48 protein-coding genes and 1 riboswitch are annotated in these 52,637 nt (G+C 34.7%); of the genes, 10 read left to right on the forward strand and 38 right to left on the reverse strand.

Annotated elements, in window-relative coordinates:
• Positions 1-26: 26 nt before the first annotated feature.
• From sodA to HMPREF9171_RS106740, 3 genes are all read right to left on the reverse strand, one after another.
• Positions 27-635, reverse strand: a complete 609-nt coding sequence (sodA, locus tag HMPREF9171_RS106750; RefSeq protein WP_000974715.1) for a superoxide dismutase SodA — start codon at positions 633-635, stop codon at positions 27-29.
• A gap of 79 nt (positions 636-714) precedes the next feature.
• Complete coding sequence (gene holA / locus HMPREF9171_RS106745) at positions 715-1,752, reverse strand: DNA polymerase III subunit delta (RefSeq protein WP_000560292.1); 1,038 nt, start codon at positions 1,750-1,752, stop codon at positions 715-717.
• A 53-nt stretch (positions 1,753-1,805) separates the two neighbouring features.
• Positions 1,806-2,534, reverse strand: a complete 729-nt coding sequence (locus HMPREF9171_RS106740; RefSeq protein WP_000468971.1) for a methyltransferase domain-containing protein — start codon at positions 2,532-2,534, stop codon at positions 1,806-1,808.
• A 175-nt stretch (positions 2,535-2,709) separates the two neighbouring features.
• Here HMPREF9171_RS106740 and HMPREF9171_RS106735 point away from each other — a divergent pair, with 175 nt between their 5' ends.
• On the forward strand, positions 2,710-3,699 hold the full coding sequence (locus tag HMPREF9171_RS106735) for an alpha/beta hydrolase fold domain-containing protein (RefSeq protein WP_000800987.1): 990 nt from the start codon (positions 2,710-2,712) through the stop codon (positions 3,697-3,699).
• A gap of 58 nt (positions 3,700-3,757) precedes the next feature.
• On the opposite strand, the gene HMPREF9171_RS106730 is transcribed toward HMPREF9171_RS106735, so the two are convergent.
• The 5 genes from HMPREF9171_RS106730 to HMPREF9171_RS106710 form a co-directional block, all read right to left on the reverse strand.
• On the reverse strand, positions 3,758-4,702 hold the full coding sequence (locus HMPREF9171_RS106730) for a LacI family DNA-binding transcriptional regulator (RefSeq protein ID WP_000200832.1): 945 nt from the start codon (positions 4,700-4,702) through the stop codon (positions 3,758-3,760).
• Positions 4,703-4,712: 10 nt separating this feature from the next.
• The gene (locus tag HMPREF9171_RS106725; protein WP_000153219.1) at positions 4,713-5,522 is read right to left on the reverse strand and encodes a Cof-type HAD-IIB family hydrolase; all 810 of its coding nucleotides are present in this window, start codon (positions 5,520-5,522) and stop codon (positions 4,713-4,715) included.
• A gap of 125 nt (positions 5,523-5,647) precedes the next feature.
• Positions 5,648-7,885, reverse strand: a complete 2,238-nt coding sequence (locus tag HMPREF9171_RS106720) for a DNA internalization-related competence protein ComEC/Rec2 (RefSeq protein WP_000939913.1) — start codon at positions 7,883-7,885, stop codon at positions 5,648-5,650.
• Entirely contained in the window at positions 7,869-8,522 is a 654-nt protein-coding gene (locus HMPREF9171_RS106715; protein WP_000461746.1) for a helix-hairpin-helix domain-containing protein, read from the reverse strand. Before HMPREF9171_RS106715 ends, HMPREF9171_RS106720 begins: the two co-directional genes overlap by 17 nt.
• A gap of 97 nt (positions 8,523-8,619) precedes the next feature.
• Positions 8,620-9,360 carry a lysophospholipid acyltransferase family protein gene (locus HMPREF9171_RS106710; RefSeq protein WP_000500220.1) on the reverse strand — a complete coding sequence of 247 codons (741 nt, stop codon included), beginning with the start codon at positions 9,358-9,360 and terminating at the stop codon, positions 8,620-8,622.
• A 134-nt stretch (positions 9,361-9,494) separates the two neighbouring features.
• Here HMPREF9171_RS106710 and HMPREF9171_RS106705 point away from each other — a divergent pair, with 134 nt between their 5' ends.
• The gene (locus HMPREF9171_RS106705) at positions 9,495-10,259 is read left to right on the forward strand and encodes a tRNA1(Val) (adenine(37)-N6)-methyltransferase (RefSeq protein WP_000611116.1); all 765 of its coding nucleotides are present in this window, start codon (positions 9,495-9,497) and stop codon (positions 10,257-10,259) included.
• Positions 10,252-10,518: a GIY-YIG nuclease family protein gene (locus HMPREF9171_RS106700; protein WP_000598734.1), complete on the forward strand. Its 267-nt coding sequence runs from the start codon at positions 10,252-10,254 to the stop codon at positions 10,516-10,518. Before HMPREF9171_RS106705 ends, HMPREF9171_RS106700 begins: the two co-directional genes overlap by 8 nt.
• Positions 10,519-10,699: 181 nt before the next feature.
• Here HMPREF9171_RS106700 and cshA read toward each other — a convergent pair whose 3' ends face one another.
• The 18 genes from cshA to ppc all read right to left on the reverse strand — a co-directional run bounded on the left by cshA (position 10,700) and on the right by ppc (position 34,103).
• Positions 10,700-12,286 carry a degradosome RNA helicase CshA gene (gene cshA, locus HMPREF9171_RS106695; protein ID WP_000673086.1) on the reverse strand — a complete coding sequence of 529 codons (1,587 nt, stop codon included), beginning with the start codon at positions 12,284-12,286 and terminating at the stop codon, positions 10,700-10,702.
• A gap of 233 nt (positions 12,287-12,519) precedes the next feature.
• Positions 12,520-13,350: a MetQ/NlpA family ABC transporter substrate-binding protein gene (locus tag HMPREF9171_RS106690; RefSeq protein WP_000735511.1), complete on the reverse strand. Its 831-nt coding sequence runs from the start codon at positions 13,348-13,350 to the stop codon at positions 12,520-12,522.
• A gap of 15 nt (positions 13,351-13,365) precedes the next feature.
• The gene (locus tag HMPREF9171_RS106685; RefSeq protein ID WP_000565395.1) at positions 13,366-14,028 is read right to left on the reverse strand and encodes a methionine ABC transporter permease; all 663 of its coding nucleotides are present in this window, start codon (positions 14,026-14,028) and stop codon (positions 13,366-13,368) included.
• The gene (locus tag HMPREF9171_RS106680) at positions 14,021-14,755 is read right to left on the reverse strand and encodes an ATP-binding cassette domain-containing protein (RefSeq protein ID WP_000582851.1); all 735 of its coding nucleotides are present in this window, start codon (positions 14,753-14,755) and stop codon (positions 14,021-14,023) included. The genes HMPREF9171_RS106685 and HMPREF9171_RS106680 overlap by 8 nt, the downstream gene beginning before the upstream one ends.
• Before the next feature lie 208 nt (positions 14,756-14,963).
• The gene (locus HMPREF9171_RS106675) at positions 14,964-15,344 is read right to left on the reverse strand and encodes a PH domain-containing protein (protein WP_000510899.1); all 381 of its coding nucleotides are present in this window, start codon (positions 15,342-15,344) and stop codon (positions 14,964-14,966) included.
• 85 nt (positions 15,345-15,429) lie between these two features.
• On the reverse strand, positions 15,430-16,974 hold the full coding sequence (locus HMPREF9171_RS106670) for a peptide chain release factor 3 (RefSeq protein WP_000174824.1): 1,545 nt from the start codon (positions 16,972-16,974) through the stop codon (positions 15,430-15,432).
• Positions 16,975-17,150: 176 nt separating this feature from the next.
• Positions 17,151-18,689: an LPXTG cell wall anchor domain-containing protein gene (locus tag HMPREF9171_RS106665; protein ID WP_001043081.1), complete on the reverse strand. Its 1,539-nt coding sequence runs from the start codon at positions 18,687-18,689 to the stop codon at positions 17,151-17,153.
• Positions 18,690-18,867: 178 nt separating this feature from the next.
• Positions 18,868-19,554: a YwaF family protein gene (locus HMPREF9171_RS106660; protein WP_000569013.1), complete on the reverse strand. Its 687-nt coding sequence runs from the start codon at positions 19,552-19,554 to the stop codon at positions 18,868-18,870.
• Between the two features lie 128 nt (positions 19,555-19,682).
• Entirely contained in the window at positions 19,683-20,903 is a 1,221-nt protein-coding gene (locus HMPREF9171_RS106655; protein WP_000793490.1) for an L-lactate MFS transporter, read from the reverse strand.
• Between the two features lie 186 nt (positions 20,904-21,089).
• On the reverse strand, positions 21,090-22,457 hold the full coding sequence (locus HMPREF9171_RS106650; protein ID WP_000777522.1) for a UDP-N-acetylmuramoyl-tripeptide--D-alanyl-D-alanine ligase: 1,368 nt from the start codon (positions 22,455-22,457) through the stop codon (positions 21,090-21,092).
• A gap of 147 nt (positions 22,458-22,604) precedes the next feature.
• Entirely contained in the window at positions 22,605-23,651 is a 1,047-nt protein-coding gene (locus HMPREF9171_RS106645) for a D-alanine--D-alanine ligase (protein ID WP_000032507.1), read from the reverse strand.
• 140 nt (positions 23,652-23,791) lie between these two features.
• Complete coding sequence (recR, locus tag HMPREF9171_RS106640; RefSeq protein ID WP_000966735.1) at positions 23,792-24,388, reverse strand: recombination mediator RecR; 597 nt, start codon at positions 24,386-24,388, stop codon at positions 23,792-23,794.
• A gap of 14 nt (positions 24,389-24,402) precedes the next feature.
• Positions 24,403-26,448 carry a penicillin-binding protein PBP2B gene (gene pbp2b / locus HMPREF9171_RS106635; RefSeq protein WP_000934659.1) on the reverse strand — a complete coding sequence of 682 codons (2,046 nt, stop codon included), beginning with the start codon at positions 26,446-26,448 and terminating at the stop codon, positions 24,403-24,405.
• A gap of 128 nt (positions 26,449-26,576) precedes the next feature.
• Entirely contained in the window at positions 26,577-27,269 is a 693-nt protein-coding gene (locus tag HMPREF9171_RS106630) for a phosphoglycerate mutase (protein ID WP_000240134.1), read from the reverse strand.
• A gap of 176 nt (positions 27,270-27,445) precedes the next feature.
• Positions 27,446-28,204, reverse strand: a complete 759-nt coding sequence (gene tpiA, locus HMPREF9171_RS106625; RefSeq protein ID WP_000087883.1) for a triose-phosphate isomerase — start codon at positions 28,202-28,204, stop codon at positions 27,446-27,448.
• Positions 28,205-28,385: 181 nt separating this feature from the next.
• Positions 28,386-29,582, reverse strand: a complete 1,197-nt coding sequence (tuf, locus tag HMPREF9171_RS106620) for an elongation factor Tu (RefSeq protein WP_001040730.1) — start codon at positions 29,580-29,582, stop codon at positions 28,386-28,388.
• A gap of 351 nt (positions 29,583-29,933) precedes the next feature.
• Positions 29,934-31,202, reverse strand: a complete 1,269-nt coding sequence (gene ftsW, locus HMPREF9171_RS106615; RefSeq protein ID WP_000687014.1) for a cell division peptidoglycan polymerase FtsW — start codon at positions 31,200-31,202, stop codon at positions 29,934-29,936.
• Positions 31,203-31,307: 105 nt separating this feature from the next.
• Complete coding sequence (ppc, locus tag HMPREF9171_RS106610) at positions 31,308-34,103, reverse strand: phosphoenolpyruvate carboxylase (protein WP_000019268.1); 2,796 nt, start codon at positions 34,101-34,103, stop codon at positions 31,308-31,310.
• Between the two features lie 208 nt (positions 34,104-34,311).
• On the opposite strand from ppc, the gene pepF reads away from it, so the two are divergent.
• Complete coding sequence (pepF, locus tag HMPREF9171_RS106605) at positions 34,312-36,111, forward strand: oligoendopeptidase F (protein WP_000421050.1); 1,800 nt, start codon at positions 34,312-34,314, stop codon at positions 36,109-36,111.
• Between the two features lie 59 nt (positions 36,112-36,170).
• On the opposite strand, the gene HMPREF9171_RS106600 is transcribed toward pepF, so the two are convergent.
• On the reverse strand, positions 36,171-36,560 hold the full coding sequence (locus tag HMPREF9171_RS106600) for a DUF4430 domain-containing protein (RefSeq protein ID WP_000759941.1): 390 nt from the start codon (positions 36,558-36,560) through the stop codon (positions 36,171-36,173).
• Entirely contained in the window at positions 36,544-37,068 is a 525-nt protein-coding gene (locus HMPREF9171_RS106595; protein ID WP_000594806.1) for an ECF transporter S component, read from the reverse strand. The genes HMPREF9171_RS106600 and HMPREF9171_RS106595 overlap by 17 nt, the downstream gene beginning before the upstream one ends.
• A gap of 156 nt (positions 37,069-37,224) precedes the next feature.
• On the opposite strand from HMPREF9171_RS106595, the gene HMPREF9171_RS106590 reads away from it, so the two are divergent.
• Positions 37,225-38,073 carry a glycoside hydrolase family 25 protein gene (locus HMPREF9171_RS106590; protein ID WP_001254338.1) on the forward strand — a complete coding sequence of 283 codons (849 nt, stop codon included), beginning with the start codon at positions 37,225-37,227 and terminating at the stop codon, positions 38,071-38,073.
• Positions 38,074-38,105: 32 nt separating this feature from the next.
• Here HMPREF9171_RS106590 and HMPREF9171_RS106585 read toward each other — a convergent pair whose 3' ends face one another.
• Positions 38,106-38,723, reverse strand: coding sequence for an SDR family oxidoreductase (locus HMPREF9171_RS106585; protein ID WP_000404300.1), 618 nt, complete (start codon positions 38,721-38,723; stop codon positions 38,106-38,108).
• Positions 38,724-39,017: 294 nt separating this feature from the next.
• On the opposite strand from HMPREF9171_RS106585, the gene HMPREF9171_RS106580 reads away from it, so the two are divergent.
• Both HMPREF9171_RS106580 and HMPREF9171_RS106575 read left to right on the forward strand, forming a co-directional pair.
• A complete protein-coding gene (locus HMPREF9171_RS106580; RefSeq protein WP_000038842.1) occupies positions 39,018-39,491 on the forward strand; it encodes an aminoacyl-tRNA deacylase in 474 nt (157 codons plus the stop codon).
• Positions 39,492-39,512: 21 nt separating this feature from the next.
• On the forward strand, positions 39,513-40,154 hold the full coding sequence (locus HMPREF9171_RS106575; protein ID WP_000675284.1) for a histidine phosphatase family protein: 642 nt from the start codon (positions 39,513-39,515) through the stop codon (positions 40,152-40,154).
• 35 nt (positions 40,155-40,189) lie between these two features.
• Here HMPREF9171_RS106575 and HMPREF9171_RS106570 read toward each other — a convergent pair whose 3' ends face one another.
• A complete protein-coding gene (locus tag HMPREF9171_RS106570) occupies positions 40,190-41,092 on the reverse strand; it encodes an HAD family hydrolase (protein WP_000633102.1) in 903 nt (300 codons plus the stop codon).
• A 174-nt stretch (positions 41,093-41,266) separates the two neighbouring features.
• Between HMPREF9171_RS106570 and lysS the strand changes: the two genes are divergently transcribed.
• Complete coding sequence (gene lysS, locus HMPREF9171_RS106565) at positions 41,267-42,757, forward strand: lysine--tRNA ligase (protein ID WP_000070710.1); 1,491 nt, start codon at positions 41,267-41,269, stop codon at positions 42,755-42,757.
• 74 nt (positions 42,758-42,831) lie between these two features.
• Here lysS and ribH read toward each other — a convergent pair whose 3' ends face one another.
• Genes ribH through ribD form a run of 4 tightly spaced genes read right to left on the reverse strand, consistent with a single transcriptional unit; the run spans position 42,832 to position 46,268 of the window.
• Positions 42,832-43,302 carry a 6,7-dimethyl-8-ribityllumazine synthase gene (ribH, locus tag HMPREF9171_RS106560; RefSeq protein ID WP_000152411.1) on the reverse strand — a complete coding sequence of 157 codons (471 nt, stop codon included), beginning with the start codon at positions 43,300-43,302 and terminating at the stop codon, positions 42,832-42,834.
• 14 nt (positions 43,303-43,316) lie between these two features.
• Positions 43,317-44,510 (reverse strand): bifunctional 3,4-dihydroxy-2-butanone-4-phosphate synthase/GTP cyclohydrolase II, encoded by a 1,194-nt coding sequence (locus HMPREF9171_RS106555; RefSeq protein ID WP_000885812.1) that lies wholly within the window; start codon positions 44,508-44,510, stop codon positions 43,317-43,319.
• A gap of 17 nt (positions 44,511-44,527) precedes the next feature.
• Positions 44,528-45,178, reverse strand: a complete 651-nt coding sequence (locus tag HMPREF9171_RS106550; protein ID WP_000493859.1) for a riboflavin synthase — start codon at positions 45,176-45,178, stop codon at positions 44,528-44,530.
• Entirely contained in the window at positions 45,159-46,268 is a 1,110-nt protein-coding gene (gene ribD, locus HMPREF9171_RS106545; RefSeq protein WP_000975995.1) for a bifunctional diaminohydroxyphosphoribosylaminopyrimidine deaminase/5-amino-6-(5-phosphoribosylamino)uracil reductase RibD, read from the reverse strand. The genes HMPREF9171_RS106550 and ribD overlap by 20 nt, the downstream gene beginning before the upstream one ends.
• A gap of 136 nt (positions 46,269-46,404) precedes the next feature.
• Positions 46,405-46,519: riboswitch (FMN riboswitch) on the reverse strand.
• A 419-nt stretch (positions 46,520-46,938) separates the two neighbouring features.
• Here ribD and HMPREF9171_RS106540 point away from each other — a divergent pair.
• Positions 46,939-48,279: an Nramp family divalent metal transporter gene (locus HMPREF9171_RS106540; RefSeq protein ID WP_001073014.1), complete on the forward strand. Its 1,341-nt coding sequence runs from the start codon at positions 46,939-46,941 to the stop codon at positions 48,277-48,279.
• 100 nt (positions 48,280-48,379) lie between these two features.
• On the opposite strand, the gene HMPREF9171_RS106535 is transcribed toward HMPREF9171_RS106540, so the two are convergent.
• From HMPREF9171_RS106535 to HMPREF9171_RS106520, 4 genes are all read right to left on the reverse strand, one after another.
• On the reverse strand, positions 48,380-49,177 hold the full coding sequence (locus tag HMPREF9171_RS106535; protein ID WP_000618017.1) for a TspO-related membrane protein: 798 nt from the start codon (positions 49,175-49,177) through the stop codon (positions 48,380-48,382).
• A 123-nt stretch (positions 49,178-49,300) separates the two neighbouring features.
• On the reverse strand, positions 49,301-49,513 hold the full coding sequence (locus tag HMPREF9171_RS106530; protein ID WP_001288869.1) for a YdbC family protein: 213 nt from the start codon (positions 49,511-49,513) through the stop codon (positions 49,301-49,303).
• Positions 49,514-49,639: 126 nt separating this feature from the next.
• Positions 49,640-50,926 (reverse strand): peptidase U32 family protein, encoded by a 1,287-nt coding sequence (locus tag HMPREF9171_RS106525; protein ID WP_000073158.1) that lies wholly within the window; start codon positions 50,924-50,926, stop codon positions 49,640-49,642.
• Between the two features lie 129 nt (positions 50,927-51,055).
• Entirely contained in the window at positions 51,056-51,982 is a 927-nt protein-coding gene (locus tag HMPREF9171_RS106520) for a peptidase U32 family protein (RefSeq protein ID WP_000411251.1), read from the reverse strand.
• A gap of 341 nt (positions 51,983-52,323) precedes the next feature.
• On the opposite strand from HMPREF9171_RS106520, the gene HMPREF9171_RS106515 reads away from it, so the two are divergent.
• Complete coding sequence (locus HMPREF9171_RS106515) at positions 52,324-52,599, forward strand: DUF3270 domain-containing protein (protein WP_000097985.1); 276 nt, start codon at positions 52,324-52,326, stop codon at positions 52,597-52,599.
• Positions 52,600-52,637 lie beyond the last annotated feature (38 nt).

Here is a 52,637-nt window from a genome sequence, read left to right on the forward strand (position 1 = left end):
AACGAGCCTATCGACTCGTTTTTTTATTAAGCTTTAGCAGCTTGGTAAAGTTCATTTACTTTATTCCAGTTAATAATTTCAAAGAAAGCTTTGATGTAGTTAGGACGAACATTACGATAGTTTAAGTAATAAGCATGCTCCCATACATCAAGCCCTAAAATAGGCTTCTTACCTTCCATAATTGGAGTATCTTGATTGGCAGTTGAAAGCACTTCAAGTTTGCCTTCAGCATTAACAACAAGCCAAGCCCAACCTGAACCAAAACGTCCTGTTGCTGCTGCTGTGAAAGCAGCTTTAAAGTCTTCAAATGAACCAAAAGTTGCATCAATGTCTTCAGATAAGTCTTGTGAAATTTGAGTTTCTTCTGGTGACATCAATTCCCAGAAAAGAGCGTGGTTAAGATGTCCACCACCGTTATTGATGACTGCCTGACGAATATCTTCTGGAATTTGAGAAATATCAGCTAAGAGTGCTTCTAAGTCTTCTCCAATTTCAGGATGTTTCTCAAGAGCAGCATTTGCATTAGCAACATAAGTTGCATGGTGCTTATCATGATGTAGTGTCATTGTCTCAGCATCAATATGTGGCTCAAGCGCATCATATGCATAGGGTAAATCTGGTAAAATAATTGCCATGTCGAAATCCTCTTTTCATCTATTGTTACCCTTATTCTATAGGAATTTGGAACAGCTTTCAACTCTTTTGTTTCTTTAATTAGGGCTTTTTATGAGCAATTTTTAATAAGGCTAAATCAAAGAGATAATCCTTATCATAAGTCCCTCTTTTAATAGCATAGTCAGTCTCGATTAAAATCCTAATCGCTTCTTTTAAAAAAGCGAGGGGAAGGTTTCTAGAATCTCTGACAGCAAATTTTACTTGATAAGGGTTGATTTTACGTCCTATGTAATGGGATAGTTCAGAAACAATTTGACTCTCTGACTTTCCTTTACTAGCCAATATTTTAACTTGCAAAAACATCCGAAACTGTCCTAACATGATTGCAATCAATTTGATTTCGTCTTCGCCTTGTAGACGTAAATCTCTTACTAAATCACGCGCTAAATCTATCCTGCCAAGTAAGACATCTTGAGTCAAATCAAATATATTATCTTGCAGGCTTTTAGGGATAGCCTCTCTAACATCATTGGACGAAATATGACCGTCTGTTTTATATGACTTTAAGAAAGCGATATTCGTTAAAGTATCACTAAAATCATAGTTAGACTTAATCAATAACTCATCAAAAACACCTGCTTCAAAAACTAATCCTTCTTGGTGAGCATATTTTTGAAAATACGTCTTTAAATCTGATTCTTTTAAAGTATTAGCCTCTAAAACACGAGCATCACGTTTCAATAACTTTACAAGTCGACGTTTTCCATCAAGTTTTCCTGGAGCACAAATAACAAGTCTCGTAGTATCTACAGGATTCTGCAAGTAGGCTTCAAAGCGCTTCATTGCTTGTTCATCTAAATAAGTTTTTTTATCAGTCGTAATATCTTGAAACTGATCAAAAATAACAACCTTGTAGTCTGATAAAAAAGGTAAACTTTCTAAGTCTAATTCCGCATTTTGATAGTCTTCTTCACTTAAATCAAAATAAGAATAGGCTAAATCGTCTTTATTGAATCCAATTACCTGAAATAGCTTCTCTTTCATCTGAGCATATTGCCCTAAATCTTCTCCTGCTAAAACAGTTACTAACCCTAAATTATCTGGGGTAATTCTCCCAATTTCTTCAATCGCAATCATATTCCTTATTATACCATAAGGAAACTTTTCAAGGTGTCAAATAATACTTAAAATCATTCATCAACTCTATGAGAAATAATTCCAAATTGACAATCTCGTATAAAATGGTCATTATTCTCTTCTAATTCTTTTTGTAAATTGACATCTTCTAACCCCTGAAGGTCGCTATATCTTTGTATTCTTTCTTTCATGATATTTAGTAGCCAAGATAGATCTGTACCAGTTTGTGACGTTTGAATGACATTTTCTGATACAAAATGGTCAACGATTAAGCCTGCTTCTAACATTAATTGCTCAAGTTGACTTCCAATATGAATGTGTCCTCCTTCCTTCTCAACAGTTTGCCAGATTAGTGATTGTATTTTATTCATATTTACAAAGCTAGGCTTAGCTAGTTCTAAACACATTGCATCACTTTCTTGAAAAACATAAAAACCTTTTTGCTTTAACAAAGGTGTTAAACTTTCTATTACTTTCTTTGGATTTTTTTGATACATTAATACACGACGTCCAATAATAGCATCAAAACTTTTTGTTTCAAAGGAGGAAAGTGCTGCTAAATCTGCATTTTGATAACTAACATTAGCATAGCCATTATCATGTCTAGCTTGCCATAAAAGTTGCTCATTAATATCAATTCCTACAACATCACCTTCTTTACCAACGATATCAGCAGCCAAACGCGTTAATTCCCCACTACCACAACCAATATCCATAACTCTCATACCGGGCTGCAAAGCTTTTTTTAATAATGTTTTTGAAAAATCTTCTCTGTGAAACATAATAACACTCTCCTCTCTTCTATTTTAGCAAATTAAAGGTTCATACGTACTATCAGCAAAAAATTATAATAGGTTGAAATTTTATAGCATTATTTTCTTGTTTTCGTATCTACTTTATTATAGAATAACAACTAATCATTTTTAGCATGACGAGCTCAATTACAAAAGGATAATCATGAAAAACTATCGAAAACTTATTGTACTACTTCTAATCTTTTTTGCCATTTTTATGGGAGCATATGCTTACACGCATATTGTTGAAAAAAGATCCCTAACTAGCAATACTATTGAAAAAACTCTACCTGTGGTAAATCAGATTAAGCCTCAAACCATTAAAGAATACCAAAATTACTTAACTAAGGTAGCTAAACGTAATGTTCTTCCTGTAGACATTCCTCAGGCATTAAATAATGAAAAGGTAGAAATTACCGCTACTGATGGCATGCAAACATTCACTTGGAATGATAAAAATAATCCTAAGCAAAAGGTTATCTTCTATGTTCATGGAGGATCATATATCCATCAAGCTTCTGAATTACAATATATTTTTGTCAATAAACTAGCTAAAAAATTAGATGCAAAAGTTGTCTTTCCTATTTACCCTAAAGCTCCTACATATAACTATAGTGATGCTATCCCCAAAATTAAAAAATTATACCAAAATACATTGGCTAGCGTCACATCTCCCAAACAGATTATCTTAGTAGGTGAAAGTGCAGGCGGAGGCCTTGCTTTAGGTCTTGCTGATAACCTTGTCACGGAGCATATCAAACAACCAAAAGAAATTATTTTAATATCACCATGGTTAGATATTGCTACTAATAATCCAAAGATTGAAAAAGTTCAAAAAAAAGATCCCCTTCTTAAAGCTTGGCAATTACAACAAGTAGCTCCTTACTGGGCAAATGGAAAAAAGAATTTTAAAAATCCTCAAGTTAGTCCTCTTTACAGTAGCCAATTTAACAAGATGGCTCCAATATCATTTTTTATAGGAACGCACGATATTTTCTACCCCGATAATCAATTATTACATCAAAAATTAGCAAAAGAAAACATTAAACACCACTATATCGTTGGTCAAAAAATGAACCACGTTTATCCAGTCTTACCGATTGCTGAAGCAGAGACTGCTTTCAAACAAATGCTTAAAATTATCAATCATTAAATAAAAAGGTTTCCAATCAAGTTTAGTTGGAAACCTTTTTTCTATTACTTTTGAATGACTAATTGTCTTGAGATAAAAACTCTGAGAATAAAACTTCTTGACTAATATTTTCAGCTAAAGCCTGTTTAAAAGCTAATTTCCCTAAATAATAGGATTTGTGGTCAATTGTTGGGAGTTTCAAAAGTTGCCCAACTAATAAACATTCCTGACCAATAATATAGGGACGTTTTTTCCTACTTTCTTCATAACCTTTTATTAGCCCTGCCGCAACTTCATCACTTGTAGCTAATATACCATCTATACTAACTTCTTTTACCAATTGATAAGATAAATTTAGTCCATCATTAAAGTCATGAACATTCCCAACTACCATATATGGAGATGATAGTTGCCCATAGACCTCTTGATAAGCTAATAATGCGGATTGATAGGTAGCAGAGGATTCATTATTCCTTGAAAATAATAAAACTAAGTGCTCCAAACCTCGTAACTTCATATCAGAAAATGCCTCTAGAAATGAAGAATAGCGATCAAGGTAAGCAGAGGATAGATGATTATATTCCTGCAATTTTTCACAAACTACTATTCGTCCATATTTTGCATAAGTTTCAATAATATCGAGGCTAATTGCTCTTGAAGTGAATATTAAAGCATCAATAGCTTCCATCTTGAGCTGTTTCAAGTAGGAAAGTTCTAATTCTTGGTTGTAATCCGAAGGCATCATAACAAGTTGATAGTCGGTAGTTTTAGCAGCATCTAATAGGCCATTTATTAATTGTGTAAAATAAGGATGGCGCGTGTGGGGAATGACGACACCTATTTTTTGTGTTTTGCCTCGACTTAAATCCCGCGCTAGTTGATTTGGTATATAATCCAATTCGGTGATAAGAGCCATTACTTTTTGTCGCGTCTCATCAGAAACATGTGGGTGATGATTGATAACACGGGAAACTGTTGATTTAGCAACACCTGCCTTTTTAGCTATATCACTAATACTTGTCATTATAAGGCTCCTACTTTAAAAATTTTTGAATCCCATATCCCACTCCGTCTTCATCATTAGACTTAGTTAGTTGATATGCTATCGCTTTGATATCATCAAAAGCATTATCCATAACAATAGGGTAACCTACCATTTCAAGCATAGGCAAATCATTATGTCCATCTCCAAATGCAGCCGTTTCTTCTCTAGCTAACTGCTCTTTTTGAAGGATGTAAGCAATTCCTTTAGATTTTTTGGCTAAGAGATGTGTAATTTCAAGATACGCTTTACCTGAACGTTGAATAGTGATTTCTGGTAACTCCAAACTTTGAAGATATTTTTCTAATTCTAGCATATTTGCTTCATCGAAAGTAATCATCATAATTTTAAAAGTATTTGTGTGACCTTCTAAAAACTGATCCTCATTATGAATAAACGTTGGGCATTGTTGAGTTAAACTATGTTCGTATCGGATTCCTTCATCTATTTTATCACAATACCAGTTATTAAGATCGTAATAAGATAAACTAACTTGAGGAAAATGAAACCGTATTCCTCTTAGCAATTGTTTTACTGTGCTTTTTTTAATGATTTGTGTATGAATAGGTAGAACTTGATTATTATCTCCTATTCTATAAATCAATCCTCCATTAAAAGCAACTTGGACTCCTCCTAATTGAAGTGCATCTACGGCATCCTTCATTTCCATAGGTGCCCTAGCAGACACTAAAGTTACTGGAATCGCTGCCTCACGTATTAAGGTAGCGTTACTTTTACTCACTTGTCCTTCACTATTTAATAGTGTACCATCCATGTCACAAAAAATACGTTTGATAGTCATAAAAAATACCTCTCTTCTTCTGAAATCAGTATAAATGCTGGAACCCGTTCCATGTCAAGCTTAAAATTACTGAATTCTTGCGAAAAATAGATTGTATTTAACAGATACGCAATCATTTTAATAAATCAACGAACTGTCTGAATATGCCACTTCCACCATCCTGTTAGCCTAATTGTACCTGATTGATCCGTTCGGAAAATCTTGCTTTTAATCTTTTGGAACCTTTGTAAAGTCTCTTGATGAGGATGCTGGTAACGATTATTTTTACCAGCTGACACTAGCACCACACTAGGAGACAACTTTTTCAGAAAGGATAGACTTGATGATCCCTTAGAACCATGATGTCCTGCTTTAAGGATATCTACTGATAAATTAGGATAAGCTTCTAATAACTGCTTTTCTCCCTCTTCCTCCAAATCACCGGTAAATAAGAAACCTTTTCCTAATAAATGTCCATATAAAACAATTGAATCATTATTTTTTCCATCACCCTTGTGCCATGGGTAAAGTACTTGTAAATAACTTCCCATGACAGAAAGTTTATCACCAGCTTCTATAGATTTTACAGCTACTCCTATCTTTGATAAACGCTTAACGTACTGCGAATTCGTTAAAGAACCTGAACTTGTAATCAAACGTGCAACTTTAAAATGCTTTGAGATAACTTCCATATCCCCCATATGATCTGTATCGGTATGAGTTATCACTAAATCATCTATCTTGCTAATACCTCTGCTTTTCAAGTAAGGAATGAGCGTTCTCTCAGCATTAGACTGATTTACTTTTTGTTTCCATTCTTCAGGCTGTTCAAATCTCACCCTTCCCCCAGTATCAATTAAAATTGTTTTTCCTAACCAATCCCTCACTAAAATACTATCTCCCTGTCCAACATCTAAAATCGCAACCTCGTTAGTAATTGGATTCTTAGTGATAAAAAACAAGGTAAAGATAATAAGAAGGGAGCAATAACGAAAACATTTAGAATGATAATAATCATAAAGTAATCCCAAAATTATAATCATGACTATTAAAAGAAAAAGGCTGGGCTTTCCAAAAATAAGTGGCCTTGGAAACAGTTGCCCAGTCCATTTTAATAACACTTCTAGGATTTCAAACAAACTATTAATACAACTTAATTTAACGATAGGCGATAAGACAAATATAACAGTTAATAAAGGCAAAAATATAATATCAAATGCAAAAGATAAAAGTGCTGTTAATATAATTGATATTGGTTGAAAACCTGAAAAATAGTAGGTTAGTATGGGAAGAATTCCTACAGAGACTGTCAAAGATTCGATAGCTAGTTTTTTTATACTCGAAAAATGATCAAAGGAGGTCATCGTAAGTATAAAAGCATAAGCAAAGCTAAGAACTCCTCCCGTAGTCAAAAGTGAGTGGGGGAGAGAGATAAGACAAATTAACAAGCAGAGAGCAAAGTTCTCATCTTTCTTGACACCGCTATGTGATAATAAAGATTGAATAAGTGCCCTAACAACTGAGATACTAAAGCCTGTTAAACCAGCATAAATTAGCGAGAATGGTATTTGAAGTAACCAAACATGGTCTAGGCGTAAGCCAATACGTAGACAGATATAACGAAAAATACCGAGAAAAAAACCTACTTGCATACCTGACAAAGCAAATAAATGTATAATACCTAGACTACTATATAAATCGGACATGTCATCAAAGGTCTTATCTAGATATCCAAACAAAAGCCCTGACATATAGTGACGCATAGGATTTGGAAAAGTTTGACTAATAACAATTGCACTTCTACGCCACTTAGACATAAGAGCAAAGAAAGACCTATGTTGAGATAAGCGTATCTGTTTTATCTTTGTCACTTTGGCGATACGATAAATTCCATGTCTTTTTAAATACTGACGATAATCAAAGCCATTAAAATGCCTTCTCTCCTCTGCTTCTTCGAGTTTGATATCTGCAATGATCATTATATTATTATCAAGATTTTGAAAATAATCTTTCTCACTTTTATTTTTTAATGTGTAAAAAGCTTGATAAGTGTTACCTGAAGCATCTGCCTGGAATGATAAAACATCACCATTGATAGAAATAGTATCAATACGCACTTCAATCTGGCTAATATGATTCGGTACTCTTTGATATTGGACATTCATATTGTGATTTTGCCATAAAAAATAAAATAAGAAAAAAATTACTATTGCTATTGTTTTAAAAATAGTTTCACGATCATATTGATAAATCAGAAAAATAAAAGTAAATAAAAGAAAGGCACAACCAAGCATTGTCCAAGAAAACACTAGTAAGTAAATTTGGAAGACCAACAATGCTAAATAAATAGGTTTTAGAGGAAAATACTTAGTCAATTGTAACATCTTGACGTAATTTTTCTAGTGTTTTCTCACCAATACCTGATACGTTTTTGAGGTCATCAATAGTTTTAAAACCACCTTGACTATCACGATAATCTAAAATATCTTGAGCTCTTTTAGCTCCAACGCCTGATATGGTCTGAAGACTTGATAAATCTGCTTTATTAAGATTAATTTTCCCCTTACTATTTCCCTGAGTGGCGATATTATTTGCTTTCTCCTCTTCCACAACAGTTATTTTTTCACCTTTTTGAGCAACATAGACAACCGTCTCATCTTGTAATTTCTGTGCTAGATTAACGGATTTACTATCAGCGAGATTGCTTAGTCCACCTGCACGCTTAATCGCATCTGTTACACGACTTTGAGAAGGCAAACTATAAACACCTGGATGATTGACTGCCCCTTTTACGTCAACCGTTACTTGATTAGATACTTTATCTTTGACGTGACTAATCATTGGTACCTTTTTTTCTGTTATAGTTGATACTTTTTTCTCTAAATTAATATTTAAATCGTCGTCTTTATAATGAGTGCCAAAATGATTTAAACCCAAAATTCCAAATAATAAGAGTCCTACAATAATTCCTGTTGTCTCCCATTTATGCGATTTAATTTTTTCCAATACTATTTCAAACATAAAAATATTCCTCCATTTACTTATTCGTAACTAAAGAGATTTTCCTATTAAAAACAAAAAACTATTTACTAAAAAGTAAATAGTTTCCATGTAACACTTATTTTAGATGTTTTTGTGGATCCCACACAAAGCTTGCTAAATAACTAAAAATTAGAGTTAGGACAAGCAAGACAATAGCTATAATTGCTAAAGGTAGACGATAAATATAAGTCAATGGATTTAATTTCTTACCATCATCATAAGTTTCATTTTCTCTATCTAAACGATCAAATTCTTCCTGAATACGACGAGATACTTCTGCAATCCCTTCGGCATCCATACGCTTAATATCAGAAACATCAATAGGGTTACCAAAATTCATATCAACACGATGCCCCTTTAATAGATTTTTAAAAACCATAGGACCTCTATATGCTGCTGGCATAATTCTGACTTTTGCCATTTTTGCAATAACAGCTACGCCTCCTTTGACATCTTTGGAGTGGCGGCTTCCACTCGGAAACATCACCAAAGAACGGTTACTATTTTTCAGCATCTTTACAGGATATCGAATAGCGTCTTGCCCTGGCTTTTCACGATCAATAGGGAAAGCACCGCACATTTTAATCCACCAACCAAACAAACGATTCGTGAATAATTCTTTTTTGGCCATAAAAATAAACTGTTTGGGTCTAGCAGCAAAAGCCATGTACACAGGATCCCAAAATGTTCTGTGTGGAGCTACTAAAATATAATTTTCATCATCTTTTAACATTTTATCTTCATTATGATAGTGCGCATTACCATTAGCCACCCAAATCAAGAACATAACTAAAGTACGTAAGTAAGTATAGAACATGTTTCTCCTCTACCTTTCATCAAGTAACTTCTATTTTATCATGCTTCCTTTTTTTTAGAAAGAATTATCTTAAAATCAACCTCCACACTTTCAAAACTAGTGCTAGGAAGCTGTAATTTTGCTATAATAAGCCTATGATAAATACAATTTTAAAAGAAAATGAACGCATTGATCAGCTTTTTTCAACTGATGTCAAAATCATCCAAAACAAAGAAGTTTTTTCCTACTCCATAGATAGTGTTTTATTGTCTCGGTTCCCTAAACTTCCTTCTCGTGGTCTTATCGTTGACTTATGCAGTGGTAATGGTGCTGTCGGTTTGTTTGCCAGCACCAAAACAAGTGCGACAATTATAGAGATCGAACTACAAGAGCGCCTTGCGGATATGGCTAAGCGTTCGATTAAGCTCAATAAATTGGAAAAACAGGTTACTATGATTAATGATGATTTAAAAAATCTTCTTGATCATGTTCAACGTTCAAACGTTGATTTAATGCTTTGCAATCCACCTTATTTCAAAGCAAGCGAAACCTCTAAAAAAAATCTAAGCCCGCATTATCTCCTTGCAAGACACGAAATAACAACAAACCTTAGAGAGATTTGTCAAATTGCTCAACATGCTCTAAAAACAAAAGGACGTATCGCTATGGTACATCGTCCAGACCGTTTCCTTGAAATTATTGATACGATGCGTCAGTTCAATTTAGCACCTAAACGTATCCAATTTGTTTATCCAAAATTAGGAAAAGATGCTAATATGCTTTTAATTGAAGCTATTAAAGATGGCTCGACAGAAGGTATGATAATACTTCCTCCTCTTGTTGTTCATCAAGATAATGGAGACTATACTGAGACTATTTTTGATATATATTTCGGAGAAAACGGAAAATCTCATGATTAAAGTTCCTGCTTATATGTATGTTTTAGAATGTTCAGATGGAACACTTTATACAGGTTATACTACAGATGTCAAGCGCCGTCTCAATACACACAATACCGGAAAAGGTGCTAAATATACTCGTGCGAGATTGCCAGTAAAACTTCTTTATTCTGAAGCTTTTAATAGCAAACAAGAAGCAATGAGGGCAGAAGCATTATTTAAACTAAAGACTCGGCAAGCAAAATTGACTTATATTAAACAACATAAAAATGAACAATAATACGATAATATACTAAGTGCAATGAGCCTGTCCTGGCTTCTTTAACTTTTAAATTTCAACCTCACTTTAATCTTTTGTCTTCATTCTTAAAGTTATAAGGCAATTTTACGGATATCACTATCTACGCTTTATCTTAAAAAATAAAAAAGGAGTCGCTCAGCAACTCCTTTTCGTAATCCTCTTATTTATCGCCTTTGTTGCGAATAACAAATCCAGTTTGTTTTTCACTTGAAGTGTTTTTATGAGGTTTTTTATTTTCTTGACGACGATTATCTTTCTTGAACTTATCATCACGACGTTTAAAATCACGACGACCACCACGATCATCACGGTCACGATTTCCACGACGATCACCACGATCATTGCGTCGACGATCGCCACCACGGCCATTACCTCGTCCACCTTTACCTTTAAAGCCACCACCTGATGGTTTAAATGGTAATGGTTTTTCACGTGTGATTTCAACTTCTGGTAACGATTCTGGATCCTGAACTGTTAAGCTTAAGACATAAAGAGCAAGTTCTTCTGGTGTGTATTGAGTTGCTAATTCCAAAGCATCGGCTTTAAATTTATCAAATTTAGAAACTAATTCCTGATCCTCAAAGTCACGTGCAATACGTTTCAATGCAACTTTTTTCTTAGCCTGAAATGCTTCGCTTGCAGTAGCAGGCTTCATTCCAGTCATACGTTTTTTAGTTAAGTTTTCAATAATTGTCAAATATCCCATTTCGTTTGGTGAAACAAAAGTGATAGATTGACCAGATTTACCAGCACGACCAGTACGTCCAATACGGTGAACATAACTTTCTGGATCTTGGGGAATATCATAGTTGTAAACATGTGTAACGCCTGAAATATCTAAACCACGCGCAGCAACATCTGTGGCAACAAGAATATCAATATGGTCATTTTTAAAGTCTCTGATAACACGAAGACGTTTATTTTGATCTAAGTCTCCATGAATTCCTTCTGCTCGGAAACCACGTAATTTTAGACCACGAGTTAATTCATCTACACGACGTTTCGTACGTCCAAAGACAATTGACAATTCTGGTTGATCAACGTCCATCAAACGTGTCATAGTATCGAATTTTTCATTTTCCTTAACGCGAACATAATACTGATCAACATTCACATTAGTTAATTCAGTTGCTTTAATTTTAACATGCTCAGGATCTTTCATGAATTTAACCCCGATACGTTTGATTGGATCAGGCATTGTCGCTGAGAATAAAAGAGTTTGACGTGCTTCTGGTACACGACTAATGATTGCTTCAATGTCCTCTAAAAATCCCATGTTAAGCATTTCGTCTGCTTCATCAAGAATAAGAGTTTCGATGTGATTAAGTTTAAGTGCTTTACGTTTAATTAAATCAAGTAATCGACCTGGAGTTCCAACAACAACGTGTGCTCCTGAACGTAATGCCTTGATTTGTTTTTCAATACTTGACCCACCATAAACAGAGCGGACCTTAACACCTTTATCGCGTCCAAAACGGAACAATTCTTCTTGTGATTGTACTGCAAGTTCACGTGTAGGAGCAATAATAAGTGCTTGAATAGTATTATCTTCAGTATGAATTTTATTTAAAGTTGGTAACCCAAAAGCTGCAGTTTTTCCTGTACCTGTCTGCGCTTGACCAATGACATCTTTGCCTTCAAGAGCAAGTGGGATAGTCATTTCTTGGATTGGTGATGGCTCTACAAAGCCTGCTTTTTCTACCGCTGAAAGAATATCTTGCGATAAGTTAAGTTCTGTAAATTTCAAATGTTTCTCTTTTCTAAAAGACAGTGCGAAGCTGCCTTATGAACCTTTATTAGTTATCTTTTCTGACAACCTACTTAGTGTAACACAATTAAAAGTAAAAAGATATAAAATAAGGTCAATCTAATAAATAACACGCTTTCATAAATTGCTAGTTCTATTAGTTGCTTCAGAAAATAGAAAAAGGCAATAAAAACCCTCCATCTATAAAGAAGGAGGGGTCATAGTTTATCTATCTAGAAAGCAACGTCTGCTTCACTTGGAATCTCCTTAGTGATATAGTGACGAATCTCTTTACTTGTTAGTACTTCTTTAAGTACTTTTATTTTATCACTATTTTTATTATCTTCACGAGCTACCAAGGCACCTGCAAAACGGATATCTGGTTTTTTCTCATATAATAATCTATCCCTTTTAGGAACTAGATTGATTTTTGTCACATATCCAGGGAAATTAAAGACAAGGTCATATTCAAAATAGGCCTGATTGAGGTTAAGTAATGCTACAGGTTCAATTCGTAATTTTTTAGGGTTAGTAATAATATCTTCGATAGCCTTGGTCTTTTTGGACGTATTCTTTAAGGTGATAAATTTCTTTTCTTGCAATAATAGCAGAGCTCTAGTCATATTGGCAGGATCAGACGGAATCGCTACCTTAGCACCGTCTTTAAGCTCGGCAATATTTTTCAAATGTTGACCATAAAAACCAGCCAATGAATGATAAATTGGTGTAATTGACACTAGATGACCATCATTTTCCTTATTAAAGATACTCATGAAAAATTCATGTTGTAAAAGGTTAGCATCATGTTCTTTGTTTTCTAAAGCAATGTTAGCCTGAATATAGTCAGAGACCATGACAACCTTTAAAGTATATCCTTTTTCTTTTACATTATCTTTAACCAAATCTAAAAAGGTAGATGTAGGTTTGCTGTAAGTTGCAACAGTAATCACCTTTTCTTTACTATTCTTATCTTTAATTTGCTTAGACGACATTGCTTGCTTAGTACATGCCACTAAACATAAAGACATCATGATTAGACATGTTAGGGAAAGTAATTTTTTCATAGTTCCTCTTTTCTTTTATTTTCTTGAGTAGCGGTTTGCTATAAAATAGCCCAAACTCTGTAAGATAAACACATATATTATAAATAAGACAACAATCAAGTACATAACTGGGTAGTCATACTCTTGATAGCCAAAACGATAGGCATATTCACCCAAACCTCCTGCACCAATAACTCCCATTATTGTCGAGTAGCCAAGAATACTTATAGCCGTTGCAGTAAATGATAAAACAAGGTCAATCTTGATGGAGGGGATTAAAAAATAATAAATTATCTGTCTCTTGTTAGCCCCTAGACTGAGAGCTCGATCTACAACAACTTGAGGTATATTTAATAAAGCTTGTTCCACATAACGTGCATACAAACTGACTGAAACCAAAGTAAGAGGTAAGATTGCCGCTATCGTTCCAAATGAGGTCCCAAAAATTAATCGATTGAGAGGGATTAAGATAAAAATAAAAATAAGGAAAGGGACACTCCGTAACGTACCTAAAAATAAATTTAGTAGTTGATAGGCTAAAGAATGTTTAATCAAGTAAGACTTTCTCAATGAAAACAATAAAATACCTGTTGGAAAAGCAATTAGAAAACAAAGAATCAAGGTTAACCCTAACATTAAATTGGTTTCCCAAAATGATTTTAAGATACCTTCGCCATGTTTTTCAATAATGTCAATCATGTAACAAAAACTCCTTTACTTGATCTACGTAGTTTGACTTTAATTGATTCAGAGTTGCTTTCACTGGAACAACAGTATCTACAATAGTCTGGTGATCCAAAATCATTACACTATCACAATATTGTTTTAAAAGAGATAGGTGATGAGCAATCATCAAGATAGAGATACCATATTTTTCACGAAGATCAGACAACAAGTTAAATATCTCTTTTTCACTATTAGTATCTAAGGCAGAGCTGATCTCATCACATAGAATAAGTTTCGGTTTTTGCAAAACAGCCATAGCGATTGCAACTTTTTGTTGCTGCCCACCACTCAAACTATGGCATTTCACCTGTTTTAAATCCATCAAACCTAAAAAATCTAAGATATCATTAATTGCGTCATGATTTACTTTTTGATGATTTAATTTATAAACTAAAGCTAGATGATAATATACACTTTCTCCTGCTAACAAATTATGATTTTGAAAAATATAAGCAATATCTTTACGCATCTGACGTAACTTATTATCAGAAAAAGACTTCACTTCTTTTCCTTGATAATAAATATTTCCTTTATCATAAGGGATTAAGCCATTAATCATCTTCAAAATAGTACTCTTTCCAGTACCATTAGAACCAATCAGACCAACTATCTCGCCTTCTTCTATATTAAAAGAAATATCATCTAATCTAAACTGTGATTTTGGAAAAATTTTCCCAACACTCTTTAATTCTATTATCATTATTTAATACTCCTCAAAAAAATATCTTATCAAAAAAATATCTTATCAAAAAAATATAGCGTTTTCAAAATATATGCTTGAGGCCTACTATACTTCAAAATAAAAGCAGTGATAAAAATCACTACTTTTATTTTGAAAATGAGAATTTAGCACTATTAAAAGTTATAATTAAAACAAATAACTCTTAGTATCAACATTGCTAAATTGTTTATTTTAAAACAGCTGTCGCCAAAGCTTTCTGTATACTCACTATGTTACGGTCGTTCTTAAACTGAAGTACTTCTGCTGGTTCTATTGCTGATGATATCCAAATCTTTAACTCAGCATCTAAATCAAAATGACCACTAGTTTCCACTGTAAAACGTGATATAGAAGCATAAGGTATAGAATTATAAGAAACCTTTTTACCTGTCACCCCCTGTTTATCGACTAAAATTAAACGATAATTAGTAAAAACAATCAAATCACGAATTAAAGTATAAGCTAAATCAACCTGTTCATCTGGAATCAGAATATCCGATAACTGATTCTCGACTTTATCGGTATCCATTTGTGAAGCATTTCCTATTAATCCCGAAAAAATTCCCATGTTAATCTCCAATCTTTTCTATGTATTATAACTATTTTAGTCTAAAAAACTTAAAAAGTCACTCAAATTTGAGTGACTTTAAATTTTACATTTTTTCTTCAAGCTTCACATCAGGATACTTATCAGCAAACCAGCGAAGTGCAAAATCATTTTCAAATAGGAAAACTGGTTGGTCAAAACGATCTTTTGCCAAAATATTTCGGCTTGAGGACATGCGTTCGTCTAAATCGTCTGAGTTAATCCAACGTACAGTCTTTTTACCCATTGGTGTCATAACAACTTCAGCATTGTATTCACCTTCCATACGATGTTTAAAAACTTCAAACTGAAGTTGACCCACAGCACCCAGCATGTATTCGCCTGTCTGATAATTCTTATAAAGCTGAATCGCTCCTTCTTGTACTAATTGCTCAATACCTTTGTGGAATGATTTCTGCTTCATAACATTTTTTGCTGATACTTTCATAAATAATTCTGGGGTAAAAGTTGGTAATGGTTCAAATTCAAATTTATTTTTCCCAACCGTTAAGGTATCCCCAACTTGATAAGTTCCTGTATCATAAACCCCGATAATATCCCCAGCAACAGCATTCGTCACATTTTCTCGTGATTCTGCCATAAATTGAGTAACATTGGAGAGCTTAGCACCTTTACCAGTACGTGTCAAATTAACTCCCATGCCGCGCTCAAATTCACCAGAAACAATACGAACAAAAGCAATACGGTCGCGATGACGTGGGTCCATGTTAGCTTGAATTTTAAAGACAAAACCTGAAAAATCTTTAGCTAAGGGGTCAATAACATTACCTTCTGTAGTCTTGTGACCATGAGGTTCTGGAGCAAACTCCAAGAAAGTATCAAGAAAAGTCTGAACTCCAAAGTTCGTAAGGGCAGAGCCAAAGAATACTGGAGTTAGGTCACCATCAAGAATAGCTTGTTCTGAAAAGTCATTACCTGCTTCTTGAAGAAGTTCAATATCTTCTTTGACTTGTTCATAAAATGGATTATTGGCAAACAGCTGATCGCCGTCTTCAATACTTGCAAAACGCTCGTCTCCCTTATAGAGTTCTAAACGTTTATTATGTAAATCATAAAGCCCTTCAAATGATTTCCCCATACCAATTGGCCAATTCATTGGATAAGAAGCAATACCTAGTACTTCTTCTAACTCTTCAAGCAAATCCAGTGGCTCACGTCCATCACGGTCCAATTTATTAATAAACGTAAAAACCGGAATATTACGATGCTTAACAACTTCAAAAAGTTTTTTAGTTTGAGCCTCAATACCTTTAGCCGAATCTACAACCATAACAGCTGCATCCACAGCCATTAAGGTCCGGTATGTATCTTCCGAGAAATCCTCATGTCCAGGTGTATCCAAAATATTAACACGTTTATCCGCGTAATCAAATTGCATGACAGATGAAGTAACAGAGATACCACGTTGCTTTTCAATATCCATCCAGTCGGACTTTGCAAAAGTACCTGATTTTTTCCCTTTTACTGTCCCTGCTTCTCTAATTTCACCACCAAAATATAATAGTTGCTCAGTAATAGTCGTCTTACCAGCATCCGGGTGAGAGATGATGGCAAAAGTACGGCGTTTTTTGATTTCGTCTTGTAATGTCATATTCAATCCTTAGCTTTTATCCATTTCTTAGTATTATTTTCAGTAGTCTCAACTGAAACAATAATCTTGTCTATAACTTTATTATTATAGCGAATTTAACAACATTCTTCAAGTTCAATCTATTTCCGAAGAAAGAAGAGAAGCCTGTGTCTAAAGACCCAAGCTTCTAAAATAAATTATTTTGATCGTGATTTTTTAAGGAAGCCTAACATAATCGCTAACCCTGTTACAATAAAACCAACCAAAGTTAAAATACTAATGGCTTGATCACCAGTTTTAGGCAATTTTTTAGCTAAGGCTGTCATAGCTTTTGGCTTAGCACCTATAGCCTTAACACTTGACTTCAAACTAGAAGATTGACTTTTCGTGAACTTCTTAGGAGAATCGTCCTTTTTATTTTTAATTGGTGCTGTTGGTTTCGAAGTAGGTGGTACTGGTTTTGGAGTATCTAAGAGTTCCTTTTCCTTCTCTTGGTTCATTTCTTTATCCAATTTATCAGGAGTAACAGGTTTTTCTTTCTTAATTTGTTTATCTGTTAGAAAAACACTGACATCACTACCAACAAGGGCAGTTTTAGACATCTCAATACCATTTACAAAAATATTGTATAACGTTCCTGCCATTAATTTATTGGCGAACCTTGCTTTGCCATCTTTTTCAGTCAAACCTTTTGCAACAATTGTCCCATTTGAATTAGTTAATGTCACTTCTTGGTTTGCTATAGTATTTCCATTAGCATCGTAAACAGTTACAACCGCTGCTTCTGCACTAAATTGAGGTGCTTTGGTACCTTTACCATCTACATAGAATGCAGCCGCTTTATGAGAGCCTGCTACATCAGTTCGAAGAGTATAGCCCTTTGATTTTCCATCAATTGAAACACTGATATTTCTTGATAATGGTAGGTTGGTAAAGATAGCTTGTCCATTATCATTCGTTTTTAAAGAAGCAAGCGCTACTGCTTTACCATCAGTAATATCAGTCAACGTTACTTCTTTTCCCTTAACAACAAGTCCATCTTTATCTAAAGCAGTGACTGTAAAGGTAAAATAATCTTTTTTAGGTGCAACATTAACATATGCACTTCTTGATTCTCCAGGTACAATATCACCAATTTTTTTCCCATCAACAAAATATTGGTAGAATGTTCCATCTAGTAAACGATCAGTAAAGCGAGTTAATCCATTGTCACCAGAAACCAAGCTAGCAATCTCACGACCAGCTTGTGTTTTTAAGGTAACTGTCCTGCCTGAAACAGGTTCAGCATTTTGGTCTCTCACTGTAATGTCTATGGTTTTTTTTGAATACGTTGGCTCATTTGTCCCTACTCCTGTTGCTGTAAAACTAGCTGCTTTACTAGAGCCTGCTACGTCAGTTCGAATAGTATATCCTTTTACTTGTCCATCAACAGACACACTAAGGTTACGTTTTATAGGGAGATTATTAAAAATAGCTTGTCCGGCATCATTCGTTTTCACACTTGCAATAATTTTAGGCTGACCACTTGTCACCTCTGACAAAGTTACCAATTTTCCCGGCAAGACACGCGTCTGACTATCTACAACGGTTGCTACAAAATGGAAACCTTGTTGTGCACTTGCTGCCATTACTGGTGTCTCAGCTTTAGCGTTCACAGGTAATTGAGACGTTAATACAATACCTGATAATACCGCTACAGTTACCAAACCTAATTTGGTATTGAATGATTTATTCATTACTATTTTCCTCCAGAAAAAATATATTTCAAAAATAATTAACCGGTTAAGTTTTTATTACGTACTATATCTTAGCAGATTAATAATTAGCGGTCAATCATAAAAATAGCTAAAAATGAAAAACATTATCCAGCTATTTATTTTTTAATAGCTAGATAACATAATAATATTAAAATAATTAAGATTCTTCTGTTTTAAGACTAGCTCTCATTCTCACTTTTTGGAAAATTTGTTTAACAAATAGGACGAGAAAACTTAATAGAGTTGTCACTATCAAAAGGTTTAAAAAGGGATTTGTTATTCCTAGTATTGGTGTCTTCATCATAAAGCCATAATTTCCCCCAGTCAAGAGGTTAATAAAAATCAAAGACATATTAATGAGAAGCGTTAGTTGTATAATCAATTTTGGATTTAATTTGTCCAAATTGGACTGTGTCATCAGATGTAGTAAACTAAGGACAAATAAAGCAAAATGTCCAATAAAGAAGAAAATATTAGTCACATGTAGAAACTGGTAAGGGTAAAAGTCTGGGTGAATCATTGCCAATACTCCACCTACTACTCCTAACAATGCGAAATAATCCTTTAATATTCCAGGCCTCGCTAAGAGAACGACAAACATGCCTATTCGACAATGGTAAAGGGGAAGACTTTCAGATAAAGGCAATTTTGCCCAGAAAAACCAAGTATAAATCGTAATTAACTGAAGTCCTAAAAGGATACTCCAAATAGTTTTATACAAAGGCCTATCTCTATTAACCAAAGTCAGCCACATCAGAAAAGGTAAGACAGATAAAATCAAACTATGGATAAGTAAAGGCATCTGCGGAATCTCTGTTCTGATATTAGAAAAGAATTCTATCATTTTAGTATTATCTTTCTATCATTTTTTTACTAGATACTTAGTATATCAAATTATTTGCTATAAGACAAAACTATTTTTCAAAGAAAAAACTCTTTGGCAAAACCAAAGAATTTTAAATTAGATATATACTACACAACTTTAGTTGTTAATTTTCTTAAATATAGAGATAACAATAATCCGAATAAAAATAAAAAACCAAAAACCATTAATGTCAATTGATAGGAATTTCCCCATGAATATGTCTTTGATAACAATAGGGGCCCAAACAGACCTGCCATTGCCCATGCTGTTAAACTATAACCATGTAAAGTAGCTAATTCCTTTGTTCCAAAAATATCACTTAGATAAGCAGGTAATAAGGAAAAACCTGCACCATAACAAGTCATTAAAATAGACATCGCTATTGCAAATACAATAGCATTGAATGACAAAAATAAACTAGAAGTCATAATAAAGTTCACAATAAATAATATTATAAAGGTCAACGGGCGTCCAATGTAGTCAGAGAGACTTGCCCATAACAGACGTCCAAAACCGTTAAATATCCCTAGTACCCCTACTAATAAGGCTGCAGATTCTGCGGAATAGCCTGCTAAATCTTGTGCCATTGGTGAAGCTGCTGATATTAAACCTAAGCCACACGAAATATTAATAAACAAGGTCAACCAAATGATGTAAAAGGTTTTTGATTTTATAGCAACGTTTGCTTTTAATCCAGTGATAATTTGTGAATTCATAGCATTCTTTTTACCATCGTGAGTCAAAATAGTTATTTTTTCCTGAGGTGGTTGTTTAATAAATTGTGAGGCAATCATCATGACAAAAAAATATACTAATCCCAAAATATAAAATGTTTTACCTACACCAATCCTAATCATTAAGGATTGTGCAAGCGGACTTGTTACTAAAGAAGCAAAGCCAAATCCCATAATAGCGAATCCTGTTGCTAGTCCCCTCCTATCAGGAAACCATTTAATAATAGTCGATACTGGAGTAATATAACCTGAACCAAGTCCGATTCCTCCTAAAATACCGTATGCAACATACAGTAACCATAACTGCTGAGTTTCAATGCCTAAGCCTGTTAACACATTCCCTGCTCCATATAAAATAGCAGAAATCATTCCCATTATCCTAGGACCAAAACGCTCTACTAAGTGTCCCATAAAAGCTGCAGACATTCCTAGACAAAAAATAGCCAAACTAAAAGCGAATGAAACTGATGAAATATCCCAACCAGTCTCTGAGATGATTGGGTTACGAAACACACTCCAAGCATAAGTTGATCCTAGCATTAAATGTAAAACGACTCCAGAAACCGCAACTACATAACGATTTAAATTTTTCAAACAATCCTCCTAAAAACGAACTTAAGTTTTATTTTTAAAAATATAGTTCGTAATAAACAGATTATCAAAAAACTGAATATATCACCAGTTTTCTGCTTAGCATATCTATTTTCCTCAATAAAACTGAATATTATTCGTGATTAAAAAACAAAAAAGTTAGGGTAACTTGTTACCCTAACCCCTCTATTATCCTACTTCAAGAATATCAACTATTTTAGAAAGATTCATTGAGTTAGAACCTTTTAATAATATTTGATCTTTCTCCTTAAGAGTATCTTTTACTTTTGCAAGCAATTGATCAAACTGATCTACTTCTTGATTCTTTTTAAAGAAATACACTTTACCAATTGGGAACATCTGGCTTGCTAATTGAGCCAACCCCTCAATATCCTGGCCATAACAAATCAAAGTATCAATAGAGTCAGGTCTGATACTCATAATCATTTGATTATGTAAATCCACAGATTGTTCTCCCAGTTCTTTCATATCAGCTAAAAGAGCAATCTTCTTTCCACCATCATTATTGGGAATAGCTGAAAAGGTTTCTAGTATCAATCGCATAGCCGTTGGGTTAGCATTGTAAACATCTGATAAAATATCTGCTCCATTGGCTGATTTCTTCCATTCGGTGCGATTACGAGTTAGTTGAAGATTTTCTAGAGCATCCACTATATCTTCTTCTGCTACTGCTAATAATTTTCCAACATAGGCAGCGACCATCGCATTAGTTGCATTGTACTTACCAGGTACTGGTATACGTAATTGGTGCTCCAAAGCATTAGTTTTAAAAGTTAAGGAATGTTTTTCTTCTTTGAGTTCTGTCACCTGCAATTCTTGGTCATGACCAAAACGAATAGTCATCTGGTTTGCTGGAAGATATGGATCAATAATTGGATCTCCCGGTGCAATTAATATGCCATCTGAACTCATACCATCTGTGATTTGCATTTTCCCTTCTGCAATCTTTTCTCGACTACCAAAAAATTCTAAGTGTGCTTCACCAATCAAAGTAACAACAGCAATACGTGGTTTTGCAATTTCAGATAACACATGGATATCTCCAAGATGATCCTGTCCCATCTCCAAAACAATTTTTTCAGTATCTTCTGGCATGTGTAGCACAGTATAGGGTAAGCCAATCTCGTTATTGTAGTTTCCTTGTGTTTTATAAGTCTTATATGTGGTTGATAAGATTGCAGCTATCATATCTTTAGTTGTTGTCTTACCATTTGAGCCAGTTACTGCAATAACATCAACGTTCATCTTTTCAATATAATACTGTGCCAAGACTTGAAATGCTTTAAGTGCATCAGACACTAAAAGATAAGGATGACCTTCTATTTCCTTCTCTGAAATGGTTGCTATTGCTCCATTATCAAAAGCCATCTCTATAAACTCATGTCCATCTCTTGCTCCTTTTAAGGGAAGAAATAAGTCACCTTCACTGATATTACGACTATCAAATTCAATATTTCCCAGGGGAACGTCTTCAAACTCTGATACTTGATTTTTAGCGCCAACTACTTTAGCAACTTCATGCAAACTAAGCTTCATATCATTTCCTTTTCTATTATTTAGCAACAATGTTGTAGATAGTATGCTATCCCTTATAAACGAATATACTCCTAAATTATAACACACTTTCATAACATATCATAGATTTGAAAAAGCTCAACTAAGAAAGACTTAGTTGAACTTTTTTTAAATTAAATGACTCTCACGTTTTTCAAACATTTCTTTAGCTAACATAACTAACTTTTCAATCAAATCACTATAAGTTAGCCCCATATTTTCCCAAAGCAGAGGATACATTGACCACTGAGTAAAACCGGGCATTGTATTCAGTTCGTTTAAGAAGATTTGTCCATCTTTCGTCAAAAAGAAATCACAGCGTGATAAACCACAAGCCCCGATTGCTTTAAAAGCTTTACTTGCATATTGACGCATTGCTTCCATAGTTGCTTCATCAACTTTAGCTGGAATATCCATAGTAATTTTATTATCAATATATTTGGCGTCATAGTCATAGAAATCGACGTCTTTAACGACTTCGCCAGGAAAAGTTGTCTTAACATCATTATTGCCTAAAATACCTACTTCAATTTCACGAGCTGTCACGCCTTGTTCAATCAAAATACGGCTATCATACTTGAGAGCTAAGTCAATTGCAGAGCGAAGTGAGGATTCATCTGTCGCTTTTGAAATACCTACTGATGACCCCATATTAGCCGGTTTTACAAAAATTGGGAAACTTAAAGTTTCTAAAGAGAGTTTAATCGCATGTTCCAAATTATCACCCTCAAAATAAGTTTGATATGCAACCTGAGGTACACCTACTGTTGCAAGGACTTGTTTTGTTGTAATTTTATCCATAGCCACGCTTGAAGATAGAATATTAGTCCCAACATAAGGCATCCTTAAAACTTCTAAAAATCCTTGGATAGAACCATCTTCCCCCATTGGTCCATGTAAAACGGGGAAAACAATTGCATCATCATCATAGATATCACTTGGACGAACCATTTTGTCTAAATCAACAGTTTGGTTTGTCATTAACTTTTCATCTGAAGATGGCATTTCATCAAATTCTTGTGTTTTAATAAATTGACCTACTTGCGTGATAAAATAAGTTTTAACAAAAAATTTATCATAATTAATAGCACGCATGACGCTTTCTGCAGACAGTACAGATACTTCACGTTCCGCAGAGCGACCACCGTAAAGCAAGATCAATGTTTCTTTTGACATATTTCTTCTCTTTTCTATCTAATCTAAGATTGACCTTTTAATAATACCATATTTTAACTTAACTTTCAAAAATCAATCCACTTAAAGTTAGTATTGTAAAAGAAAAAGTTAGGAGATTCCCAACCTTTTCTTTATAACAATTATAACTCTGTACGATTTTCGATTGCTCGAAGCAAGGTTACTTCATCTGCATATTCGATATCTGAACCAACAGCTAAACCTCTCGCTAATCGTGTCACTTTGATACCAGCTGGTTTTAAGACTCGTGAAATATACATTGATGTAGCTTCACCATCAGCAGTCGCATTGGTAGCAACAATAACTTCTGTCACCTGACCATCCATCAATCGAGTAATTAAACTTTTCAAATTAATGTCATCAGGGCTAATACCATTCATAGGTGAAATTAAGCCATGTAAGACATGATACAAACCATTATACTCTTGAATTTTTTCCATAGCTGACACATCTTTGCTATCTTCAACAACCAAGATAACAGACTGGTCACGCGTCTTATCTGTACAAATTAAGCAAGGATCATCATCAGTCAAATTACCACAAACAGAACAATAGGTTAATTCCCGCTTAGCAGCTAATAAATTCTTAGCAAATTCATTAACATCTTCATCACTCATACCAATAGTGTAAAAAGCTAAACGTGTTGCTGTTTTAGTACCTATACCCGGTAATTTTGAAAAGCTGTCAATCAATTTAGCAATTGGTGTTGGGTAAAGCATTCAAATGTCCTCTCTTATTGTCCTGTGAACTGTGAAATATATTGATCAATCATATCTCGTGCAACTAATTGATGGGATTTTGTTGTATCAGTTGTAACATGCGGATACATTACCGCTACTGCTATTTTACGATTAGTATCGTAGGCAATAGCGTTTAAGTTGTAGGTAGAAACTGTTTGTCCATTTACATTTTTAGCAAATGTTTCAGCGGTACCAGTTTTACCACTAATGGTTGTCACATTCCCCCTCATTGACGTACCAGTTGCATAGCCACTTCCACTATTGACAACGTTATAAAAACCTTCTTGGATAATGGCTAACTCTTGATCTGAGATAGCTATCTTATTTAGTGTTTTAGGAGTGATTGAACGAACCAATTGAGCGAACTTATTAGAATCATTCTCTTCATAGATATCTGAAACCACGTGAGGTGCTAAACGATTCCCGTTATTCGCAATAGTTGAGATGTACTGACCAAGTTGCATTGGTGTATAGGCATCATACTGACCAAATGATTCCATTAGAGTTGTTCCTAAGCTGTATTTTCCAGGTACATAACCTTCTGATTCAGGTAAATCTAATCCTGTAGAAACCCCTAAACCATATTCGCCGTAAGTTTTCCTTAGTTTAGCCATTGCTTCTTGATAGCCTCGATCAGTTAAAGCATCTCCTGTATTATAGTCTTGTCCCATTAAACGAAGTGCTACTTGAACCATATAAGTATTAGATGAATACTCTAGCGCTTGTGCCGCAGATATTGGAGTCAAACCTCGTGTAAACCATGACCGTATATTAGCAATTTCTTGGTCATAAAGCACTTCATTTCCTCTAAGAACTTTATTTTCCCATCCTGATGATAGCGTCGCACCTTTCACAACAGAGCCTGGCGTGAAATTCTTAGCAATAGTGCCTAGGCTGTCATCAACTAAATTCCCATGATCATTTTTCAGACCAGCCATTGCTAACACTTTACCAGTTGAAGGTTCTATAGCAACTGCATACATCCCTTCGGAAAAACTAGCGCGTCCACTAGATAATTCACTGCCATAGTATTGTTTCAAGATACTTTCTACTTTGTTTTGGTAATTAAGATCAATCGTTAATTTAAGATTTCTTCCTGACTTACCTTCTTGCGTAATATTATCTGAAACAACTTTACCTTTTTTATTAACAACTACTTTGCGAATTTGTCTGATTCCTTGTAAGTCATCTTCATATTGTTTTTCAAGGTAAGAAGTTCCCACTCGGTCATTCAGTGAATAACCTTTTTTCAAATATTTTTTAACTTCTTCTCTTGGTAAACCTGCCTTTTCTGTAGAAATAGTACCTAATATATCCGATAAAGAAGTTCCTTTTTTACGACGATGCCAATTACTTGTTACAGAAATTCCTAACAGTTCCTTCTTATCAGCATCCAGTTTCTTGATTTGATCATCACTTAATTCACCTGTACTTAATTTCACTGAACCAAACGTTGGTGTCGCATTCATTTGGTTAAATAAGGCAACCACTTTTAACTCATCTTCAGAATAGTTAATAGCGCTCACTGGAACTGCAGCAACTGCATTTGCATATACGGTTGATTCGGCTAGATGGTTACCAAATTTATCGTAACGTTTAGAATCTGGTAAACTTTCAACAACTTTTTTGTAGTTGGCTTTATCTGCTAAATAATAATCTCTCTTTGCTCTATCGCTTGAAGCAACTTCGGTTAAGGTAATGTAATGTGATAATTTATTCGCTAACTCTTTGATAGACTGAGATGAAATATTGTTTCCTCTAGAAAACGCCACAGTAGGACGTTCATCATTTTCAACTAAGGCAACTCCCTTAGCATCAAAAATCTGACCTCTCGCTTTTGATTCTTTCACTGTATAACTCGTAAGAGCTGTCAGTTTCTTCATGTAAAATGATTGTTGCCCAATCTGCATTTGCTCTAAACGAAGGATTAGAACAGTAAATAATAAAACAATAATAAAAAATAGAAGATTTAACCGTCTAGGTATGCTAGCATTTTGCTTTTTTACAGTGAGACGATACCTTTTTTTACGATTCAACATTAACTCCTTGCTATAAAAACTCTGACTACTATTGTATCATAAAAATGGTTTTTTACAGACACTCAAAATGTTATAAATAATAAAAAATTCAAGCCAACTTGGCCTGAATTTTTTATATAAAGATAAGATTATTTACCTAAGTAATATTCTGAAACAAGGTTTAATTTTTCATCAAATTCGAAAACAAGTGGTGGGAAGTTAGGAATTTCAACGTCCATGATTTCATCATCTGACAATTGTTTGATATGTTTTACAAGAGCACGGATTGAGTTACCGTGTGCACCAACAAACACATTTTTACCATCTTTAAGAGCAGGAGCAATTTTATCTTCCCAGAAAGGAAGAGCACGCTCTAAAGTAATTTTTAGGTTTTCTGCATCTGGAATAACAGAATCATCTAGTGAAGCATAGCGACGATCAGTATGTGCTGAATGTTCATCATCTTTAGCCATATCTGGAGGCAATACATCATATGAACGACGCCAAATATGAACTTGCTCATCACCAAATTGTTCAGCTGCTTCTGCTTTATTTTTTCCTGTCAATCCACCGTAATGACGTTCGTTCAAGCGCCATGATTTTTCAACTGGTACCCAAAGTTGATCAGCTGCTTCAAGGGCAAGGTTAGTTGTTTTGATAGCACGTTTAAGAACTGATGTAAAAGCAAGGTCGAACTCAATACCTGCTGCTTGAATTAATTTCCCAGCATCAATAGCTTGTTGTGTACCTTTTTCTGAAAGATCTACGTCAGCCCATCCAGTGAAAAGGTTAGCTTTATTCCACTCAGATTCACCGTGGCGTGCGAATACTAATTTTACCATTAGAAAATTTCTCCTTTAATTTTGGCTATACCAATATTTACTTTAACTATTCTACAAAAAATAGCCATAAAAATCTAGTCTGATTACTAGTTCAATAATCAAAAATAGCTTATTATTAACTATCTATAAGAAAAGGCATATCACCTAGAGTGCTATGCCTTTAGATATCATGTGATTTATTTAACAAAATCTAATAAGGCAAGGAAGCTTTCTGCTTCAAGTGAAGCTCCACCTACAAGGGCACCGTCAACGTCTGGGCAAGCCATGTATTCTGCAACGTTTTCGGGTTTAACTGAACCACCGTATTGAACACGAACTTTGTCAGCAACTGCTTGACCGAAGTCTGCTGCAACAACGTCACGAACTGCTTTACACATGTTTTGTGCGTCGTCTTGAGTTGCTGATTTACCAGTACCAATAGCCCAGATTGGTTCGTAAGCGATAACAAGTGATGATACTTGCTCTTCTGACAAACCTGCAAGAGCTGCTGAAACTTGAGCACCTACGAATTCAACCGCTTTACCAGCTTCGTAAGTTTCAAGAGACTCACCGCAACAAATGATTGGAGTCAAACCATTAGCAAAGATAGCTTTTGCTTTTTTGTTGATATCTTGGTCAGTTTCATGAAAATAATCACGACGTTCTGAGTGACCGATAACAACGTAGTCTGTACCCATTTCAGCCAATACTTTAGGGCTGTTTTCACCAGTGAATGCACCTGAATTCTCAAAATAGCTATTTTGAGCAGCGATTTTCAATTCTGAACCTTTAGCTGCTTCAAGAACTGTTGATAAAGTAAGCGCTGGAGCAGCAATCCCTGCTTCAACAAGTTCTGATGATGGTAATTTAGAAGCTACTGCTTCGATGAATGCTTTTGCTTCTTCTGGATTTTTATTCATTTTCCAGTTACCAGCGATAAATGGTTTACGTGACATTACACATACCTCTTCTTTTTTTATTTACTAATCTATCATACCATAAATTATAGTTAATTAAAAGTTTCACGAGTTTAGTAAAACGCTTTAATTATAGATACTAAAAAAAGAGTCCCTGAGGACTCTTCACAATTTGAGCTGTCTGACTCTAACTGCCGTTTGGGAACTTAATTAAGTTAAATTAAGCTTCAATTTCTGAAACGATACCTGAACCAACAGTACGTCCACCTTCACGGATTGAGAAAGTAGTACCTTGTTCTACGGCGATTGGGTGAATCAATTCAACTTCGATAGTAACGTTATCACCAGGCATAACCATTTCTGTTCCTGCTGGAAGTTCGATTGAACCTGTTACGTCAGTTGTACGGAAGTAGAATTGTGGACGGTAGTTGTTGAAGAATGGAGTATGACGTCCACCTTCTTCTTTAGAAAGGATGTAAACTTCACCTTTAAATTTAGTGTGTGGGTTGATTGAACCTGGTTTAGCAAGAACTTGACCACGTTCGATTTCATCACGTTGAACACCACGAAGAAGAACACCAACGTTGTCCCCTGCAAGACCTTCGTCAAGTTGTTTACGGAACATTTCAACACCAGTAACAACTGCTTTTTGGATATCTTCTTTAATACCAACGATTTCAACTTCGTCGTTGACACGAACAGTACCACGGTCGATACGTCCTGAAGCAACTGTACCACGTCCAGTGATTGAGAATACATCTTCGACTGGAAGAAGTAAAGGTTTGTCAGTATCACGTTCTGGTTCTGGAATGTACTCATCAACAGTGCTCATCAATTCCATGATGATGTCTTCGTATTTTTCATCGCCTTCAAGTGCTTTAAGAGCTGAACCTTGGATAACTGGAAGGTCATCACCTGGGAAGTCGTATTCTGAAAGAAGGTCACGAATTTCCATTTCAACCAATTCAAGCAATTCTTCATCATCAACAAGGTCAACTTTGTTCATGAATACGATAAGGTGTTTAACACCAACTTGACGTGAAAGAAGGATGTGCTCACGAGTTTGTGGCATTGGTCCATCAGTTGAAGCAACTACAAGGATAGCTCCGTCCATTTGAGCAGCACCAGTGATCATGTTTTTAACGTAGTCCGCGTGTCCTGGAGCGTCGATGTGGGCATAGTGACGTTTTTCAGTTTCGTACTCAACGTGTGCAGTGTTGATTGTGATTCCGCGTTCGCGCTCTTCTGGAGCAGCATCGATAGAAGCGTAATCTTTTGGTTGGTTAACTGAAGTAGGCAAGCGACGTGCCAATACAGTTGTGATAGCTGCTGTTAAAGTAGTTTTACCGTGGTCAACGTGTCCGATTGTACCAATGTTAACGTGTGGTTTACTACGATCGTATTTTTCTTTTGCCATTTTAGGAAAAGCCTCCAATAAAATATATTTTATAGATAGACGGTAGGCAATACAGTCTAACTTTACTTATCTATTTTAACAAAATCCTCTAAAAAAGCAAGTATTTTATGCTTTTTTGCTTATTTCTTTATTTCCTTAAAATTCGGGTAAGATTGATTGAGGCGTTTGTTATCTCTTATATGTATTTTTTAGTAGTTATCATATAATCATATTGTTAAATACATCCTAATTTATAGTATTAGAATATTAATAGACACTTCTTTTCTTCAAATATCTTCTCTCTATTAATTAGAGTTTAAATTTCAAAAAATACAAAAATCGAGATAAAAATCTCGATTTTTGTTTGGATGATTATTTAAAGGCATCAAGGTTGATTATTTTTTCATTTTTTTCTTGTGGCTTATATTGCTCTTCTGCTTCTTTCATTATGAGTTCCTTTTTCTCGTTAGCATCAATATTAAGCACGAATCCGATAGCTACAGAAAGTACCAAGAGGCTGTTCCCTCCTTGGGATAAGAAAGGAAATGTCACTCCAGTTGAGGGGATTAACCCAGAAATACCACCAATGTTAACAAAAACTTGCATCAATAGCATTGCTCCAATACCAAGAGCGATCATTGAGTTGAAAGGATCTTTAGCCTTTATACCTACGTGCATAATACGTAAAATTAAGAAGAAAACCAAAGCTAAAATAAACCCTGCACCAATAACTCCTAATTCCTCAATAACAATTGAAAAGACAAAGTCTGTTGTTGCTTCTGGTAAGTACCCTAATTTTTCAATAGAATTCCCAAGTCCTCGACCAAACCAGCCACCGTTGCTCATTGCATAATACGAATTAGCCAACTGGTGTCCTGAATCTGTTAAATCTTTAAATGGGTCAAAAAAAGCATTAAATCGCTTAGCTACATAACCAAAGACAGGGACTTTAGCCATTGTCTCAACTCCAACAACTGCAATAGTTCCGATAAATAAAGTTGACCCCACAACGATTAGACCAAGTAAAGCTGAAAACCATCGATAACCAATACCACTAATACAGTACATAATAATGACCGTTAGAACAATTATCGAACCATTTCCTAAATCAGGTTGTGCAATTACCAAACCAATCATAAATAAAGAATAAAATCGCCAATCTTTTAGGTCGCTTAGTGATCTCGGAAGCCATCTCCCTTTTGTCAAAGCTTGATAATCATATATTTCTATCTTTTTTTGCCTTCGAGCAAAAGTAAACGCTAAATACCATACGATGATAACTTTTAAATATTCAGCAGGTTGAAAACTAATAGGACCAATAACAATCCAACCATGTGCTCCATTAACTTCTTGTGTGAAAAAGCGTGCTATTAGTAGTAAAAATACTTCTACCAATACTGCCATAGTCAACACTTTAGAATTTTTCAAAAAATTTAGTTTCAGTTTATAGATAAAGATAATTGCAACCAAACTGACTGCCCAAAAGACACCCTGGTTGATTACTGAACGAAAAGGGTTAGCTCCAAGCTGAATTAGAGTTGCACTAGTTGTCGAATAAATTACAATTAAGCCTAGAATAGACAATATCAAATAGGGAATGAGGATGGAATAATTCAGAAGATGCCTTTTATCAATTTTCATATTGTATTATTTCCTTTAATATATCAAAAAATTACCATTATGCATTATATCATCTTTCAAAGTAAAGTAAAAGGAAGAATAGCAATTATCCTCCCTCTATTAATATTAACCTGAATTTCGTAAACCTGTTGCAATACCATTAATAGTAATATGAATCAACTTCTCATAGTCTTCATCTAGTTGGTTACTACGAAGACGTTTAATCAATTCAATTTGAACATAATTCAAAACATTGAAATATGGCAAACGATAATCTAAACTTGCATGTAACATTGGGTTTTCTTCTAATAAATTATCATGCTGTTCAATAGCTAAAATCATATCTTTAGTTAACTGCCATTCATTAAGGATGATATTAAAAACATCTCGAACTTCTTTACTTCCAGCTAACTGAGCATACTGAAGCGCAATATTCATATTTGATTTTGATAAAACCATATCTACATTAGATAAAAGAGAATTAAAGAATGGCCATTTTTGATACATGGTTTGTAATTTTGCTAAGTTTGCCTCATCTTGTTCAATAAAGTGCTTGAAGGCTGACCCAACACCATACCAACCCGGAAACATAATACGATTTTGTGACCATGAAAATACCCATGGAATTGCACGTAAACCTGAAATTTCTGTAATTGTTTTACGTGCTGCTGGCCGAGAACCAATATTTAAACTTGATACCTCTTTAATTGGACTTGCTTCAAAGAAATAGTCATAGAAATAAGGATTATCAAAAACTAAATTTCTATAAACGGCATTACTTTCAGCCACAATACCATCCATTGTCTCACGGAAATTATCAATTTCATTAGGGTTAGTAATCATACGTGTTACCATGCGGTCTATGGAAGCTGAAATAAGCATTTCAAGGTTATAATAGGCTGCATCTTGATTACCATATTTATTCTCAATGATTTCACCTTGCTCTGTTAGGCGAATTCGATCTTTGATTGAACCAAAAGGTTGTGATGTGATAGCTTCATAAGATGGACCACCTCCACGACCAACAGTTCCACCACGACCGTGGAAAAATGTGATTTTAATACCGTTTTCTTCACCTATTTTTGTTAGCTCATTTTGAGCTTTATATAGAGTCCAACCAGATGATAAATAGCCACCATCTTTATTACTATCTGAATAACCTAGCATTATTTCTTGATAATTGTTGTTAGTAGCAATCCATTTTTTAACTAATTCATAATGTAGATACTGGGTCATAATATCACGTGAATTATCCAAATCTTCGATGGTTTCAAATAACGGTACAATCTGAATACGAGCTTGATTGGCATCAATTAGTCCAACTTCTTTTAACATGATAGCTAACTCAAACATATCCGAAACGCTCTCTGTGTGAGAAATGATATGCTGTTTTATAATGTCTTCACCCAATTGATCTTTTAACTCACGTGCTGTTTGGAAAATAGCCAATTCTTTTTGAAGTAACTCGGATTTAGGAGCATGCGTAGAAGATAATGTTCTAGGATCTTCTGTTAATTCTTTTAAGAGAAGTTGACATTTTTCTTCTTCTGAAAGAGAACTGTAATCATCTACAATATTGGCAGACTTCAATAATTCTGCTACACAAGCTTCATTAATACTAGAATCTTGACGCATATCAATAGTAGCTAAATAAAATCCAAAGATATCTACTGCTTGAATAAGACAAGCTAATTCGCCATCGACAAGAGAATCTTGTCCATATTGAACTAAAGATTGCTTCACAAGTAACAAATCTTGTTTAAACTCCTCAGCAGTAGCGTATGCTGGTAGTTCTTCTGTCTGTATGTCAGAAGCAACTTGAGCGATATGTGATTTTATATACCTTCCTACAATATCAGAAGATTCTTGACGACTAACAAATTTCTCTTTTGGGGAAGAACCAACTTTTAAATTTAGTAGGGTTTGTACTAGTTTATCTTGGATAAAATTGAAAGCTTTACGGTAAGGTTCATTTTCCCTATATACCGAATTATCTTGTGACTGGTTTGCCAATGTAACAAGTTCGGGAGAGACTTCAGTTAGACTTATTGAAAGTGACATATTACGATAAAGCTCATTTAGCTGCTCAATATAATGGTTAATAATCACTTCACTTTGTACCATAGCTGATAATCTTAGTGTCTCAGCAGTTACAAAGGGATTGCCATCTCTATCACCACCAATCCACATCCCCATAGTCAGAGGCTTAGGATTCTCCAAGTGAATACCTTTTTTAGCTGCCAGTGCCTTATATTCTGCTGTTAATTTGGTAACTGCTTTAATAAAAGAACGGTTGTAATATTCCATTACATTGGTTATCTCATTTTTGACTTTCAATTTTTTCTCGCGAATAGTGTCTGTTTGCATGATAATGCCGATGTAACGACGCAAGTCAGCATACCATTTTTCTTGATTCACGATTCCTGCCTTGACATCTCTGTATTTACGTAATAAATCATGAATCTTAGACGTTAATTCGAGCACCGTTTTACGCTGCACCTGAGTAGGATGAGCTGTTAGCACAGGCACAACATTGACATGTTCAAGAATATCTTTAGCATTTTCATGGCCAGCTACAACATCAATAGTCGTTGATAACTTTCCTAGGTAATCTTGGTTAAGATTATTTTTATAATTAATTTCATACGCTAAATCAACGTCTTCTGAAATATTAATTAAGAGCGGCAAAATAGAGAAGTAACGAGAAACAATAACCATCTCCTCGTTGCTTAAAGCCGAAATAGTTTCCTTCAGACCAGTATAATCGTCAGTTGATGATAATGAAACTATTTTTTCAATCTTGTCAAATGATTCACTACCAATCAATTTTTGCGTTGCTTCATCCAAAAGCTGCTTCAGTAAACCGACCTCTTCGGTAATGATTTCTTTATTGCTACTACTTTCTAATTTCGGGTGGGACAAACCATCACTTCCTCTCTTAAATCTCACTACTATGATACCATTTTAAAGTAAAAAGTAAACCATTCTAGGATTTTTAGATAGAATTTTCAGATTTTTACTTATTTATGACAGTAATCAGTTTTTCTTGTTCGACTTTTTTGATATACTGAGGATAATTGAGATTAACTGATTAATTGTTAATTAACAACTATTATTAAAGGAGTATCGCATGGAACTTAAAAAACGCTCTGAATTCCCTGAAAATGAACTTTGGGATCTGACTGCTCTCTACAAAGATCGTCAAGATTTTTTACTGGCTATTGAAAAAGCTCTTGAGGATATCAAGGTTTTCAAAAAAAATTACGAGGGAAAACTTAATTGTGTTGAGGATTTTACTAGTGCCCTTATGGAAATCGAGCATATTTATATCCAGATGAGTCACATTGATACCTATGCTTTTATGCCTCAAACTACTGACTTTAGCAACGAAGAGTTTGCACAAATTTCTCAAGCAGGATCAGACTTCGCAACTAAAGCTAATGTACTACTTTCTTTCTTTAATACTGCCCTAGCAAATGCAGATATAAAGATTTTAGATTCTTTAGAAAATAACCCTCATTTCAAAGCAACTATTCGCCAAGCTAAAATTCAAAAGCAACACTTATTAAGTCCAGAAGTCGAAAAAGCTTTGACAAACTTAAATGAAGTCCTAAATACACCATATGATATTTATACTAAAATGCGTGCTGGCGATTTTGATATGGAAGATTTTGAAGTTGACGGAAAAACCTACAAAAATAGTTTTGTAACTTATGAAAATTACTTTCAAAATCACGAAAATGCAGAGATACGTGAAAAATCCTTCCGTTCATTCTCGAAAGGTCTACGTCAGCACCAAAATGCTGCAGCTGCGGCTTATCTTGCAAAAGTCAAATCTGAAAAGTTAATTGCTGATATGCGTGGTTACGATAGTGTTTTTGATTATCTTCTTTCCGAACAAGAAGTTGACCGTTCAATGTTTGACAGACAAATTGATCTTATCATGGATGAATTTGGTCCAGTAGCTCAACGATTCCTCAAACATATCGCCGATGTTAATGGTATTGAAAAGATGACTTTTGCAGATTGGAAATTAGACATTGATAACGAACTTAATCCCGAAGTAAGTATCAATGATGCCTATGACTTAGTAATGAAATCAGTTGCTCCTTTAGGAAAAGAATATTCCCAAGAGGTTGAGCGCTATCAAAAAGAGCGTTGGGTTGATTTTGCAGCTAACGCTAATAAAGATTCTGGAGGATATGCTGCGGATCCTTACAAAGTTCATCCCTATGTACTCATGAGCTGGACGGGGCGTATGAGCGATGTCTACACTCTTATTCATGAGATTGGACATTCTGGTCAATTTATCTTCTCAGATAATCACCAAAGTTTTTTCAATACTCACATGTCCACTTACTATGTTGAAGCTCCATCTACTTTTAACGAACTTTTACTTAGTGACTACTTAGAAAACCAATTTGATACAGCACGTCAAAAACGCTTTGCTCTTGCACATCGCTTAACTGATACTTACTTCCACAATTTCATTACTCACTTACTTGAAGCTGCTTTCCAACGTAAAGTTTACACTCTAATTGAGGAGGGAGGAACTTTTGGAGCAGAACAATTAAATACTATTATGAAGGAAGTATTAACACAATTCTGGGGAGATGCTATTGAAATAGATGACGATGCCGCTTTGACATGGATGAGACAAGCTCATTACTACATGGGGCTCTATAGCTATACTTACTCTGCTGGATTAGTAATCTCGACAGCCGGCTATCTCAATCTCAAAAATAATCCAAACGGAGCAAAAGAGTGGTTAGCATTCTTGAAATCTGGTGGGAGCCGTACCCCTTTAGAAACAGCTCTATTAATCGGTGCTGATATTTCTACTGATAAGCCTCTGCGCGATACTATTAATTTCTTATCTAACACTGTAGACCAAATTATTAATTACAGTAATCTTATTGAGCAAGGCTAAACTACAGCCTTTCAAAAAACATAAAAACAAGTTGGAGATATCTCCAACTTGTTTTTATCTTATTTTTTGTAAACTTCCTGATAAAATTCAATTTTGTCATTCTTTTTAACTTTAATTTGGTTTGCTGCCTTAGGAGCTAATTTATTATTGACCTTGAACATCCAATAAAGCCCTTTGGTTTCATCTTGGCTGATGCCATCAATTGAAGTAATGAAACCATCTTTTTCTTTAACTTTATAGTTAGCTTTAAGCACATCCAAAATAGTATCACCTTTATGGTAAACAACCTTTTCACTTAACACGTTCGTATCTTCTTTAACCACCAATTCAACCTTACCAACTTCTAACGTTGAGCTAGTTGTTGTCTTATTCGATGTAGATGGTTGCCCGCAAGCTACTAAAGTTGTAGCGAATACTGTTAGCAAGAATAATTTAATGTATTTTTTCATTCCTAAATCTCCTTAAAATCGGTAACAAAAGAGGATAAAATAAACAAGTTGATAAAGCGTGTGCCATATTAAAACTAAGTCCTGCTAATACATAAGTCCACCAAGGCATATGATATAACCAAGCAAAACAGGTATCAATAATGACGCCATAAACAACCCCTAACCCTCCTGCAAAGAAAGTTTGAAGTACTACCTCCGTTATTTTACCAAAACATACAGCTTTTGTCAGCGGATATATCAGAAATTTCCACAAGCATAAAATTAAAGTGAAGGAAATGATTTGCAAAAAGACCCATGGCCCAAAGCCCATTAAAAAAGAAGAAACTAGCATTGTTATAGTTACAGTAGCTACACCTTCTTTTAAATCGAATAAGACAACTGTAATCAAAAAAATGGCAGTAATTGGCTGAATGTTAGGCAGAGGCGCAAAAGCATATCTCAACACAACACACAAAGCAGATAATATAGCGACTCTAGTCAATTTAGTTAAAGTTGAATTCTTTATCATGTCTTTAATTATACCTCAAAACTATGACTACCGCTTAAAAGTCTTTTTTATTACAATTTCATTTCTAATGTTACATAAACGACCTCTTTTTTTAAAAGAACGTAAATAAGCCTGTAAACTTTGATTTTTTAAACCTTTTAAGTTACAATATCAATAATGAGAAGAAGAATTAAACCTATTGTTGTTGCGGTTTTTTTCAGTTTATTTGGACTTTTATTAATTATTGGTCATTTACATTCGACAAATACTTTGAAAAAAGAATTAGTTGAAGCTAAAAAGACAATTCCATCCGTAAAAGCTTCAAAAGTACCGCAAAAATCAACATCATCGAAAGATAAAGAGTTTGTTCTTAAACCGATTATCGATGTCTCTGGTTGGCAACTTCCTAAGGAGATTGATTACGATACGCTTTCAAAAAATATTTCAGGTGTTGTTATTCGTGTCTTTGGTGGATCAAAGATATCTAAGACTAATAACGCTGCTTATACAACTGGAATCGATAAATCGTTTAAGACCCATATCAAAGAATTTCAAAAGCGAAATATCCCGGTAGCTGTCTACAGTTATGCACTTGGTTCAAGTGTTAAAGAAATGAAAGAAGAGGCTCAAATATTTTATAAGAATGCAGCTCCTTACAAACCAACTTTTTATTGGATTGACGTAGAAGAGGAGACAATGTCTAACATGAATAAAGGTGTCCAAGCATTCCGAAAAGAATTAAAAAGACTTGGTGCTAAAAATGTTGGTATCTACATCGGTACTTACTTTATGACTGAGCAAGGTATCTCTGTAAAAGGATTTGACGCTGTTTGGATTCCAACTTATGGTAGCGATTCTGGATACTATGAAGCAGCTCCGCAAACTGAACTTAAATACGATTTACACCAATACACCTCTCAAGGTTATCTACCAGGATTCAATCAACCGCTTGATTTAAATCAAATTGCAGTTAATAAAGACAAGAAGAAAACTTATGAGAAACTTTTTGGAAAAGTAAAAGATTAAAAGCTACTGTTAACAGTAGCTTTTTTGATAAACTATTTATTATTTAATTCTTCAATAGAAAGGATTTTTGCGGTTGGTTTTTTCCTAAGCGTAGTAACGATTGTATCTGCCACTATCACAACCTTAGTTGGAAAGACCTTTTGTACAACAATACCTAAGAAAGGCAAATGACTAAATAACTTTATACACTTGGCTTGGAAAATCGAGAGAGGTCGCTCTTCACCATACATCAAACCTGGCCTTACAAAAAGATAATCCAGACCGCTTGCTTTGATTATCTGCTCTGCCTTCCTTTTACTTCTAATGTAAGCTGAATAGCCGCTGTTGGCTGAAATGTAAACTAACTTTGGTATTTGATTTTTGTGACAGAGTGCTACTGCTTTTTGGGTTGCTTTAACGTTAAGCTCATCTAGTTGATTGGGCTTAATCGCTCCAATACAGTCAATTAATATATCAAAAGTTCTGTCTTCTAAATGAATCTTATCAGCTTCTGTAATATCTCCCTTAATGTAGGTTAATCTAGGATCCTTAAATATATCACCTTTACCTTCATGTCTTGATAAGTAAGCCACCTTATGCCCTTTTGTAAGCGCTGCTTTTATTATCTGCTTTCCTAAAAAACCACTACCACCTGCAATCAGTATTTCCATAGTTCCCTCTCCTTCATTTTGTAAATTTAGTATAGAAATTTTTATATGCCTTGTCAAAGTAATCGTTTAATACCTGACCAGGATATGATTTCAAGTCATTACATTAGGACACTTCATATTTAGCTATTTATAAAACTTCTAATTTAACATTCCAAATAGTACTGTTGCGATATTTATTATCATTATTCCCTGAAATGGTATTCAAGCTTATTTCTAAGACTCAGTAGAAATTTACTATAATCATCTTTAAATGTTATAATAAATATGAAACAAACTTATTAGTTAAGGGTCATTATGAGTAAAAAGAATAAAATCAAAAAAACTTTAGTTGATCAAATTTTAGATAAAGCAAAAATCGAACATGATAGTCTACAATTGGATGCTTTACAGGGAGATTTACCCAACGGTATTCAAAAACAAGATATCTTTAAGACATTAGCGCTAATCGGTGATAAAACTGGTCCCATAATAGGTATCTTACCTCTCACCGAGCATTTATCCGAAAAAAAGTTAGCTAAAATTTCAGGAAACAAAAAGGTACAAATGATACTTCAAAAAGATCTCCAGAAAATAACAGGTTATATTCACGGAGCAAATAATCCAATTGGAATTCGCCAAAAACATAATTACCCTATTTTTATCGATACTATCGCTTTAGAAAAACAAGAACTCATTGTCTCTGCAGGAGAAATTGGACGTTCTATTCGTATTAATAGTGAGGTTCTTGCAGATTTCGTAAATGCTAAATTTGCCGATATAAAGGAATAATAATTAGGATTGGAGAAAAATATGAAATTTTATCTTGTTAGACACGGAAAAACACAATGGAATTTAGAGGGGCGTTTCCAAGGTGCTAACGGAGACTCACCTCTCCTTGAAGAAGCTATTGAAGAATTAGAAGAACTTGGACAATACCTATCATCTATTCATTTTGATGCTGTTTATTCTAGCGACTTAGGTCGTGCTAGAGATACTGTTAATATCCTCAATGATGCTAATTCATGCCCAAAAGAAATCCACTATACTCCTCAGCTTCGTGAATGGGCATTGGGAACTTTAGAGGGTTGTAAAATTGCAACTATGCAAGCTATCTATCCTCGTCAAATGACTGCATTTTATCAAAATCCCTTACAATTTAAACATGACATGTTCGGTGCAGAATCTCTTTATCAGACAACGCATCGTGTAGAGAGTTTCTTACGTTCTCTAGCTTCAAAAAATTACGACAAGGTCCTTATTGTAGGACATGGAGCAAACCTAACTGCGTCTATTCGTTCCTTACTGGGTTATCAATATGGTAGTTTACACTACAAAGATAAACTTGATAATGCCAGCCTCACAATCATAGAAACTCATGATTTTAAAGACTTCAACTGTCTGACTTGGAACGATAAATCTTATTTAAGGCAAGAGGTCAAAATGACACACTAAAATAATCCACTAGATGAATCTAGTGGATTATTTAATTATCTAGCATACTTCATGCGTAATACTTTTTCTTGTTTTGCAGTTAGGCGCAGTAAAATAACAACTTTGTCAACGCTCATATTACTCTCAAGCAGACGCTCTGCTGCCATCATTAAACCATTATTAAGTCCCATTTCAAGGACTGGATTACTTTTATCGTTGATATCAAAAATAAATTTATTATCAGGTAAGTCAAACAACACTTTAACAGCACCGAATAATTGCTCAAAGTTATCAATAGCAACATCATAAACTGGTTTAATTCCCGGTTTTAAAGAACGTCCTCTATGGTTGAACCACATAGAATGCCAACCACCATTAAATGCACCCATAATATCATTATCATATGAATCACCCACATAAAGTGTAGTTGAAGGGTTCATATCAAATTGCTCTGCTGCTAAATTAAAAATCTCCTTTTCAGGCTTTTGAAAACCAGTTGCTTGACTAACTATAACACGTTTTGGATCAACATAGTCATAAAGTCCCAATTTTTTAACTTTTTTCAATTGATGTTCCGTAGGACCATTTGTAATAATTCCCATTGGTACATTTTTTGATTTCAAAAAGTCAAGTGTCATACGCATCTCATCAAGCATTGTAATATTTTCAAGTTCATGTTCGTATATTTCTTGAAAATAAATACCAGTAGCTTCGTCAATTTCACGATAACCAAACTCTAAAAGCGTTTCTTTGCATCGCCAGAAACGAAAATATTCTGTTGTCCATTCACCAGCCATTACTCGTGGAAAGCCAATATCTGAATAATGACGAAATCGAATATAAGCTTGGTTAATAGCGCTCATATCAAAATCAGGAAAGCATTTCTCCACAGCAATACGGTAAGGTGCTTGTTGATCGTAAATCGTATCATCAACATCAAAAACAATTGAAGTAATCATGATTATCCTTTTCTTTCTGAATTTTCAATTGTTAATTATACCTTTTTCTACCCTTATTTTCAAATGGTGAAAAGTCTATTAAAAATGAGAATAACACCAGAAACTCATAAAATAAATTATGAATTATCAGTGTTTTTGTGGTACAATAGGATGAATACTAACTTGGAGGAAATTATGTCTAACCAACATATTGAAGAATTAAATGACCAACAAATTGTTCGTCGTGAAAAAATGGCTGCTTTGACTGAACAAGGCATTGACCCTTTTGGTAAACGATTTGAACGTACAGCAACATCTGGTCAATTAAATGAAAAATACGCTGACAAATCAAAAGAATACTTGCACGACATTGAAGAAACTGCTACAATCGCTGGTCGTTTAATGACTAAGCGCGGTAAGGGGAAAGTTGGCTTTGCGCATATCCAAGATCGCGAAGGTCAAATTCAAATTTATGTCCGTAAAGATTCTGTTGGCGAAGAAAACTACGAAATCTTTAAAAAAGCTGATTTAGGTGACTTCCTTGGTGTTGAAGGGCAAGTAATGCGTACAGATATGGGAGAACTTTCTATCAAGGCTACTCATATTACTCACCTTTCAAAAGCACTCCGTCCACTTCCTGAAAAATTCCACGGCCTAACTGATATTGAAACAATCTATCGTAAACGTCATCTTGATTTAATCTCAAATCGTGACAGCTTTGACCGTTTTGTAACACGCTCAAAAATCATTTCAGAAATTCGTCGCTTTATGGATAGCAATGGTTTCTTAGAGGTTGAAACACCTGTTCTTCATAATGAAGCTGGTGGTGCTTCTGCTCGCCCATTTATCACACATCACAATGCACAAGACATTGACATGGTTCTTCGTATCGCAACTGAATTGCATCTAAAACGTCTTATTGTAGGTGGTATGGAGCGTGTTTATGAAATCGGACGTATTTTCCGTAATGAAGGGATGGATGCAACCCACAATCCAGAGTTCACATCTATTGAAGCCTACCAAGCCTATGCTGACTACCAGGATATTATGGACTTGACAGAAGGTATTATCCAGCATGTTACAAAAACTGTAAAAGGTGATGGACCAATCAATTATCAAGGCACAGAAATTAAAATTAATGAACCATTCAAACGTGTTCATATGGTTGATGCGGTTAAAGAAATCACTGGTATTGACTTCTGGAAAGAAATGACTCTTGAAGAAGCACAAGCTTTGGCACAAGAAAAAAATGTTCCTCTTGAAAAACATTTCACAACAGTTGGTCACATCATTAACGCCTTCTTCGAAGAATTCGTTGAAGACACTTTAATTCAACCAACTTTTGTCTTTGGTCATCCAGTCGAAGTGTCTCCACTTGCTAAGAAAAATGATACAGACCCTCGTTTTACAGACCGTTTCGAACTCTTTATCATGACTAAAGAATATGCTAATGCTTTTACAGAATTAAATGACCCAATTGATCAGCTATCTCGCTTTGAAGCACAAGCATCTGCTAAAGAACTTGGCGATGATGAAGCAACTGGAGTTGATTACGATTATGTTGAAGCACTTGAATATGGTATGCCACCTACTGGTGGACTAGGTATTGGTATCGACCGTCTCTGTATGCTGTTAACTGACACAACAACTATCCGAGACGTCCTACTTTTCCCTACAATGAAATAAGAATATATTAAAACCCACCCTTATTTAAGGTGGGTTTTAATATTACCTCTACTGAACTTTGTTAGGTTTCTGATTTATCGCTCCCGCAATTTTTTATCAAGGTTTACCATTTCAATAGCCGAAAGAGCACAATCATAACCTTTATTTCCTGCTTTTGTTCCTGCCCTCTCAATAGCTTGTTCGATGTTATCCGTTGTTAGAACACCAAAGATATGAGGGATATCTGACTGGCTATTTAAATGACCAATACCTTTTGTCACCTCATTACAAACATAATCATAATGATCAGTGCTGCCTTTAATGACTACCCCAAGACAGATAATAGCATCATAATCTTTATATAATGCCATTTTTCTAGCCATATAGGGGATTTCAAAAGCACCGGGTACCCATACAATATCTATATCTTCTTCTGAAACACCATGTCTCAGCAGTCCATCTACTGCTCCTGATAATAATTTAGATGTAATCAATTCATTGAAACGTAAGACTACGATTCCTATTTTCATTTCGTTTGCCACTAATTGTCCTTCAATAATTGTCATTTTTTCTTCCTCCTTTAATCTAAAAGATGTCCCATTTTTTCTTTCTTAGTTTTTAAATAATTAAGGTCATAAGCTGTTGCTGCCACCTGTAATGGCACTCTGTTTTTGACGCAAATTCCTTCTGCTTCAAGTTGTTGGATTTTATCTGGATTATTGGTTAGTAAGTTTATAGAATTTATACCTAAATCTTTTAAAAGTTGAGCACTAACTCCATAGTCTCTCTCATCTCCTTCAAAACCTAAAGCCAAATTAGCTTCTAAAGTATCTAAGCCTTCTTCTTGCAAATGATAAGCTTTTAACTTATTAATCAAACCAATTCCTCGACCTTCCTGTCTCATATAAAGAAGGACGCCACGACCTTCAGCCTCTATTTGTTGGAGTGCATTAGCCAGTTGTTCCCCACAATCACATCTCAAGGAATGAAAGACATCACCTGTCAAACATTCTGAGTGTAAACGACATAAAACATCTTCACCACTACTAATATCCCCTTTAACAAGGGCAACATGTTCCTTATTTGCCACAACTTCGCTATATCCATAAGCCGTAAAATGACCGAATTGCGTTGGTAGCTGAATCTCAATTTCTCTAACCACCCCTCCCTCTTCTTGACGTCTATAGTCTTGCAATTGTTTTATGGTAGCGATAGCTAAATCGTGCTTTTGAGCAAATGCTAATAACTCATCCTTTCTCATCATACTACCATCTTCAGCCATTATTTCACAACAAAGTCCACATTCCTTTAATCCAGCTAAACGACATAGGTCAACGGTTGCTTCAGTATGTCCATTTCTAGCTAAAACTCCTCCTTCCTTGGCTAACAAGGGAAATAAGTGCCCAGGACGTCTAAAGTCTTTAGCTTTGCTACTGTCGTTAGCAACCATCTTAGCTGTCAAAGCTCTATCTTCCGCAGAAATCCCAGTACTAGTTGATAGATGATCAATGGATATGGTAAAAGCTGTTTCATGATTATCAGTATTATGGCTAGCCATTTGAGCTAATTCTAACTTTTCAGCATAGTAATTAGACAGAGGTAAGCAAATTAATCCTTTCCCAAATTTAGCCATAAAATTAATCGACTCTTTTGTCACCATTTCAGCCGCACAAATAAGGTCCCCTTCTTTCTCTCTATTTTCGTCATCCATCAAAACTACCATTTCCCCTGATTTGATGTCTTGTAAAAGTTTTTTTATTGGACTAAAGGCCATTAGCTTTCTCCTCTCTCTTAGTAGCCATTTTCTGATAAAAAAGACCAATCCATTACCGATGAAGTGTGATTAGTTCTATTAGTCGGTGCTAAAAATTTCTCAGCATATTTGCCTAAAACATCCACTTCGATATTTAATAAATCCCCAACCTTTTTTAAGGATAAATTAGTTTGTGCCATCGTGTGGGGAATGACCGAAACTTCAAAAGAATGCTCTGTAAATGATACCACCGTTAGGCTAATCCCATCTAGAGCCACCGAACCTTTCTCTATAATATAAGACATAATACTAGGCGGAGCATCAATTGAAAATCTGACAGCAATATCATCTTTTTGGATTTTTTCTATTTTTCCAACCCCATCCACATGTCCAAGAACAAAATGCCCCCCTAACCTTGAGTCACTTCTGAGTGCTAATTCTAAGTTAACTTTAGAATGAAGTCGTAAAGCAGCTAAGCTTGTTCGCATCATACTTTCTGGCATGACGTCTGCTATAAAAGCTGTTTCACTTTTGTCAAGAACCGTCAAACAAACACCATTAACAGCTACGCTATCCCCTTTTCTTAATAAAGGGACTAGTTTGGGAGCATCAATACTTAATTGTTGGGACTTTATGCCATTCCGAATACGACTGACTTGACCCATTTCCTCAATAATTCCTGTAAACATAAAGTTCTACCTTTCCTTCAATAACAACATCAGAATCCATACGACTAAGTTCAATATCTTTTACTCTGAAAGCTTGGTTAAGCCAATCCAAGCCTTCTCCAGAAATAGCTGTTTTTGCTTTCAGACCTCCTATTATTTTGGGTGCAATAAAAACAATTAGTCTGTTAACAATACCAGCTTCTAAAGCTGAAAAATGTAAACTACTTCCTCCTTCAATAAGAAGGCTATCAATCCCGTCTTGTCCTAAAATAGTCATTAATACTTTCAAATCCAGCTTTCCATCTTTTCTTGGAACCTTAATCAAACGGCAACCCATTTCTTTTAATGTTTGTTGCTGAGCAAGATTATCTGAACATGTTGCAATCCATGTTGGTATTGTTTTAGCACTCTTAACTAGGTAAGAGTCTAAAGGTATCTTCAACTGACTATCACATACGATCCTCACAAGCGCTTCACCTTTAGGAATACGGCAAGTTAAACGTGGATTATCAGCTAATACAGTATTGATACCGACCATAATAGCACTACATTTTTGCCTCAATTTCTGAACAGATTGTCTTGAGTGCTCATTTGATATCCACTTAGAATCGCCCGTCTTTGTAGCTATCTTCCCATCTAAAGTCATAGCATATTTCAAATAAACAAAAGGCTGCTTATAGGTCATGTGAAAAATAAATCTTTCATTCAGAGCATCGCATTCTTCTCTTAGGATACCAACTTCAACATTTAAACCTTCTTTTCTTAACAAGGCAATCCCTTTTCCTGAAACTAAAGGATTTGGATCTAAACTTCCAACTACTACTTTTTTGATGCCAGATTTAATAAGAGCTTCAGTACAAGGTGGTTGCTTACCCACATGACAGCATGGTTCTAAAGTCACGTACAGAGTACTTCCAGAGATATCCTCATCAGCATTTTTAATAGCCTGTCTTTCCGCATGTAAATCTCCAAATCGTTTATGATAACCTTTGGAAATTATACGATCATCTTTAACAATAACAGCACCTACTAATGGGTTGGGAGCAACGAACCCCATACCTTTCTCAGCCTCTTTCAAGGCTAATGCCATGTAGTCTTCTTTTTTCATCATTTCCTTTTTCCTTCTAAAATAAAAACCCTTAGCTTCTAAAATAGAAAACTAAGGGGAGGGATGAGAAGTCGTTGATTATACTAATTAGCATTATATTTTGGGTAGCACAAAAAAACTGCAAGTAGCAGACAATCACTGAATTCTTCTCTCATCCAGACTTTACTGTCGGTACTGGAATCACACCAGTTCATGCTCGAAAGCTCGCGGACTATACCGCCGGTTAGGATTTTCACCTGACCCCGAAGAAATTCTATTTGACAGTTATTTTACTAAACTCATTTTTATTTGTCAATAAAAATAATGTGTTTTTTATTATAAAATAATAATTAAGTAGCTCATCTATTCTTATCTCTACAAGACAGTATATCTATACCATGAAGCAATCTTTCGAACTAATCAAACAAGAATCGATAGTATTATTGGATTATATTTCTTAAAAAATTCACTACAGATATAGTTTACTCCACTTAAATAACTTAGGTAAATCTACGGAACTAAAAATAATCGATAGAAATCTGTTATTTTGTTATTTCAAATGTAACTGTTAAGAAAATAGTTCTCTAATACTAAACAGCACCTCAATCGATTATTAAGTAGCGTTAATTTTTAATTGTTTTTCTATTTTCTATTTGTTATAATGGCTTGAGATTACTAGAAAGTATAGTATTACATGAATCAAAATCATTCCGTCAAAAGATCCTTATCCGAAGTTAATCAGAGCGTTGAGGTTCCTCACAATAGCTCTTTTTGGAACACTTTAAGAGCTTTTCTTGGACCTGGAGCTTTGGTTGCAGTTGGTTATATGGATCCAGGTAACTGGATTACTAGCGTTATTGGTGGAGCTACCTATCGTTACTTACTATTGTTTGTTGTTTTAGTATCTTCTTTGATGGCGATGCAATTACAACAAATGGCTGGCAAGCTTGGTATTGTTACACGACAGGACTTAGCACAAGCAACAGCTTCTCGACTCCCAAAACCGCTTCGTTACCTGCTATTTATTATCATTGAGTTAGCCCTTATCGCTACTGATTTAGCAGAAGTCATTGGCTCTGCCATTGCTCTTCACTTATTATTTGGCTGGCCACTGTTACTGTCTATCATGATTACTATTTTGGATGTATTCTTACTTTTACTCTTAATGAAGTTAGGCGTCCAAAAAATTGAAGCCTTTGTTTCTGTTCTCATATTGACAATTTTGATAATCTTTACATATTTAGTTGTTTTATCACAACCTGATTTAGATGCTATGTTCAAAGGATTTTTACCACACCATGAGCTTTTTAACATATCACATGAAGGAAAAAATAGTCCTTTAACCCTCGCTCTTGGCATTATCGGCGCAACAGTCATGCCACATAATCTTTATTTACATTCTTCTTTATCTCAGACTAGACGCGTGGATTATCATAATAAATCTTCAATAAAAAAAGCTGTACGTTTCATGACCTTAGATTCTAACATTCAGCTATCACTTGCATTTGTCGTGAATTCGCTACTATTAGTCTTAGGAGCTAGTCTATTTTATGGGCATGCTAATGATATCAGTGCCTTTTCTCAAATGTATCTTGCCTTATCTGATAAAACTATTACTGGTGCAGTAGCCAGTTCTTTCCTTTCTACCCTTTTTGCAGTTGCCCTACTAGCAAGTGGTCAAAATTCAACGATTACAGGTACTTTAACAGGACAAATCGTTATGGAAGGTTTCCTTCACTTCAAATTACCTCAATGGTTAATAAGGCTTTGTACTAGATTATTAACTCTTCTTCCAATTTTTGTTATCGCCCTACTAGTTGGAGGCGAAGAAAATACGTTAGATCAGCTAATCGTCTATTCACAAGTTTTTCTTTCCTTAGCTTTACCATTTTCAATCTTTCCATTGATTTATTTCACGTCGCAAAAATCAATTATGGGAGAGCATGCTAATGCTAAATGGAATACCTATTTAGCATACCTTGTCGCCATCATTTTAACATTACTCAATTTGAAATTAATCATGGATTTACTTTAATACAATACAAAAAGCCCCACTAATGAACTGAACCTCTATCATGAGACATACATCTAATGATAGAGGAAAGTACATAATGATGGAGCTTTTTGTATTTCTTTTAAAGAACCCGTGAGTAAGGGCTAGTATTTTTTTGCTTGTACCTCTCCTTGACATTATAATAACCGATGATGAAAAACGATACGCCAAGGATAATTGCTGCAATCAAAGATAAAATTTGGATACTAAAATATAGGTGTTGAAAATTTCCTTCTAAATGTGCTTTAAAAACCATCAACCAAGCCCAAAAAACGGATAAGATTAAGTAAGCATTTTGTAATACCCTAGCTAGGTAAAGACTTAAAACAGTTATAAAAATCAAGGCAATGATAGCTATATATACCTTTGGTAATGGGTAATTAAAATCAATTTTAACTAAGTAGACCGCTAAATTGACCAATGACGCAACTAGCAACCATCCTGCATGAATTCCAAATGTTATTCTAAGCAGTAATTTTGATTTATTTTTACTTAGTATCTTGATAATGATAACCAGAAGAATACAGTAAGCAAAAATTATTATTGTTGATAGGCCAATCAAATTACTCGTAAAAAATACAGTCCATATATTATTAACTAATAGAAGACCCCAAAAGTATGGAAAAATGCTAGCAAAGTTATCTTGGTAAGATTGACTCTTACTGAATATAGCTCTTAATATTACTAAAAAGGTCAATAAATAGATGACTGACCAAATTGAAAAGGCTAATGGTGCTGGTGTCAAGAGCGTTTGATAACGATCAGACAGACTCTTCGGACTGTTCCCTGTTAACAAACCTGTTGCGGATAAATAATTCACTATTATTGTTAAGATAAAGACTAACAATAATATCTTACTTTTAAATGAATGTCTAATCATAGAGGCCTCCTTTTACCTCCATTATAATTCTTTTAGTTTAAAAATTCTATTTTTTTAATCAATATGTTTACTGAATACTCGTTTGTCTCGACAAAAAAAGTGGTTTTTGAAACCACTTTTTATTTATTTACGAAAAGCATCTAAAATGACTTTAAATTCTTCATTAGATAAAGTGATACCTTTACCCATTTTTGTATGATCTGGACTCCATGTACGCAAATCAAATTTAGCTGGCGCTCCGTTGAAGCTCACACGATTCAACTCTTTTGTCCAACCTTTTTCATTTTCAGATAGGACCAATAACTTCTCAACAATTTCAAATGTAAATTCTGACATTTTATACCTCCACTTATACTATTCGTTATTTTTATAGATTTTTGTTCTATTTAAATGAACTTCTTCTATTTTAACAATTTTTAGTAATATTGACCATGTAAAATGACAAAATAGTTATAAAAGTATCTAAGCTCTTATAGTCTTGCTAGTACCATCATTTTGATAAAGGTTCACTAATCCTTCTTTACAAGCACGAATCATATCCCCTTTTTTTACTGGATTTGGTAATGTTATGGTTAATAATTCCATCGGATTTGGAGCACGGTCTATTTTATTTCCTTCAGCATCGCGCAGACCTTCAATAAAACATTCAAAGTGACGGAAGCCAGGACCATAGAATTCTACGCGATCTCCTTCCATAATAACATTACGCTGACGAATTGTAGCCTCCATTTTAGCATTGTCAAATGAAACCACTTCCCCAACAAATTTGTATTGAGGAATTTTACGACGAGCTCCAAAGAGTTGTTCATTTTCAGTTGGTGTATGGTAGTAAAAACCTGTTGCTAATTCGCGTTGTGCAACCTTCCAAAGTTCATCAATCAAGTCTTCTTTAATAGCTTCAAAAGCTTCTGGACTTTCCATATAGGCATCTACAGCAGCTTTATAGCAATTAGTTACTGTAGAAACATAATGAATGGATTTCATACGTCCTTCTATTTTTAAACTATCTACGCCATTTTCAATCATATCTGGAATATGCTCAATCATACACATATCCACAGCTGACATTGAGAAAGGTTCTGGAATCTCGCCTTTTAACGATTGACGTTCTTGTCCAAATGGCATATCGTAGAGGTCATATTTCCAACGACATGACTGAGAGCAACCGCCACGATTAGCATCACGATGGCTCATATGGTTTGATAGAACACATCGTCCTGAGTATGAAATACACATCGCGCCATGAACAAATGCTTCTATCTCAACATCTGTCCTCTTCCTGATTTCAGCCAACTCTGCCATAGTAACCTCACGTGCTAATACGACACGAGTAAGCCCCATCTCTTTCCAAAATTCAAAAGTTTCATAGTTCGTGGAAGAGGCTTGAGTTGACAAATGAATTTCTAAACCTGGTGCTTCTGTAGCACAAATAACAATAAGAGCAGGATCTGAAACAATGACTGCATCTAGTCCCATATCACGTAATTCACGAAACCACGGACCTGCCCCAAGCTCATTACCTTCATGAGTAACCATATTAGCCGCTACATAAACTTTAGCATCTCTTGCATGAGCATAGTTTATTCCCTCTTGTAACTCTTCCATAGAAAAGTTACCAGCTCTACTTCGAAGACCATACGCTTGACCTCCAACAAATACAGCATCTGCTCCATAATCAATAGCAACTTTTAATTTTTCTAGTGTTCCTGCAGGTGATAAAACCTCAGGGCGTTTTTTTACATTAGACATCTTATATTTCCTTCTATTTTCAAGATAAAAGAATTATTTTCTATATTAATTAACATACCAATCGATATGCAGTTCTTAGTGTAATTGGCTACGCTTTGAAATAGAAAACTTTCACGTAGCAAATAAATCTTATTTTACTGTTGATGGGTCAAAATCATAAAATCCAGTATCTAAACCACGTCCTTTAGGGTGCAGTTTTCTAATTCGTTCATCAAACAAGAAAGCCTGATCCTGAGTGAATGTTCCATTTTCAATCAAACGAGCTGTTTCGACAAAAATTTCAGCAATAGCAACAAAATTATCTCCTGGACAATAAATACCATCTAATTTCCAGTGAGTAAAGTGATGTTCAACTAGTTCAGTCACTTTAGTCATCATATTGATATCATTGTTAATAAAAATATGAGTTCCATGCTTATCTTCGTAAATAGAATAGTGACTTTCTGGATCACCTGGTTCTGCTAAAAAAAGACCACGCTCACGTGTTTTTTCATCAGTGATATGAGTAAAATTATAATAGTTTTGCAATAACGGACGCTTAGAGTGATGAATTACAGAAGCCCCATAAACTAAAATCTCAGCAGGAAATTCAAGGTTCTCAGACATCTTAAAAAGTTCCTCAGAAGGTATTTCACGTGCTAAAACTGTTTCTACTGCTCCATGTTGTCCCCAAAAATTAACTTGACGACTTGATGTAACGAATACAGAAGTGTCGTAGATAAGTTTGAAGTTATAACCATCACGCTTGTTGATATAAAATACTCCTGCATCACCAACTACCAAATAATCCACATTAATTTCTTTCATCAACTCCAAAAATGGTTTGATATTATCCATCATCTCTTGATGCATGAGTGCATTACAAGCTACTGTCAATTCTTTACCAGCATCATGTACCAATTTAGCGATTTCACGCAATTCATCGTCTGAAAATGAATGTGGTAAACGAAGACCGTAATTTTCTTCCCCTACGTAGATGCGGTCAATTCCTATTGCTAGCAATTGCTTTACTTGTTCAATAGATTCAGCTGTCGCTGTCAAAATTATTTTTTCCATAATTAGTATTATAACAAACTTTCAGCATTTTTAAGCATATTTCTTGACAAGAATAAATAAAAAATATTCTTTTCGAAAATTATATCACTTTAGAGGTTAAGCACTATCAGATAAGAAAAAATATAGTATTGAAATACTATACGAAATTATATCTATTTTTTTCCTTTCCAATTTAAAAAAGTAAGGAAAGTAGTAAAAAATACTTTTAGTATTCTACTACTAATATAGGCAATGTTTTTGTTTTTTTGAGAAAAAACTTTTATTTTAACTCATAGTATCAAAAAACTAGTGACAAACTCTATTATTTGTGATATGATATGCTAGTATCAAAGGAGAAAGCTATGTCATCACCACTTAAGCAAGAGCAAACTCACGAAAGCAAAACAGAGCAAGCTCAACCAAAATTTCAAGTATTTCAAGAATTTGATCACAGTGCTAAGTTGCGTGAGCTAGTCTTTTTTGCTCGTATCGCTCTCTTCAGTATAACCACTGTGCTAATCTCTTTCTTATTACTAGCACTAAGTTTAACACCTGTCTGGAGTTTCTTACTAGCGATGCTGGCAAGTCTAGCAGTTACATCTGCAGTCTCTTCATTCATTTGGTCACTCAGACAATAAAAATCTCATAAAAAAGAAGCTACTATAGTAGCTTCTTT

The organism is Streptococcus agalactiae ATCC 13813 (assembly GCF_000186445.1).
GTDB classification, from domain to species: Bacteria; Bacillota; Bacilli; order Lactobacillales; family Streptococcaceae; genus Streptococcus; species Streptococcus agalactiae.

What these genes read in the sequence shown, in the direction of transcription:
- HMPREF9171_RS106520 (WP_000411251.1), bottom strand. Translation starts at nt 51,982, where the DNA reads ATGGAAAAAATAATTTTGACAGCGACAGCTGAATCTATTGAACAAGTA.
- HMPREF9171_RS106670 (WP_000174824.1), bottom strand. Translation starts at nt 16,974, where the DNA reads ATGACATTACAAGACGAAATCAAAAAACGCCGTACTTTTGCCATCATC.
- ftsW (WP_000687014.1), bottom strand. Translation starts at nt 31,202, where the DNA reads ATGAAAATTGATAAAAGGCATCTTCTGAATTATTCCATCCTCATTCCC.
- HMPREF9171_RS106530 (WP_001288869.1), bottom strand. Translation starts at nt 49,513, where the DNA reads ATGTCAGAATTTACATTTGAAATTGTTGAGAAGTTATTGGTCCTATCT.
- HMPREF9171_RS106680 (WP_000582851.1), bottom strand. Translation starts at nt 14,755, where the DNA reads ATGATAATAGAATTAAAGAGTGTTGGGAAAATTTTTCCAAAATCACAG.
- HMPREF9171_RS106645 (WP_000032507.1), bottom strand. Translation starts at nt 23,651, where the DNA reads ATGTCAAAAGAAACATTGATCTTGCTTTACGGTGGTCGCTCTGCGGAA.
- HMPREF9171_RS106540 (WP_001073014.1), top strand. Translation starts at nt 46,939, where the DNA reads ATGAATCAAAATCATTCCGTCAAAAGATCCTTATCCGAAGTTAATCAG.
- HMPREF9171_RS106570 (WP_000633102.1), bottom strand. Translation starts at nt 41,092, where the DNA reads ATGATTACTTCAATTGTTTTTGATGTTGATGATACGATTTACGATCAA.
- lysS (WP_000070710.1), top strand. Translation starts at nt 41,267, where the DNA reads ATGTCTAACCAACATATTGAAGAATTAAATGACCAACAAATTGTTCGT.
- HMPREF9171_RS106600 (WP_000759941.1), bottom strand. Translation starts at nt 36,560, where the DNA reads ATGAAAAAATACATTAAATTATTCTTGCTAACAGTATTCGCTACAACT.
- pbp2b (WP_000934659.1), bottom strand. Translation starts at nt 26,448, where the DNA reads ATGTTGAATCGTAAAAAAAGGTATCGTCTCACTGTAAAAAAGCAAAAT.
- HMPREF9171_RS106660 (WP_000569013.1), bottom strand. Translation starts at nt 19,554, where the DNA reads ATGATAGAATTCTTTTCTAATATCAGAACAGAGATTCCGCAGATGCCT.
- tpiA (WP_000087883.1), bottom strand. Translation starts at nt 28,204, where the DNA reads ATGTCACGTAAACCATTTATCGCTGGTAACTGGAAAATGAATAAAAAT.
- HMPREF9171_RS106685 (WP_000565395.1), bottom strand. Translation starts at nt 14,028, where the DNA reads ATGATTGACATTATTGAAAAACATGGCGAAGGTATCTTAAAATCATTT.
- HMPREF9171_RS106710 (WP_000500220.1), bottom strand. Translation starts at nt 9,360, where the DNA reads ATGTTCTATACTTACTTACGTACTTTAGTTATGTTCTTGATTTGGGTG.
- HMPREF9171_RS106535 (WP_000618017.1), bottom strand. Translation starts at nt 49,177, where the DNA reads ATGATTAGACATTCATTTAAAAGTAAGATATTATTGTTAGTCTTTATC.
- HMPREF9171_RS106515 (WP_000097985.1), top strand. Translation starts at nt 52,324, where the DNA reads ATGTCATCACCACTTAAGCAAGAGCAAACTCACGAAAGCAAAACAGAG.
- HMPREF9171_RS106700 (WP_000598734.1), top strand. Translation starts at nt 10,252, where the DNA reads ATGATTAAAGTTCCTGCTTATATGTATGTTTTAGAATGTTCAGATGGA.
- HMPREF9171_RS106590 (WP_001254338.1), top strand. Translation starts at nt 37,225, where the DNA reads ATGAGAAGAAGAATTAAACCTATTGTTGTTGCGGTTTTTTTCAGTTTA.
- HMPREF9171_RS106630 (WP_000240134.1), bottom strand. Translation starts at nt 27,269, where the DNA reads ATGGTAAAATTAGTATTCGCACGCCACGGTGAATCTGAGTGGAATAAA.
- HMPREF9171_RS106555 (WP_000885812.1), bottom strand. Translation starts at nt 44,510, where the DNA reads ATGGCCTTTAGTCCAATAAAAAAACTTTTACAAGACATCAAATCAGGG.
- HMPREF9171_RS106525 (WP_000073158.1), bottom strand. Translation starts at nt 50,926, where the DNA reads ATGTCTAATGTAAAAAAACGCCCTGAGGTTTTATCACCTGCAGGAACA.
- HMPREF9171_RS106735 (WP_000800987.1), top strand. Translation starts at nt 2,710, where the DNA reads ATGAAAAACTATCGAAAACTTATTGTACTACTTCTAATCTTTTTTGCC.
- HMPREF9171_RS106595 (WP_000594806.1), bottom strand. Translation starts at nt 37,068, where the DNA reads ATGATAAAGAATTCAACTTTAACTAAATTGACTAGAGTCGCTATATTA.
- HMPREF9171_RS106705 (WP_000611116.1), top strand. Translation starts at nt 9,495, where the DNA reads ATGATAAATACAATTTTAAAAGAAAATGAACGCATTGATCAGCTTTTT.
- ribD (WP_000975995.1), bottom strand. Translation starts at nt 46,268, where the DNA reads ATGATGAAAAAAGAAGACTACATGGCATTAGCCTTGAAAGAGGCTGAG.
- HMPREF9171_RS106650 (WP_000777522.1), bottom strand. Translation starts at nt 22,457, where the DNA reads ATGAAGCTTAGTTTGCATGAAGTTGCTAAAGTAGTTGGCGCTAAAAAT.
- pepF (WP_000421050.1), top strand. Translation starts at nt 34,312, where the DNA reads ATGGAACTTAAAAAACGCTCTGAATTCCCTGAAAATGAACTTTGGGAT.
- HMPREF9171_RS106550 (WP_000493859.1), bottom strand. Translation starts at nt 45,178, where the DNA reads ATGTTTACAGGAATTATTGAGGAAATGGGTCAAGTCAGTCGTATTCGG.
- holA (WP_000560292.1), bottom strand. Translation starts at nt 1,752, where the DNA reads ATGATTGCGATTGAAGAAATTGGGAGAATTACCCCAGATAATTTAGGG.
- HMPREF9171_RS106690 (WP_000735511.1), bottom strand. Translation starts at nt 13,350, where the DNA reads ATGAAAAAATTACTTTCCCTAACATGTCTAATCATGATGTCTTTATGT.
- tuf (WP_001040730.1), bottom strand. Translation starts at nt 29,582, where the DNA reads ATGGCAAAAGAAAAATACGATCGTAGTAAACCACACGTTAACATTGGT.
- HMPREF9171_RS106740 (WP_000468971.1), bottom strand. Translation starts at nt 2,534, where the DNA reads ATGTTTCACAGAGAAGATTTTTCAAAAACATTATTAAAAAAAGCTTTG.
- HMPREF9171_RS106665 (WP_001043081.1), bottom strand. Translation starts at nt 18,689, where the DNA reads ATGAATAAATCATTCAATACCAAATTAGGTTTGGTAACTGTAGCGGTA.
- recR (WP_000966735.1), bottom strand. Translation starts at nt 24,388, where the DNA reads ATGCTTTACCCAACACCAATTGCTAAATTGATTGACAGCTTTTCAAAA.
- HMPREF9171_RS106725 (WP_000153219.1), bottom strand. Translation starts at nt 5,522, where the DNA reads ATGACTATCAAACGTATTTTTTGTGACATGGATGGTACACTATTAAAT.
- HMPREF9171_RS106720 (WP_000939913.1), bottom strand. Translation starts at nt 7,885, where the DNA reads ATGTTACAATTGACTAAGTATTTTCCTCTAAAACCTATTTATTTAGCA.
- HMPREF9171_RS106730 (WP_000200832.1), bottom strand. Translation starts at nt 4,702, where the DNA reads ATGACAAGTATTAGTGATATAGCTAAAAAGGCAGGTGTTGCTAAATCA.
- HMPREF9171_RS106675 (WP_000510899.1), bottom strand. Translation starts at nt 15,344, where the DNA reads ATGGGAATTTTTTCGGGATTAATAGGAAATGCTTCACAAATGGATACC.
- HMPREF9171_RS106715 (WP_000461746.1), bottom strand. Translation starts at nt 8,522, where the DNA reads ATGTTTGAAATAGTATTGGAAAAAATTAAATCGCATAAATGGGAGACA.
- sodA (WP_000974715.1), bottom strand. Translation starts at nt 635, where the DNA reads ATGGCAATTATTTTACCAGATTTACCCTATGCATATGATGCGCTTGAG.
- ribH (WP_000152411.1), bottom strand. Translation starts at nt 43,302, where the DNA reads ATGACAATTATTGAAGGACAATTAGTGGCAAACGAAATGAAAATAGGA.
- HMPREF9171_RS106585 (WP_000404300.1), bottom strand. Translation starts at nt 38,723, where the DNA reads ATGGAAATACTGATTGCAGGTGGTAGTGGTTTTTTAGGAAAGCAGATA.
- HMPREF9171_RS106575 (WP_000675284.1), top strand. Translation starts at nt 39,513, where the DNA reads ATGAAATTTTATCTTGTTAGACACGGAAAAACACAATGGAATTTAGAG.
- HMPREF9171_RS106580 (WP_000038842.1), top strand. Translation starts at nt 39,018, where the DNA reads ATGAGTAAAAAGAATAAAATCAAAAAAACTTTAGTTGATCAAATTTTA.